Origin of the sequence: Piscinibacter sp. HJYY11 (assembly GCF_016735515.1) — a bacterium.
In the GTDB taxonomy this organism is placed as follows: domain Bacteria; phylum Pseudomonadota; class Gammaproteobacteria; order Burkholderiales; family Burkholderiaceae_C; genus Rhizobacter.
This window is the reverse complement of the sequence record NZ_JAERQZ010000001.1, coordinates 4,114,733-4,170,619: the sequence shown is the minus strand read 5'-3', so window position 1 is coordinate 4,170,619 and position 55,887 is coordinate 4,114,733. Positions and strand designations below refer to the sequence as shown.

General features: G+C 67.6%; 57 protein-coding genes and 7 tRNA genes (1 of these 64 running past the window's edge). 28 read left to right on the top strand and 36 right to left on the bottom strand.

Features of this window, described 5'->3' with window-relative positions; all coding sequences use genetic code 11:
* The 5 genes from JI745_RS19615 to garD all read left to right on the top strand — a co-directional run.
* Positions 1-86, top strand: the 3' end of a protein-coding gene (locus tag JI745_RS19615; protein ID WP_201810880.1) for a TRAP transporter large permease. The gene continues 1,198 nt to the left of window position 1, outside the view; 86 of the gene's 1,284 nt are visible here — the last part of the coding sequence; its start codon lies off the left edge, out of view; its stop codon occupies positions 84-86.
* 7 nt (positions 87-93) lie between these two features.
* Positions 94-1,104: a lactonase family protein gene (locus JI745_RS19610; RefSeq protein WP_201810876.1), complete on the top strand. Its 1,011-nt coding sequence runs from the start codon at positions 94-96 to the stop codon at positions 1,102-1,104.
* Between the two features lie 201 nt (positions 1,105-1,305).
* Positions 1,306-2,397 (top strand): porin, encoded by a 1,092-nt coding sequence (locus tag JI745_RS19605; RefSeq protein WP_201810874.1) that lies wholly within the window; start codon positions 1,306-1,308, stop codon positions 2,395-2,397.
* 58 nt (positions 2,398-2,455) lie between these two features.
* The gene (locus JI745_RS19600; RefSeq protein WP_201810872.1) at positions 2,456-3,424 is read left to right on the top strand and encodes a tripartite tricarboxylate transporter substrate binding protein; all 969 of its coding nucleotides are present in this window, start codon (positions 2,456-2,458) and stop codon (positions 3,422-3,424) included.
* 2 nt (positions 3,425-3,426) lie between these two features.
* On the top strand, positions 3,427-4,980 hold the full coding sequence (gene garD / locus JI745_RS19595) for a galactarate dehydratase (RefSeq protein ID WP_236675057.1): 1,554 nt from the start codon (positions 3,427-3,429) through the stop codon (positions 4,978-4,980).
* On the opposite strand, the gene JI745_RS19590 is transcribed toward garD, so the two are convergent.
* The 12 genes from JI745_RS19590 to JI745_RS19535 all read right to left on the bottom strand — a co-directional run bounded on the left by JI745_RS19590 (position 4,981) and on the right by JI745_RS19535 (position 15,026).
* Positions 4,981-5,526, bottom strand: a complete 546-nt coding sequence (locus JI745_RS19590; RefSeq protein WP_201810867.1) for a DUF1697 domain-containing protein — start codon at positions 5,524-5,526, stop codon at positions 4,981-4,983.
* Complete coding sequence (locus JI745_RS19585; RefSeq protein WP_201810865.1) at positions 5,523-5,927, bottom strand: GFA family protein; 405 nt, start codon at positions 5,925-5,927, stop codon at positions 5,523-5,525. The genes JI745_RS19590 and JI745_RS19585 overlap by 4 nt, the downstream gene beginning before the upstream one ends.
* Positions 5,928-5,937: 10 nt before the next feature.
* Positions 5,938-6,453 (bottom strand): OsmC family protein, encoded by a 516-nt coding sequence (locus JI745_RS19580; protein WP_201810862.1) that lies wholly within the window; start codon positions 6,451-6,453, stop codon positions 5,938-5,940.
* The gene (locus tag JI745_RS26820) at positions 6,450-7,220 is read right to left on the bottom strand and encodes a DUF695 domain-containing protein (RefSeq protein ID WP_201810859.1); all 771 of its coding nucleotides are present in this window, start codon (positions 7,218-7,220) and stop codon (positions 6,450-6,452) included. The genes JI745_RS19580 and JI745_RS26820 overlap by 4 nt, the downstream gene beginning before the upstream one ends.
* A gap of 58 nt (positions 7,221-7,278) precedes the next feature.
* On the bottom strand, positions 7,279-8,619 hold the full coding sequence (gudD, locus tag JI745_RS19570) for a glucarate dehydratase (protein ID WP_201810856.1): 1,341 nt from the start codon (positions 8,617-8,619) through the stop codon (positions 7,279-7,281).
* A gap of 3 nt (positions 8,620-8,622) precedes the next feature.
* A complete protein-coding gene (locus tag JI745_RS19565; protein ID WP_201810855.1) occupies positions 8,623-9,585 on the bottom strand; it encodes a tripartite tricarboxylate transporter substrate binding protein in 963 nt (320 codons plus the stop codon).
* 124 nt (positions 9,586-9,709) lie between these two features.
* Entirely contained in the window at positions 9,710-10,750 is a 1,041-nt protein-coding gene (locus JI745_RS19560) for a LacI family DNA-binding transcriptional regulator (RefSeq protein ID WP_201810852.1), read from the bottom strand.
* Positions 10,751-10,811: 61 nt separating this feature from the next.
* Complete coding sequence (gene egtB / locus JI745_RS19555; RefSeq protein WP_201810850.1) at positions 10,812-11,993, bottom strand: ergothioneine biosynthesis protein EgtB; 1,182 nt, start codon at positions 11,991-11,993, stop codon at positions 10,812-10,814.
* 7 nt (positions 11,994-12,000) lie between these two features.
* Positions 12,001-12,918 carry an L-histidine N(alpha)-methyltransferase gene (gene egtD / locus JI745_RS19550; protein WP_201810848.1) on the bottom strand — a complete coding sequence of 306 codons (918 nt, stop codon included), beginning with the start codon at positions 12,916-12,918 and terminating at the stop codon, positions 12,001-12,003.
* Positions 12,919-13,177: 259 nt separating this feature from the next.
* A complete protein-coding gene (locus tag JI745_RS19545) occupies positions 13,178-13,807 on the bottom strand; it encodes a TetR/AcrR family transcriptional regulator (protein WP_201810845.1) in 630 nt (209 codons plus the stop codon).
* 30 nt (positions 13,808-13,837) lie between these two features.
* Positions 13,838-14,614 (bottom strand): methyltransferase domain-containing protein, encoded by a 777-nt coding sequence (locus JI745_RS19540; protein ID WP_201810842.1) that lies wholly within the window; start codon positions 14,612-14,614, stop codon positions 13,838-13,840.
* 40 nt (positions 14,615-14,654) lie between these two features.
* The gene (locus JI745_RS19535) at positions 14,655-15,026 is read right to left on the bottom strand and encodes a hypothetical protein (RefSeq protein ID WP_201810839.1); all 372 of its coding nucleotides are present in this window, start codon (positions 15,024-15,026) and stop codon (positions 14,655-14,657) included.
* Between the two features lie 139 nt (positions 15,027-15,165).
* Between JI745_RS19535 and JI745_RS19530 the strand changes: the two genes are divergently transcribed.
* From JI745_RS19530 to JI745_RS19460, 15 genes are all read left to right on the top strand, one after another.
* The gene (locus JI745_RS19530; RefSeq protein ID WP_201810837.1) at positions 15,166-15,327 is read left to right on the top strand and encodes a hypothetical protein; all 162 of its coding nucleotides are present in this window, start codon (positions 15,166-15,168) and stop codon (positions 15,325-15,327) included.
* A 485-nt stretch (positions 15,328-15,812) separates the two neighbouring features.
* A tRNA-Asp gene (locus JI745_RS19525) sits at positions 15,813-15,887 on the top strand.
* An 11-nt stretch (positions 15,888-15,898) separates the two neighbouring features.
* Positions 15,899-15,974: transfer RNA gene (locus tag JI745_RS19520), tRNA-Phe, on the top strand.
* Between the two features lie 7 nt (positions 15,975-15,981).
* Positions 15,982-16,058, top strand: a tRNA-Arg gene (locus JI745_RS19515).
* A 6-nt stretch (positions 16,059-16,064) separates the two neighbouring features.
* Positions 16,065-16,218: transfer RNA gene (locus tag JI745_RS19510), tRNA-Cys, on the top strand.
* 9 nt (positions 16,219-16,227) lie between these two features.
* Positions 16,228-16,303 (top strand) — tRNA-Pro (locus JI745_RS19505).
* Positions 16,304-16,325: 22 nt separating this feature from the next.
* Positions 16,326-16,396 (top strand) — tRNA-His (locus JI745_RS19500).
* A gap of 26 nt (positions 16,397-16,422) precedes the next feature.
* Positions 16,423-16,507: transfer RNA gene (locus JI745_RS19495), tRNA-Leu, on the top strand.
* A 124-nt stretch (positions 16,508-16,631) separates the two neighbouring features.
* On the top strand, positions 16,632-17,216 hold the full coding sequence (locus JI745_RS19490; RefSeq protein ID WP_201810835.1) for an HNH endonuclease: 585 nt from the start codon (positions 16,632-16,634) through the stop codon (positions 17,214-17,216).
* Between the two features lie 46 nt (positions 17,217-17,262).
* Positions 17,263-17,928, top strand: a complete 666-nt coding sequence (locus JI745_RS19485; protein WP_201810833.1) for an SDH family Clp fold serine proteinase — start codon at positions 17,263-17,265, stop codon at positions 17,926-17,928.
* A 47-nt stretch (positions 17,929-17,975) separates the two neighbouring features.
* Entirely contained in the window at positions 17,976-18,281 is a 306-nt protein-coding gene (locus JI745_RS19480) for a hypothetical protein (protein ID WP_201810830.1), read from the top strand.
* Between the two features lie 488 nt (positions 18,282-18,769).
* On the top strand, positions 18,770-19,918 hold the full coding sequence (locus tag JI745_RS19475; RefSeq protein ID WP_201810827.1) for a slipin family protein: 1,149 nt from the start codon (positions 18,770-18,772) through the stop codon (positions 19,916-19,918).
* 57 nt (positions 19,919-19,975) lie between these two features.
* Positions 19,976-20,713: a hypothetical protein gene (locus tag JI745_RS19470; RefSeq protein ID WP_201810826.1), complete on the top strand. Its 738-nt coding sequence runs from the start codon at positions 19,976-19,978 to the stop codon at positions 20,711-20,713.
* Positions 20,714-20,726: 13 nt separating this feature from the next.
* Positions 20,727-21,947 carry an RtcB family protein gene (locus tag JI745_RS19465; protein ID WP_201810824.1) on the top strand — a complete coding sequence of 407 codons (1,221 nt, stop codon included), beginning with the start codon at positions 20,727-20,729 and terminating at the stop codon, positions 21,945-21,947.
* Positions 21,948-22,016: 69 nt separating this feature from the next.
* Positions 22,017-24,215 (top strand): ATP-binding protein, encoded by a 2,199-nt coding sequence (locus tag JI745_RS19460; protein ID WP_201810822.1) that lies wholly within the window; start codon positions 22,017-22,019, stop codon positions 24,213-24,215.
* Between the two features lie 17 nt (positions 24,216-24,232).
* Here JI745_RS19460 and JI745_RS19455 read toward each other — a convergent pair whose 3' ends face one another.
* From JI745_RS19455 to JI745_RS19445, 3 genes are all read right to left on the bottom strand, one after another.
* Positions 24,233-24,499, bottom strand: a complete 267-nt coding sequence (locus JI745_RS19455; protein WP_201810820.1) for a hypothetical protein — start codon at positions 24,497-24,499, stop codon at positions 24,233-24,235.
* Positions 24,500-24,614: 115 nt separating this feature from the next.
* Entirely contained in the window at positions 24,615-25,007 is a 393-nt protein-coding gene (locus JI745_RS19450; RefSeq protein WP_201810818.1) for a DUF1801 domain-containing protein, read from the bottom strand.
* Entirely contained in the window at positions 25,004-25,909 is a 906-nt protein-coding gene (locus JI745_RS19445) for a LysR family transcriptional regulator (RefSeq protein ID WP_201810816.1), read from the bottom strand. Before JI745_RS19445 ends, JI745_RS19450 begins: the two co-directional genes overlap by 4 nt.
* Positions 25,910-26,002: 93 nt before the next feature.
* Here JI745_RS19445 and metE point away from each other — a divergent pair, with 93 nt between their 5' ends.
* From metE to JI745_RS19430, 3 genes are all read left to right on the top strand, one after another.
* Positions 26,003-28,288, top strand: coding sequence for a 5-methyltetrahydropteroyltriglutamate--homocysteine S-methyltransferase (metE, locus tag JI745_RS19440; RefSeq protein WP_201810813.1), 2,286 nt, complete (start codon positions 26,003-26,005; stop codon positions 28,286-28,288).
* A gap of 94 nt (positions 28,289-28,382) precedes the next feature.
* A complete protein-coding gene (locus tag JI745_RS19435; RefSeq protein WP_236675056.1) occupies positions 28,383-29,021 on the top strand; it encodes a cysteine hydrolase family protein in 639 nt (212 codons plus the stop codon).
* Positions 29,022-29,096: 75 nt separating this feature from the next.
* Positions 29,097-30,146, top strand: a complete 1,050-nt coding sequence (locus JI745_RS19430) for a lipid A deacylase LpxR family protein (protein ID WP_201810810.1) — start codon at positions 29,097-29,099, stop codon at positions 30,144-30,146.
* A gap of 246 nt (positions 30,147-30,392) precedes the next feature.
* On the opposite strand, the gene JI745_RS19425 is transcribed toward JI745_RS19430, so the two are convergent.
* The 5 genes from JI745_RS19425 to JI745_RS19405 form a co-directional block, all read right to left on the bottom strand.
* The gene (locus JI745_RS19425; protein ID WP_236675055.1) at positions 30,393-30,809 is read right to left on the bottom strand and encodes a hypothetical protein; all 417 of its coding nucleotides are present in this window, start codon (positions 30,807-30,809) and stop codon (positions 30,393-30,395) included.
* Between the two features lie 9 nt (positions 30,810-30,818).
* Positions 30,819-32,303 (bottom strand): TRAP transporter large permease subunit, encoded by a 1,485-nt coding sequence (locus JI745_RS19420; RefSeq protein WP_201810804.1) that lies wholly within the window; start codon positions 32,301-32,303, stop codon positions 30,819-30,821.
* On the bottom strand, positions 32,300-32,839 hold the full coding sequence (locus JI745_RS19415) for a TRAP transporter small permease subunit (RefSeq protein ID WP_201810801.1): 540 nt from the start codon (positions 32,837-32,839) through the stop codon (positions 32,300-32,302). The genes JI745_RS19420 and JI745_RS19415 overlap by 4 nt, the downstream gene beginning before the upstream one ends.
* Positions 32,840-32,923: 84 nt before the next feature.
* Positions 32,924-34,006 (bottom strand): TRAP transporter substrate-binding protein, encoded by a 1,083-nt coding sequence (locus tag JI745_RS19410; RefSeq protein ID WP_201810798.1) that lies wholly within the window; start codon positions 34,004-34,006, stop codon positions 32,924-32,926.
* 149 nt (positions 34,007-34,155) lie between these two features.
* Positions 34,156-35,559 (bottom strand): diguanylate cyclase, encoded by a 1,404-nt coding sequence (locus tag JI745_RS19405; protein WP_201810795.1) that lies wholly within the window; start codon positions 35,557-35,559, stop codon positions 34,156-34,158.
* A 146-nt stretch (positions 35,560-35,705) separates the two neighbouring features.
* Between JI745_RS19405 and JI745_RS19400 the strand changes: the two genes are divergently transcribed.
* Both JI745_RS19400 and JI745_RS19395 read left to right on the top strand, forming a co-directional pair.
* Positions 35,706-36,176: a cache domain-containing protein gene (locus JI745_RS19400; RefSeq protein ID WP_236675054.1), complete on the top strand. Its 471-nt coding sequence runs from the start codon at positions 35,706-35,708 to the stop codon at positions 36,174-36,176.
* Between the two features lie 100 nt (positions 36,177-36,276).
* Positions 36,277-37,263 carry an MBL fold metallo-hydrolase gene (locus JI745_RS19395; RefSeq protein ID WP_201810792.1) on the top strand — a complete coding sequence of 329 codons (987 nt, stop codon included), beginning with the start codon at positions 36,277-36,279 and terminating at the stop codon, positions 37,261-37,263.
* 51 nt (positions 37,264-37,314) lie between these two features.
* Here JI745_RS19395 and JI745_RS19390 read toward each other — a convergent pair whose 3' ends face one another.
* The 8 genes from JI745_RS19390 to glmS form a co-directional block, all read right to left on the bottom strand.
* Entirely contained in the window at positions 37,315-38,514 is a 1,200-nt protein-coding gene (locus JI745_RS19390; protein ID WP_201810791.1) for an ABC transporter substrate-binding protein, read from the bottom strand.
* A gap of 183 nt (positions 38,515-38,697) precedes the next feature.
* Positions 38,698-39,342 carry a response regulator transcription factor gene (locus JI745_RS19385; protein WP_201810789.1) on the bottom strand — a complete coding sequence of 215 codons (645 nt, stop codon included), beginning with the start codon at positions 39,340-39,342 and terminating at the stop codon, positions 38,698-38,700.
* Positions 39,339-40,721 carry a cache domain-containing protein gene (locus JI745_RS19380; RefSeq protein WP_201810787.1) on the bottom strand — a complete coding sequence of 461 codons (1,383 nt, stop codon included), beginning with the start codon at positions 40,719-40,721 and terminating at the stop codon, positions 39,339-39,341. The genes JI745_RS19385 and JI745_RS19380 overlap by 4 nt, the downstream gene beginning before the upstream one ends.
* Before the next feature lie 48 nt (positions 40,722-40,769).
* Positions 40,770-42,392, bottom strand: coding sequence for a methyl-accepting chemotaxis protein (locus tag JI745_RS19375; protein WP_201810785.1), 1,623 nt, complete (start codon positions 42,390-42,392; stop codon positions 40,770-40,772).
* A 35-nt stretch (positions 42,393-42,427) separates the two neighbouring features.
* Positions 42,428-42,889: a cache domain-containing protein gene (locus JI745_RS19370; protein WP_201810783.1), complete on the bottom strand. Its 462-nt coding sequence runs from the start codon at positions 42,887-42,889 to the stop codon at positions 42,428-42,430.
* 158 nt (positions 42,890-43,047) lie between these two features.
* Positions 43,048-43,590: an alpha/beta hydrolase gene (locus JI745_RS19365; RefSeq protein WP_201810780.1), complete on the bottom strand. Its 543-nt coding sequence runs from the start codon at positions 43,588-43,590 to the stop codon at positions 43,048-43,050.
* 116 nt (positions 43,591-43,706) lie between these two features.
* Complete coding sequence (locus tag JI745_RS19360) at positions 43,707-44,366, bottom strand: response regulator transcription factor (protein ID WP_201810777.1); 660 nt, start codon at positions 44,364-44,366, stop codon at positions 43,707-43,709.
* 90 nt (positions 44,367-44,456) lie between these two features.
* Entirely contained in the window at positions 44,457-46,349 is a 1,893-nt protein-coding gene (glmS, locus tag JI745_RS19355; protein WP_201810774.1) for a glutamine--fructose-6-phosphate transaminase (isomerizing), read from the bottom strand.
* Positions 46,350-46,488: 139 nt separating this feature from the next.
* Between glmS and JI745_RS19350 the strand changes: the two genes are divergently transcribed.
* Entirely contained in the window at positions 46,489-46,983 is a 495-nt protein-coding gene (locus JI745_RS19350) for an Lrp/AsnC family transcriptional regulator (protein WP_201810771.1), read from the top strand.
* On the opposite strand, the gene JI745_RS19345 is transcribed toward JI745_RS19350, so the two are convergent.
* The 8 genes from JI745_RS19345 to JI745_RS19310 form a co-directional block, all read right to left on the bottom strand.
* Entirely contained in the window at positions 46,970-48,154 is a 1,185-nt protein-coding gene (locus JI745_RS19345) for a class I SAM-dependent rRNA methyltransferase (RefSeq protein ID WP_201810768.1), read from the bottom strand. The two genes, JI745_RS19350 and JI745_RS19345, sit on opposite strands and share 14 nt — an antisense overlap.
* A 36-nt stretch (positions 48,155-48,190) precedes the next feature.
* Positions 48,191-48,628, bottom strand: coding sequence for a hotdog fold domain-containing protein (locus tag JI745_RS19340; RefSeq protein ID WP_201810764.1), 438 nt, complete (start codon positions 48,626-48,628; stop codon positions 48,191-48,193).
* Complete coding sequence (locus tag JI745_RS19335) at positions 48,625-49,059, bottom strand: MarR family winged helix-turn-helix transcriptional regulator (protein WP_201810761.1); 435 nt, start codon at positions 49,057-49,059, stop codon at positions 48,625-48,627. The genes JI745_RS19340 and JI745_RS19335 overlap by 4 nt, the downstream gene beginning before the upstream one ends.
* Before the next feature lie 143 nt (positions 49,060-49,202).
* The gene (xerC, locus tag JI745_RS19330; RefSeq protein ID WP_201810758.1) at positions 49,203-50,150 is read right to left on the bottom strand and encodes a tyrosine recombinase XerC; all 948 of its coding nucleotides are present in this window, start codon (positions 50,148-50,150) and stop codon (positions 49,203-49,205) included.
* Between the two features lie 5 nt (positions 50,151-50,155).
* On the bottom strand, positions 50,156-50,833 hold the full coding sequence (locus tag JI745_RS19325) for a DUF484 family protein (RefSeq protein WP_310738704.1): 678 nt from the start codon (positions 50,831-50,833) through the stop codon (positions 50,156-50,158).
* On the bottom strand, positions 50,830-51,687 hold the full coding sequence (gene dapF / locus JI745_RS19320; RefSeq protein WP_201810752.1) for a diaminopimelate epimerase: 858 nt from the start codon (positions 51,685-51,687) through the stop codon (positions 50,830-50,832). The genes JI745_RS19325 and dapF overlap by 4 nt, the downstream gene beginning before the upstream one ends.
* 36 nt (positions 51,688-51,723) lie before the next feature.
* Complete coding sequence (locus JI745_RS19315) at positions 51,724-52,614, bottom strand: lipid A biosynthesis acyltransferase (protein WP_310738703.1); 891 nt, start codon at positions 52,612-52,614, stop codon at positions 51,724-51,726.
* A 6-nt stretch (positions 52,615-52,620) separates the two neighbouring features.
* Entirely contained in the window at positions 52,621-53,487 is an 867-nt protein-coding gene (locus JI745_RS19310) for a lysophospholipid acyltransferase family protein (protein ID WP_201810750.1), read from the bottom strand.
* Between the two features lie 134 nt (positions 53,488-53,621).
* Between JI745_RS19310 and metK the strand changes: the two genes are divergently transcribed.
* Both metK and JI745_RS26815 read left to right on the top strand, forming a co-directional pair.
* Entirely contained in the window at positions 53,622-54,806 is a 1,185-nt protein-coding gene (gene metK / locus JI745_RS19305) for a methionine adenosyltransferase (protein ID WP_201810747.1), read from the top strand.
* A gap of 140 nt (positions 54,807-54,946) precedes the next feature.
* Positions 54,947-55,792 carry an AraC family transcriptional regulator gene (locus tag JI745_RS26815; protein WP_201810745.1) on the top strand — a complete coding sequence of 282 codons (846 nt, stop codon included), beginning with the start codon at positions 54,947-54,949 and terminating at the stop codon, positions 55,790-55,792.
* The last annotated feature ends 95 nt before the right edge of the window (positions 55,793-55,887 follow it).

Sequence of the window (55,887 nt, the reverse complement as noted above, 5' to 3'; positions counted from 1 at the left end):
TCTACGGCGCCCTCATCTTTGCGCTGATGCTCGTGACCTACGTGCCGGGCTTCGCGATGTGGCTGCCCAATCTGATCCTGAAGTGAGCGCGGCATGGGCACGGTGATCTACGTCAGCAATGCAGACAGCGGCGACATCTCGGTGTTGTCGCTGGACGAATCGACCGGCACGCTCGCCACGCTGCGGGCGGCCGACGTCGGCGGCACGGTGATGCCGCTGGCCATCAGCCCCGACCAGCGCTTCCTCTACGCCGCACGCCGCAGCGAGCCGATCGCGGTCGTCGCCTTCGGCATCGACCGCGAGAGCGGCCTTCTCACCAAGATCGGCGAAGCCCCGCTGCCCGACAGCATGGCCTACCTCTCCACCGACGAGACCGGCCGCTGGCTCTTCAGCGCCTCGTACGGCGGCAACATCGTCGCCGTGAACCCGATCGGCGCCGATGGCAAGCCGCGCCCCTCGACCCAGCAGATCCCGACCGCACCGAAGGCGCACTGCATCCGCGCACTGCCCGGCAACCGGCATGTGCTCGCCACCTCGCTCGGCGGGGGTCACGTGCTGCAGTTCCGCTTCGATGCCGACACCGGCGCGCTCTCGCCCAGCGAGCCTTACCTGCTCGCGATGCGCGCCGAGGCGGGCCCGCGCCACCTCGCCTTCCATCCGACCGGGGCGTTCGCCGTGCTGCTCAACGAGCTCGACGCCAGCCTCGACGTGCTGGCCCTCGACCGCACGCGCGGCACGCTCACGCCGAAGCAGACGCTCGGCACGCTGCCGCCCGGTTTCAGCGGCGAGCCCTGGGCCTCGGAGCTGCGCTTCACGCCCGAAGGGCGCTTTCTCTACACCAGCGAGCGCCGCTCTTCCACGCTCGCCACCTTTGCGGTCGACGCCACGAGCGGCGCCCTCACGCCGCGCGGCCACACCCCCACCCAGGCCCAGCCGCGCGGTTTTGCCATCACGCCCTCGGGCCGCTTTCTCGTCGCCGCGGGCCAGTCATCGCACCGGCTCAGCGTCTACCGCATCGACGGCGAGACCGGCGCGCTCACGCTCACCGCCGAGCACGCCGCGGGCCGCAACCCCAACTGGGTCGAAGCCCTCTCGCTCGCCTGAGCTCACGGCCGTGAAGCACCACCGCCGCACCCGACTCGCGCCGCAGGCTGCGCGCGCGCTCAACCGGCACGGCTGAGCGCCGCGCCCTCCCTCGTTTTCTTGCAGCACCCGGTCGCGATGGCTCCAGCGACCGGGCTGGGCAGACCTGTGCCCACACATTCCAACGGGCCGCTGACAACACCCCTGTCGAGGAGATCCCTGATGAACGCACCCACCTTCAAGATCGGCCTGCTTGCGGCCGTCGCATGGCTTGCCACCGGCGCCGCGCAGGCGCAATCGAGCGTCGTGCTCTATGGCCTGGTCGACCTCGCCGTCGATCACTACAAGGCCGGCAGCGCCTCGGGCGCCGGCAACGTGTGGAAGCTGAACGACGGCGTCGTCAACGGACTCAACGGCTCGCGCTGGGGCGTGCGCGTGAGCGAAGACCTGGGCGGTGGTCTCAAGGCCAACGCGGTGCTGGAAAGCGGCTTGAGCGCCGACACCGGCGCGCTCGGCCAGGGCGGCCTCGCCTTCGGCCGGCAGGTGTTCGTCGGCCTGTCGCAGGCCTCGCTCGGCGAGCTGCGCCTGGGCCGCCAGTACATCCTCTCCGACTCGGTGATGGGCCTCACCAACCCCTACGGCAACGCCTCGGTGGCCAACCAGGGCACCGCCAGCACCAACGCCGGCCGCAACCTGCCCTTCTGGCTGAACGCGCCGCGCGCCAACAACGTGGTGCAACTCGCCACGCGCAACCTCGGCGGCTTCGTCGGCACACTGCAGGTGGCCCCGGGCGAAGGCACGGCCGACCGCTTCCACGGCGTGAAGCTCGGCTTCGGCAGCGGCCCGTTCAACATCGCGGCCTCGTACGAGTGGAACGAGTCGCGCACGACGGGGGCCGACGTCAACAAGTCCTTCACCTTCGGCGCCAACTACAACTTCGGCCCGGTGAAGCTGCTCGGTGGCATCCAGCTCAACCAGGACCTCGCCCTCGGCTCAGGCAACGGCGCCTTCACCGGCAACAACCTGCTCGTGACCTACAGCGGCCCGGCCTTCACCGCCGACGAGATCAACGGCTACAGCATCGGCGTGCAGGTGCCGGTGGACCGCTTCACCTTCGGCGCCAACTACTCCAGCGTGAAGTACGAAAACGCCGCCGGCGCCGACGCCACGCTGGGCAAGGCCGCACTGATGGGCTGGTACACCCTGTCGAAGAGCACGTTCCTCTACTCCGGCGTATCGTTCTCCACGGGTGACCTGAAGGACTACATCGCCGAGAACCGCGTCTTCCAGGCCGGCATCCGCATGGCCTGGTGATCGCACCGGCCGCCGCTCACGCCAGGTGGGCGGCGGCTTCATTCACAAGGAGACATCCATGCACCGCCGCCACCTGCTGCTCACCGCCCTCGCGCTCAGCCACACGCCGCTCGCCTTCGCGCAAGACGCGTGGCCCAGCAAGCCCATCCGCATCGTCGTGCCCTTCGCGGCGGGCGGCACGAGCGACGTGCTGGCGCGCCTGATCGGCGAGAAGCTGCAGGTCGCGCTCAAGCAGACGGTGCTGGTGGAGAACAAGGCCGGTGCCGGCGGCGTGATCGGGGCCGACGCGGTGGCCAAGTCGCCGGGCGATGGCTACACGCTGCTGCTCGGCACCATCGCCAGCCACGCCATCAACCCGGCGCTGCAGCCCAAGATGCCCTACAACGCGGTGAACGACTTTGCGCACGTGATCCTGCTCGGCAGCATCTCCAACGTGCTGCTGGTCGGCGCCGCCCAGCCCTACAAGACCGTGCCCGAACTGATCGCCGCGGCGAAGAAGTCGCCGGGCAGCATCAGCTTCGCGTCGGCCGGCCAGGGCAGCTCGCAGCACCTGTCGGGCGAGATGTTCAAGCTGCTCACCGGCGCCGACATCACGCACGTGCCCTACAAGGGCAGCGCCCCGGCCATCCAGGACGTGATCGGCGGCCAGGTGCCGATGAGCTTCGAGACGGTGACGGTAGCCGTGCCGCACATCCAGTCGGGCAAGGTGCGCGCGCTGGCCGTGACCTCGGCCCAACGCAGCGCCGCCCTGCCCGACGTGCCTTCGCTGCAGGAGGCCGGCGTGGCCGGCTTCGACGTGGCGAGCTGGCAGGCCTTCTACGCACCGGCCGCCACACCGCCGGCCATCGTCAACAGGCTCAACGCTGAGATCGCGAAGATCCTCGCCATGCCCGACGTGAAGGCGCGCCTCGACGGCCTGGGCCTGGCGCACACCGCCAACACACCCGAGCAGTTCACCGCCTTCGGCAAGGCCGAGATCGCCAAGTGGACCCGCGTCGGCAAGGAAGGCAAGGTGAAACTGGAGTGACCATGAGACCCCCGCTCCTCATCACCATGCACGGCCACGACAACGTGGCCATCGTTGCCAACGACGGCGGCCTGCCCGCGGGCACCGTGCTGCCCTCGGGCCTCACGCTCGTCGACAAGGTGCCGCAAGGCCACAAGGTCGCGCTCGTCGACCTCAAGGCCGGCGACGAGGTGCGCCGCTACGACGTGCCCATCGGCCGCGCCGCGAAAGACATTCCCGCCGGCAGCTGGGTGCACGAGCGCCTGCTGCAGATGCCCGAGGCGCGCTCGCTCGACGGCCTGCCGAAGGCCACCGTGAAGCCGGCCCCGGCCGGGCCGCTCACCGGCTACACCTTCGAGGGCTACCGCAACGCCGACGGTTCGGTGGGCACGCGCAACATCCTCGCCATCACCACCACCGTGCAGTGCGTGGCCGGCGTGCTCGACTTCGCGGTCAAGCGCATCAAGGCCGAGCTGCTGCCCAAGTACCCGAACGTCGACGACGTGGTGGGCCTGGAGCACAGCTACGGCTGCGGGGTGGCGATCGACGCGCCCGATGCGGTGATCCCCATCCGCACGCTGCGCAACATCAGCCGCAACCCGAACTTCGGCGGCGAGGTGATGGTGGTGAGCCTCGGTTGCGAGAAGCTCCAGCCCGAACGGCTCTTGCCGCCCGGCACCTTCGCGATCGTCGATGAACGGCAGGAGCCGGAGCCGCTCGACGTGGTGTGCCTGCAGGACGAAGCACACATCGGCTTCATGTCGATGATCGACGACATCATGGCCACCGCCGAGCGCCACCTGCAGAAACTCAACGCGCGACAGCGCGAGACCGTGCCGGCGAGCGAACTCGTGGTCGGCGTGCAATGCGGCGGCAGCGATGCCTTCAGTGGCGTCACCGCCAACCCTGCGGTCGGCTTCTGCACCGACCTCTTGGTGCGTGCCGGCGCCACTGTCATGTTCAGCGAGAACACCGAGGTCCGCGACGGCATCGCCCAGCTCACCGCGCGCGCCACCACGCCCGAGGTGGCCGACGCGATGATCCGCGAGATGGCCTGGTACGACGCGTACCTCAAGCGCGGCAGCGTCGACCGCAGCGCCAACACGACGCCGGGCAACAAGGCCGGGGGGCTGTCCAACATCGTCGAGAAAGCGATGGGCTCCATCGTCAAGAGCGGAAGCGCGCCAATCAGCGGCGTGCTGTCACCCGGCGAGAAGCTGCAGCAGAAGGGCCTCGTCTACGCCGCCACGCCGGCGAGCGATTTCATCTGCGGCACGCTGCAGCTCGCCGCCGGCATGAACCTGCACGTCTTCACCACCGGCCGTGGCACGCCCTACGGCCTGGCCGAATGCCCGGTGATCAAGGTGGCCACGCGCAGCGAGCTCGCGCGTCGCTGGCACGATTTGATGGACGTGAACGCCGGCCGCATCGCCGATGGCGAGGCGACGATCGAAGATGTGGGCTGGGAGCTCTTCCGCCTGATGCTCGACGTGGCGAGCGGCCGCAAGAGAACCTGGGCCGAGCAGTGGAAGCTCCACAACGCGCTGGTGCTCTTCAACCCGGCGCCGGTGACCTGATCACGCGGCGTGCTTGGCCAGCAGGCGCCGCACGGTGCCGATCGCGCGCGTGGTCCAGGCCACGCCGGTCGTGCGTTCGAGAAAGAGGTTCGGGCTGCCGGGGCTCGCGCCCCGCTTCCAGCAGACGCTGAGGGCGTTGCCGTCCTTCAGCGCCAGCAGGCGCACGTTGCCTTGCGGGTTGTCGAGCGGCAGCTTGCCCGGTGCCGCGACGTCTCGGTCACACGCGAACGACAGGCCGTACTCGTAGACATCGTCCGGGTCGAAGGGCTTGAACACACGTGATCCGACGAGCGGCGCCAGCTCGTCGAGCGAACGCACGCAGCCGGGCTCCACGAGACCGCACTCCTCGCGCAGCAGCTTTAGCGCCTTGCGCAGCACACGCTCGGCGCCGGCGGGCGAGCGTGCGCTGAACACCGCCGTGCCGTTGACCTGGAAGCTCTGCGCGTCGAGGCCACCCGCCTCGGCAAACGCCTGCTCCAGCTGCGTCTTGGTGGGCGCGCCCGGGCGGCCGAGGTTGACGTTGCGCAGGAAGGCCGCGAACTTCACGGCGGGTCGCGGTGGTGGTGGGGCAGCCGGGGATCGGTGGCCGCCCAGGAGAGCTTGTCCTGGTGCCAGATCTCGTAGGTGGGCGGGAAGCGCTCGGGCTCGTCGAGCGTCGCGGTCGTCAGCTCGATCTCGTGCAGCGCGTCGTCGTGCTGGTACGCGATGGGCGTGCCGCAATGCGCGCAGAAGCTGCGCTGCACCGGCAGCGAGGAGCGGTGGGTGGTGAGCCGGCCGCTCAGCAGCGTGTAGCGCTCGATGGGGACGACCACCCACGCCACCGGCGTGGCACCGCTTGCGAGCCGGCAGCTGCGGCAGTGGCACACGCTGCTGGTGGTGGGCACGCCCGTCACGCGGTAGCGCACCGCGCCGCACAGGCAGCCGCCGAAGCTTTCGATCTCGGTCATGCGGGCCGCCTCAGCCGATCTCGACCGACGTGCTCACCGGCACCGCGCGCTGCAGCGCATCGGCCACCGGTGAATGGCGCTCGGCCCAGGTGACCAGCTCTTGCAGCTGCGCCGCCGACGCACCGTCGGCCGCCAGGCGCACCTTCACGCGCACCGCCAGCGGCCCAGGGGGGACCTCGTGGGAAAGACCCAGCATGCCGCGATCGTTGGAATCGCTGTCGACGCTGACGTCGAGCCGCGTGAGCGCGATGCCGCTCTGCGCCGCACGCAGGGCGATCATCGAGGCGTTGCAGTTGGCGAGCGCGGCGCGCAGCAGCCAGCCCGGCGTGGGCGCGCTGCCGCCACCGCCCACGGCTTTCGGCATCTCGCTCACCAGCGTGGCGCCGTTGGGGCCTGCGGTCTGGAAGCGCAGGCCGCCCTGCCAGGTGGCCACCGCGGTCGAATCGGTGGTGGGCCCGAGCTCGGGGTGCTGCTCGAAATGCCGGGTGACGCCGGCCAAGGCCTCACGGATCTGCTGGTGGCTCATGCTTCGCTCCTGTCCTGTTCTTCCGCCTCGACGGGGCACTCCCAGCCGTCGTAGTCGCCATCGTGCCGCCTCGCCGCGGCGAAGAGCGTCAGCGTCACCTCGTCGATCTGGTCGTAGGCCGGCACGTCGATGCGCCATACGCGCGCGCAGTGGCTGCGCTCGCCTTCGACATCGTCCCTCGCCTCGCGCAACTGGAAGCCCTGGGCCGCCACGTCGGCCACATAGGCGCGCATGGTGTCCGCGTTCGAGAAGTAGGCCCAGTGGTCGATCTCGCGCGCGATCGTGAGAGTGTCGCCGTGCCGCTCGAGTGCGGCGCAGACCTGGCGGTTCTCCATGCACTGGCGGTCTTCCTCCCCCGGCGAGAGAAAGTTGAAATAAACCGACCAGTCGGCATCGGGCCGCGTGCCGCACGAGAACTTGTATTCGTCGTCGATGCCGTCCATCGCCTGCTGCACCTTGGCGTCCCAGCCTTGCGGGTTGCCGATGTAGAAATAGAAATCGCGGCGGGCGTTGGTGGTGCACCGGCCGACATAGCCCACGCCTTCACCGCACAGCGCCTCCTGCAACGCATCTTCCACACGCACCAGCGCGTCGAACTCCTCCCGGCTCGACAAGCCGTCGGGCCGCGGGTCGTTCATGTGGAGTCGCACATAGGCCATGTGCGGCAGGTGAGGCAGTGGCGCCGACTCGGCAATGCCGAGGTCCACGAACGTGGACGCCGGCTTGTTGTCCACCCGCAGCGGATAGAAGTCCCAGGTTTCCGTCACGACACCTCCTCGACGATGTGCGGCGCAGTTTAGAGCGCCACTCACGCGAAGGGGCCGATCACCTCACGAGGCAGGGTCGCTTCGGATCGAACTTCCAGTTGGGCACGAGGAACTGCATCGCGATGGCGTCGTCGCGCGCGCCGAGCCCGTGCTGCCGGTAGAGCGCGTGGGCCTTTTCCACCTCGACCATGTCGAGCTCGATGCCCAGGCCGGGCTTCTTCGGCACCTGCACATGGCCACCCACGATCTGCAGCGGCTCCTTGGTGAGGCGCTGGCCGTCCTGCCAGATCCAGTGGGTGTCGATCGCGGTCACGCGGCCGGGGGCGGCGGCGCCGACGTGGGTGAACATCGCGAGCGACACGTCGAAGTGGTTGTTGGAGTGCGAGCCCCAGGTGAGGCCCCAGTCGCGGCAGGTCTGCGCCACGCGCACCGAGCCGGCCATGGTCCAGAAGTGCGGGTCGGCGAGCGGGATGTCGACCGACTGCAGGCTGAGCGCGTGCGTGAACTGTCGCCAGTCGGTCGCGACCATGTTGGTCGCGGTCGGCAGGCCGGTCGCACGGCGGAACTCCGCCATCACCTCGCGGCCGGAGAAACCGTCCTCCGCGCCGCAGGGGTCTTCGGCGTAGGCGACGACGCCGCGCATGTCGCGCATCAAACGGATCGCGTCCTTCAACCACCAGCCGCCGTTCGGGTCGAGCGTGACACGGGCGTCGGGGAAGCGCTCGTGCAGCGCCGTCACCGCCTCCACCTCCGCTTCGCCCGCCAGCACGCCGCCCTTGAGCTTGAAGTCGTTGAAGCCATAGCGCGCACGGGCCGCCTCTGCCAGGCGCACGATGGCCGCCGGCGACATCGCCGCTTCGTGGCGCAGGCGCTGCCAGTCGTCGGCGTCGGCCGGCTCGTCGCTCGGCGCGGTGTACGGCAGGTTGGTCTTCGTGCGGTCACCCACAAAGAAGAGGTAGCCCAGCATCTCCACCGACTCGCGCTGCTGGCCTTCGCCGAGCAGCGCCGCCACCGGCAGGCCGAGGTGCTGGCCCAGCAGGTCGAGCAGCGCCGACTCGATGGCGGTCACCACATGGATGGTGGTGCGCAGGTCGAAGGTCTGCAGGCCGCGGCCGCCGGCATCGCGGTCGGCGAAGCGCTCGCGCACCAGGCGCAGCACGCGCTGCACGTCGCCGACCGGTTGGCCGACGACGAGCGCGCTCGCGTCTTCCAGCGTCTGGCGGATCTTCTCGCCGCCCGGCACTTCGCCCACGCCGGTGCGGCCGGCGTTGTCGGTGAGGATGACGAGGTTGCGGGTGAAGAACGGCGCATGCGCACCGCTCAGGTTCAGCAGCATGCCGTCGCGGCCGGCGACGGGGATGACGCGCATCTGCGCCACACGAGGAGTGTCGTTTGTCATGGCTCAGTCGGCGGTGATCTTGCGCGTGTCGATCAGCTTTTTCCAGCGGGCCGATTCACCGACCTGGAAGACGGCGAACTGCTCCGGCGTGTTGGCCACCACCTCGATGCCGATCCTGGTGAAGTCGGCCTTGACCTGCGCGTCGCCGAGCGCGGCCACGATGGCGCCGTGCAGCTTGGCCTTCACCTCGCTCGGCAGGCCGCGCGGCGCGGCGATGCCCTGCCACGAATACACGTCGACGCCGGTCACGCCGCTCTCGGCCAGCGTGGGCACGTTGGGCAACACGGCGGAGCGCTTGTCGCCGGTGATGGCCAGCGCGCGCAGCTTGCCGCTCTGGATGTGCTGCAGCACCGCGTTGACGTTCTGGAACGAGGCCTGCACCTGGGCGCCCAGCAGGTCCTGGATCGCCGGCGCGCCGCCCTTGTAGGGCACGTGCGAACCGGAGGTGCCCGTCTGCAGCCAGAAGAGCTCGGCGGTGAGGTGGTCCGACGAGCCGTTGCCCGACGACGCGAAGCTCACCTGACCCGGCGTCTTCTTCAACTCCGCGATGACTTCGGCCACGCTCTTGAGCGGCGACGCGGCCGGCACCACCAGCACGTTGGGCGCCTGCACCGCGACGGTGAGCAGGTCGAAGTCCTTGGCGGCGTCGTAGGGCACGTTCTTCATCAGGTGCGGCGCGATGACGAAGGGGCCGAGCGAGGACACGAGCACGGTGTAGCCATCGGCCGGCGCGCGCTTCACCTGGCCGGCGCCGATGGTGCCGGTGGCGCCCGGCTTGTTGTCGACGACCACGCTGGTGCCGAGCCTTTCCTGCAGCTTGGGCGCGAGCACGCGCGCGAGCGAATCGGTCGAGCCGCCCGGCGGGAAGGGCACCAGCAGGGTGATGGGCTTCTCGGGCCAGGCGTGGGCCGGCGCAGCGGCCAGGGCGGTGAACGAGAGGCACAGGGCGGCGAGGAAGGATTTCATCGACAGGTCTCCTTTGCAGCGCCAACGACGACTGGTAGCGCTTTCATGGCGCCATGGTAGCGCTACCGTCTTGAAGCACCAAGGTGCAAATTCAAGGGTTAACCCGATGCCAGACGCTTTGGGGTCAGCTGCTGCCGCGCTCGATCACCTGGAAGCCCAGGTCGATCACCTTGTCGTCCACCGCGCGCCCAGCCGCACGGTCGACGATGAAGCGCGCGGCCTGGCGGCCGATGCCGGTGCCGTCGATGCGCACGGTGCTGAGCGCGGGGTGGGTGTCGCCGGCGAACGCGAGGTCGCCGAAGCCAACGACCGACAGGCGCCCGGGCACGGCGAGGCCGCGCGCCGCCGCTTCGGTGAGCACGCCCAGGGCGAGCAGGTCGGAGCTGCAGAAGATGCCGTCGACGTCGGGCGCCTCGGCCAGCAATTTCGTCAGGCCGTCACGGCCGCTGCGCAGGGTGGTGGGCGCGGGCACGCGCAGCACGGGGATCTCGGCGGTCAAGCCCAGCGCCTTGGCCTCGGCGATGAAGCCGCGGTTGCGGCGCTCGGCGCGTTCGTCGTCGCCACTCAGCAGCGCGAGGCGCTGGCGGCCTTTGGCATGCAGGTGACGCACGACGGCCGCGGCCGCGTCGGTGTGCGAGAAGCCGACCAGCATGTCGATCGGCGTGGGCGTGAGGTCCCAGGTTTCGACGACGGGGATGCCGCTCGCGAGCAGGCGCTTGCGGCCGTCGGCCGAATGCATGATGCCGGTGAGCACGATGCCGTCGGGGCGGCGGCCGATGATGGCGTCGAGCAGCGCGTCTTCACGCGAGGCGGTGTAGCCGCTCTGGCCGAGCATGAGCTGGTAGCCGGCGACGTCGAGCTCGTGAGTCAGCGACTGCACCATCTCCATGAACACCGGGCCGGCGATGGTGGGCACCACGGCGGCAACGAGGCGGCTGCGCGACGAGGCGAGGCCACCGGCCATGCGGTTGGGCACGTAGCCGGTGCGGGAAACGGCGTCGCGCACGCGTTCGAGCGTTTCCCTGGCGACTTGCTCGGGGGTGTTGAGGGCGCGGGAGGCGGTGATGGGCGAGACGCCTGCGAGCCTTGCCACGTCGCCGAGAGTGATGGCGCCGGCGCCGCGGCGGCGCCTGGGCGATGGGGACGGACTCTCTGGCTCGCTCATGAACCTCAGTGTAGCGATGACAACGCTACCAATTGCTGGTGGGTCGCGCGGGAACGCGGGGTCAGCGGGCGAGGCGGATGCCCGTGAATTGCCAGGTGGCGTGGGTGGGGAAGAAGTTGCGGTAAGTGCTGCGCAGGTGCGTGGGGGGTGTGGCGAGCGAGCCGCCGCGCAGCACCATCTGGTTGACCATGAACTTGCCGTTGTACTCGCCGACGGCACCGGCGCTGGCTTGAAAGCCGGGGTATGGCAGGTAGGCGCTGGACGTCCATTGCCACGCATGGCTCGTGAGCTGGCGCAGCTCGGGGCAGGTGATGGCAGCGTGCTCCCACTCGGCTTCGGTGGGCAGGCGCGCGCCGGCCCAGCGCGCGTAGGCATCGGCTTCGTAGTAGCTCAGGTGCAGGGCCGGCTCATGCGCCTGCAAATCCTGCAAGCCCGACAGGCCGAACGACTGCCAGCCATCGTGGGCCTTGCGTTGCCAGTACAGCGGGTGCTCGCGTGACTGCGCCCTCACCCAGTCCCAGCCGTCCGACAACCACAACGAGGGCTCGCGGTAGCCATCGGCTTCGATGAAACCGGCGTACTCGGCGTTGGTGACAAGTCGCGAAGCGATCTCGTAGCGCTGCAGGAAGACCGCGTGACGCGGCGATTCGTTGTCGAACGCAAAGCCCTGGCCGTCGTGGCCGATGTGCACCACGCCCTCTTCCACCGCGTGCCATTGCAGCGGCGAAGCTGGCGCGCTCGACGCCGTCTCGGCCGCACGGTAGGCCGGCTTGAGCGGGTTGCACGAGAAGAGGTGCAGCACGTCGGTGAGCAGGAGCTCCTGGTGCTGCTGCTCATGGTGCAGGCCGAGCTCGACGAGCCGCAGCGCGTCTTGTGGCAGTTGCGGCATCAGCGCAAGCAGGCGCCGGTCGACCGCTGCGCGGTAGGCCTTGACCTCGTCGAGCGACGGGCGCGTGAGCAGGCCCCGCTGCGGCCGCGGGTGCTTGTCGCCCACGGCGTTGTAGTACGAATTGAAGAGCACGCGGTACGCCGCGGCATGCGGCGTGAAGCCGGGCTCGACGCGCTCGAGCACAAAGGTCTCGAAGAACCAGGTCGTGTGCGCCAGGTGCCACTTGGCAGGGCTCGCATCGGGCATGGACTGCGCGCACGCGTCTTCTGCCGAGAGCGGCGCGGCCAGCGCCTCGGTGTGCGCGCGCACCGCGCGGTAGGCGGCGCCCAGGTTGGCAGGATCGAGCTCGCTCATGGGGTCGTCAAGGCGTGGCCAGCACCACCGCGAACCACCGCCGCTCGTCGGTCCACGCCACGCTGTGGTGGAAGCCGGCGGCATGCAGCAGGTGGGCAAAACCTTCGATGTCGTACTTGTAGCTGCTTTCGGTGTGGATGCGCTCGCCGGGCGCGAAATGCCGGCCGCCGCCGGGCCAGTGCACGTCGAGCTCGGTCTTCGCTTCCAGGTGCATCTCGATGCGCGAGGCCTCGGGGTTGAAGAAGGCGCGATGCCGCCACTGGTGGGGGTGGAAGTCGCTGCCCAGCAGGCGGTTCACATGGTCGAGCGCGTTCAGGTTGAAGGCGGCGGTGATGCCGGCGGCATCGTCGTAGGCCGGCTCGAGCACCGCCACGTCCTTGCGCAGGTCCACGCCGATCAGCAGTGCACCGTCGCGCTCGATGAGGCCGCGCATGCGCACCAGCACGTCGAGGGCCTGAGGCCGGTCGAAATTACCGATCGACGAGCCGGGGTAGTACACGAGGCGGTGCGCCCGTGGCAGGTCGTCGGGCAGCACGATCGCCTGGGTGAGGTCGCCGCCCACCGCCTGCACCTGCAGCTGGGGCATCTCGTCGCGCAGGCGCTGCGCGGCTTCGGTGAGGAAGTCGGCCGAGATGTCGACCGCCACGTAACGCGAGGCCTCGATCGCCCGGCACAGAAAGCGCGCCTTCTCGCAGTTGCCGGCACCCGGCTCGATGACGATGCGGCCCTGGCCCACGCGGCGGGCGATCTCGCCGGCGTGGCGCCGCACGATGGCCTGCTCGGTGCGAGTGGGGTAGTACTCGGGCAGCCGCGTGATCTGCTCGAAGAGGCGCGAGCCCTTGGCGTCGTAGAAGTACTTGGGCGAGATGCTGGCCTGGGGGCGGCTCAAGCCTTCGATGATCTCGTGCGCGGGATGGGCAGGCATGCGGTCTCCTCGTGAGAGCCTGTGGCAAAAGCCGACAGGCCATGTTCATCGGAGGCATCACACCGGCACAAGCTCACTGCCAGTCACTGACAGGACTTGTCCTGACAGGCAGAAGCAGGTGGCACACCACCGACACGGCACCCTGCGACTTGACACCCGCAGCAGCCGCCACGGGGGTCATGTCGTGTTGTGACCAGGGTTTCTTACGCCGGGTTCGGCAAGTGACATGCCACGCCGCGGCCGGGCAAACCCCGAAGGCTCAGGACCAGCGGGGCTTGCGCCGCTCGGTGCCGCGCGGCGCGTAGGGCCAGTAGAGCGACTGCACCTGCTCGTAGCCGAGTTCCAGGTGCTTCCGGGTGATGCGAGTCACGCCCTTGGACACCTGCAGGTACTCGATCCAGAAGGTGCAGATGATCCAGGCGTTGACCACGAGCTTCTCCACCGCTTCGTCGGGCACCTTGAGGCGCCCGTGCTGGATGGCGTGCAGCAGCAGGCGGCGAGCCGCGTCGTGCGACGCTTCCGACAGCCCCTTGTTGCGCTCGCGCAGCTCGGGCGCCAGGCCGTAGAGCGAATGGGCGTCGCGGTAGAAGAAGCGCCACTCCCAGGCCAGCTTGAAGAAGTCCATGATGCTGTCTTCGTTGGCCTTGCCGTGCTCGATGTTTTCCATCTGCCGGCGTGCCATCTCGCCCAGCGCCTGCTCGAACTGGTCGAACAGCGCCAGCACGATCTGGTCCTTCTTCTTGAAGTAGTAGTAGAGGTTGCCTTCGTTGATGCCCACGGTGGCCGCGATCTCGGCCGTGGTCACGGCGCCCGGGCCCTTCTCGTTGAAGAGGCGACGGCAGGTCTCAAGCACGCGATCGCGGGTCGTCGTGGTCTGGGCTCGGCTCATGGCGCGATTGTCGCCAAGTCCTCCGTGCCTCTATGCGGCGCGCCGCACCACCATGAAAAGACGGCGGAACGGAAACACCGTCGTGCCATCGGCCCGCATCGGGTAGGCGATGCGCACCCGCGCGGCGTAGTCGCGCTCGAAGGCGTCGCGCTCGGCCGGGTCGTCGAGCGCCTGGAGGAAGGTCGAGAGCCAGGTGCCCTTGGTCCATTCCTTCACCGGGTCAACGCCTGTCAGCACCTGGTGGTATTCGGTTTCCCAGAGGTCGATGTCCTGCGCCAGCGGCGAGAGCAGGTCGAAGTACCACGACGGGTCTTCGACCGGCGTCTTCTCGCGCAGCAAAGGCTCGAGCCGCGCACGCCAGGGGCCCGCGCGCACGGCGTCGGCAATCAAGGTATGCGACGGCGCTGAGAAGTTGCGCGGCATCTGCACCGCCAGCACACCGCCGGGCGCGAGCTGCCGCATCAGGTGTGTGAAGAGCGCGCTGTGGTCGGGCAGCCAATGCAGGGCGGCGTTGGAGTAGATCAGGTCGGCCGGCGTGCCGGCTTTCCAGCCCGCCACGTCCTGCTGCTGCCAGCGCAGGTTGGGCAGCGTGTCACCGGCTTGTTTGAGCATCGCCGACGACGAGTCGACGCCGATCACCTGCGCCTTCGGCCAGCGCTCGGCCATCAGCCGGCTCAACTGGCCGGCACCGCAGCCGAGGTCGTACACGGTGTGCGGCGCGTCCAGCGAGACACGGGCGAGCAGCTCCAGCGCGGGCCGCAGGCGGGGCTGCTCGAACTTCAGGTATTGGGATGGGTTCCAGCTCATGGCCGCGAATGATGCGCGCGCCGTGGCTGTGTGGCAAACCTCAGGTCCCGCGCTCGACGATCGCCTTCATCTGCGCCGTGAGCGCCTTGCGACCGGCCACGTTGGTGCTGCGCCAGGCACCGAGGGCCAGTTCGAGAAACGCGTGCTCGGCCGGCGTGGGCGCCGTGTTCTTGCGCGGCTCGTCGAGCCAGTTCACCGGCTTGCCGCACAGCACCTCGATCTGGCGTGCGAGCTTGTCGCCGATGGGTCGCGACGACTTGATCTGGCTCCACATGCTGGGCGAGATCTGCAGCGTGGCGGCGAAGGCTTGTTCCAAGCCCTTGGGAGGCGCGCCCGCCGCGACCGCCTGTTCCACATGATCTTGAAAGAGCGCGAGCACGTTCTGCCGGCGCGTGAGGGTGATGTTGGGCACGGCGTGAGGTGTGCGGACGTGTGTGTGGTTGCAACGAGGTCGAACAACATTGTCGCAGGGGGTTGACGAGTCGGGTAAAGAGTCTTTACAGTCCGCTTCCTCGCTCGCAAGAGCATCCGTTTTCAATCAAGGCTGCATCGTGACAACCCGCCAGCACATCGACCGCAACACGCAAGGACGCGCCCAGCGCGACCTGCATGCGTTCGCCTGTGCCTTCGGCGGCATTGCGATGACGTCGCAGGGTTATGCGCGGCTTGACCGCAGCGAGCCCATCACGACACCGGGAAAGGGAAGCGCCTAGGCGCACGCCCTTCACGCTCTGTACCCCAGAGGCCCGGTGTCCGACAGGAACCGGGCCTTTTGCTTTGCTGGACCCACCTTGGCGCATCGGCGCGAAGGTCCCGGCTCTTCGGAGTCGCAGCTCTTTAACAACTTGCCGCAGGACACGCACCGGTACTGGCCGGAGAGCGTCCTGCACGAAGCGCGGAAGGCGAGCCCTCGTTCCACGAGGGCCGCCGACCGCCTCACTTCGGCTGTGCCCATGCACTCCGCAGTCCGCAACCCTGGTGTGGGCGGCTCGGGATGTGCATGGCGGCCTCGACCCCTGGACCCAGGTCGAGGCCAGCCCCTGTGCAGCGAGACACCGACGCCTGACGAGGCGCTCGCGTGTGGACACAGCCGAAGTGGGATTCGTTTTGAACAGAAGCCTGCGTGGAGCTCACGCTTCGCAGGCGGAAATCGGCCGCAACGATTGGGCGGCGCCGGAACCCGTGACCGGATGGATTCGCTTCGTTAACTCAGCGGAAGAGTGCCGGCCTGTCTAGCCGGAAGCCGCGGGTTCGACTCCCGCACGAGGCGCCAGTTCCTTTTTTGCCGAGATAGCTCAGTCGGTAGAGCGGCGCGTTGAAGGCGCGTGCGTCGGGGGATCGAAGCCCTCTCTCGGCACCAGTTGCATACCTCGTTAGCTCAGTGGATCAGAGCGCCTGCCTACGAAGCAGGAGGTCGCACGTTCGAGTCGTGCACGAGGTGCCAGTTCATCTCGATGTAGTCAAGTGGTCGAAGGCATCTGCCTGCAAAGCAGACGGCGACAGCCCGCGCCCGTTCGCTCTGGGCGGCGCGAGCCGACCAGGACGTCGCTTGCGACGGGCCGAAGGCCGAGGGCAAAGCCCGAGCAATCGGGCCGTCGAGTCCATTCTTCTTTCTCGGTGTGGCGCAGTTGGCAGCGCGCGTGCTTTGGGAGCATGAGGCCGTCCGTTCGATCCGGACCACCGAGACCAGTGCTTGTGCGTGTGCTGAGGCGTGGCCGTAGCTCAAGGGTAGAGCCGCGGTTTGTGGTGCCGTTGGTGTCGGTTCGAGTCCGACCGGTCACCCCTCAGCGCATGCGCATCTTTCATGCCCCCTCGTGGCGAAACAGGCAAACGCACCGGTCTCAGAAGCCGGGGCCGCAAGGCATGTCCGTTCGACTCGGACCGAGGGGACCAACAACAACCGCGGCGTAGTCGAGAGGCCTCAGACAGCCGGCTTTGAACCGGTGCCACGCAGGTTCGAATCCTGCCGCCCTTGCCATCTCAACCCAACCCATCGGCCGCAGAAAGGAGGCCACCCATGCACCAAGACCCTCACAGCCACGTGCTGCAACTCGACCTCCAGGGCACGCCCCAAGCGTGGATCTCGCTCGAACAGGCCGCTTTGCACGTGGCCACGGGCTCGGTCGCGTGGGTGGATGGCGATGGACCGCTCGCCACCCTGCGCGGGGGCTTCAACGTCGCCCGCAACCGCCAGTCGCTGATCGAGGTCCACCCGATCGTCGCCTTGCGCGGTGCCTCGAAGATCAACCTGCACGACATCGTGCCGGCGATCACCAAGCACAAGCTCTTCCGCCGCGACCGCCACACCTGCGCTTACTGCGGGGGCGTGTTTGGCGACCGCGACCTGCAGTGCGAACACATCCAGCCCGAGTCGCGTGGCGGCGCCTGGGGCTGGATGAACCTCGTCACCGCCTGCGCCTGCGCCTGCTGCAACGGCCGCAAGGCCGACCGCACGCCGGAGGAAGCCGGCATGCCCTTGCTGTACCTGCCCTACGTGCCCAGCCGCTTCGAGAACTTCCTGCTCGAAGGCCGCCGCATCCGTGCCGACGTGCACGAGTGGCTGGCCGCACGCCTGCCCAAGGGATCGCGTCTGCACGGCTGAGTGCGGGGGCGGTCCCGCCTCCACTCACTCAACCGAAAGACGCATCATGAAGAACGAACAACTCCCAGCGCTCGACCTCAAGGTCAAGCAGCCGCCCGTGCTCTTCGGCAAGACGCAGGCGTTGATCGCGAAGCTGGCCGATCGCCTGGGTGGCCCGATGGTCACCTACTGGAATGGCCCCCGTGGCTCGGTGTGCAGCAACGACGTGATCGCGCTGCACCACGTGCTCGCGAAGCTCGGCCGCCACCCCGTGCTGTACCTGTTCCTCAAGTCGGACGGTGGCAGCGGCCAGACCTCGCTGCGCATCGTGAACCTGCTGCGCCAGCACTGCGATCGTCTCGTGGCGCTCGTGCCGCTGGAGTGCGCGTCCGCCGCGACGATGGTGGCGCTCGGCGCCGACGGCATCCAGATGGGCCCGACCGCCTACCTCACCGCCGTCGACACCTCGCTCAACCACCCGCTCTCGCCGGTCGACCGTGACAACGACCGCGTGAGCGTGAGCCTGAACGAGCTGCAGCGCGTGATCCGCCTGTGGCGCGAGCAGCAGGGTGAGCATCCTGAGAACGCGTACAAGTCGCTGTTCCAGTACGTGCACCCGCTGGTGATCGGCGCGGTGGACCGTGCGGAGTCGCTGTCGATCATGCTGTGCCGCGAGCTGCTGGCCTATCACGTCACCGACGCCGAGAAGGCCGAGGCGTCGCGACGGCGCTGAACGGCAAGTACCCGTCGCACAGCTACCCCATCCTGCTGGACGAAGCGGTGAAGATCGGCCTCAAGGCCGAGCGCATGCCGCTGGAAGTCAACGCGATGCTGCTGCAGCTCAACAGCTTCTACAGCGAGATGGGCCAAAAGGCGACGACCGACTTCGACGAGACGCATGCCCACAGCAACGAGATCCTGAACATCTGGGAGTCGACCGCCTCGCAGGTCTACTACCAGCAGGACAAGGACTGGTTCTACCGCGCCGAAGAGCGCCGCTGGATCACGCTGAACGACAACAGCGGCTGGCGTCGCATCGAGCGTGTGGGCAAGCGCATCGTGCGGTCGGAACTGCACGTGGCGTAACGAATCTTCTGCGAACGGCGAACTGCTCACAGGTTGGGGTTCGGGTGAAGGCCTGCCTCGCCGGTGTGCTGCTGCCGGGAGCAATCCGTCGTGGTGGCACATGCCGCACGCCGATCGCAGCTGATGCGGCCATCAAGTGGTTTGCACCTCGTGTGCCGGGTTCGACTCCCGGATGGCCACCAACTGGATAGCTCAGCTTGGTAGAGCAGCACATTTTCAATGTGTAGGTCGCGGGTTCGACTCCCGTTCCAAAACTCCAGAAACCGGTCGCAAGACCACCGCCGAACGTGAAGCCGCAAGGCCTCATCAGCGGCGGCAGCCCGCACGTGGGGCACGCGGGGTTCGCGTGCACGGCAAGCCGAGGTGCTCGACTGGGAGGCGAGCACCGACGCGCACCGTGTCGCCCGGGCCCAGGCATCCACCGTCCGCTGCCGTCCCTGTAACGGCACCCTATTCAAAACACACGCAAGACAAAAAGGAGAACACCCATGGAATTCAAGCGTGTCACTGTCAAGAAGAACGAACGCGGCCTCCTGCTGCGCAATGGCGATTTCGAGCGCGTGCTGCAACCCGGCACGCACTGGCTCGCGTCCGGCCTCGACCGTCTGCGCGTCGAGACCTTCTCGATCGAACAGCCGGCCTTCACCCACCCGCTGTCCGACTACCTGCTGGCCAAGGAGCCGGCGGTGGTCGAGGCCGAATTCGTGCGCGTCGAGCTCACTGAAACGCAGGTCGGCCTGCGCTACGAGAACGGCGTGCTGGTCGAGCTGCTGGCCCCGGCGACCCGACGTCTGTACTGGAAGGGCCTGGTCGACGTGCGCGTGGAGGTGATCGACATCACCGACACCGCCGAGCTGCCGCCCGCCCTGGTGCAGCGCCTCACGCAAACGCAGCTGCGCTCGCGTGCGGTCGCCGGCCTCGCCGGCGTGCTCACCGTGCAGGTGCCCGAACACGCCGTGGGCGTGCTGACCGTCGACGGCAAGGTCGAGCGCCTGCTGCCGCCGGGCCCGCACGGCTTCTGGAAGTTCAACCGCACGATTTCGGTCGAGCTGGTCGACCTGCGCCTGCAGGCCCTCGAGGTCACCGGCCAGGAGATCCTGACCCGCGACAAGGTGGGCCTGCGTCTCAACCTGTCGGCGACCTGGCGCTATGCCAACGCCAACGCGGTGCTGACCGCCTACACCCGGCTCGCCAAGCCCGCGGAGCACCTGTACCGCGAGCTGCAGTTCGGCCTGCGCGCGGCCGTCGGTACGCGCACGCTGGACGAGCTGCTGGAGAACAAGTCGGTGATCGACGAGGTGGTGTCGGCCCATGTGCGCGCCAAGCTCTCGGTCTACGGACTCGAGATCGACGGCGTGGGCGTGAAGGACATCGTGCTGCCGGGCGAGATGAAGACCATCCTCGCCCAGGTGGTCGAGGCCGGCAAGGCAGCCGAGGCCAACGTGATCCGCCGCCGCGAGGAAACCGCGGCGACGCGTTCCCTGCTCAACACGGCCAAGGTGATGGAGGACAACCCCACCGCCCTGCGCCTGAAGGAGCTGGAGACGCTGGAACGCGTGGCCGAGCGCATCGACAAGATCTCCGTGTTCGGGGGTCTCGACCAGGTGCTCAACGGCCTCGTGAAGCTTCGGCCTTGACCCTCCCGGGGGAGCAGCGTTGCTCCCCCGGGACAATTCGATTGGAAGAACGACACCATGAACGCCAAACGCACCCGCCAGGCCCAGCGCAAGCTGGCGCGGGAACAGGACTGGTCGCCGCAAGGCCTCGGTCTGGACCCGGCGCTGTACGCGTCGGCCCTGCGCTACCTCTTCGACCGGCCCGTGCCGCAGGGGCAGGAGCAGGAGTGGTTCTGGTCGCTCGACGAACCGGCGTTCGAGGCCACGCCGCTCGAATGGACCCGCATCCAGGCCTGCCTCTTCGCGAACGCCGGCCGAGACCTTGCGGCCTACAACGATGAACAGGTCGGCATGGGGCTCAACTACGTGATGAGCAACAGCGTCAGCAACGTGGCCTTCGCGGCGATCGACCCCGGCGTGCCGGAAGACGAGGCCATGCGCATGATGGCCGCGCTGCCCAAGGTGTGGGAAACCTGCCTCGGCCCTCGCCTGGGCGACGCCCGCTCGCCCATCGGCTCGCGCTCGGATCGGCTCTATTTCGTCTGCTACATGTGGTTCGACGTCTGGCCCACGTTCTGGAACGTGCGTCATTCGCCACGCTGGCAGCAGGCGCTGTGGAACGTCTTCGCGCAAATGCTGTCGATGCCGTGGCGTGACGTGCAGGTTTCGGCGCTGCATGGCATCGGGCACCACATCGAGTACCTGGACAAAGCGGCGGTCGATCGCCGCCTCGCGGAGTTCGTGCGCCAGCTTGGGCCCGGCGACGAAGAACTCAAGAACTACGCACTCGCAGCCCAAAGCGGCTGCGTGCAATGAAGGAATCAACATCATGGAAGAACCTCAACACATCCACGAAGACGTGCCCGGTGGCGTGCCGCTGAAGATGTGGACGCGGGGCGTGCCCGTCGAAGACGAAGCCAAGCGCCAGCTCTCGAACGCCGCCCGTCTGCCCATCGTCTTCAAGCACATCGCGGCCATGCCCGACGTGCACCTGGGCATCGGTGCGACCGTCGGCTCGGTGATCCCGACCGTCAAGGCCATCATCCCGGCGGCCGTCGGTGTCGACATCGGTTGCGGCATGATCGCCTGCAAGACCACGCTCACCGCCGAAGACCTGCCCGACAACCTCGGCCCGCTGCGTTCGGCCATCGAGCGTGCCGTGCCGCATGGCCGCTCGCCCGGCGCGCGTGACCCCGGTGCCTGGCAGAAGCCACCGGGCTCAGTGAACACCGCCTGGGCACAGCTCGAGCCCGAGTTCACCGAGCTGTGCCGCGACTACCCGAAGATCGCCAAGACCAACCACATCCAGCACCTGGGCACGCTCGGTACCGGCAACCACTTCATCGAGGTCTGCCTGGACGAGCAGAAGTTCGTCTGGTTCATGCTGCACTCGGGCTCGCGCGGCGTGGGCAACTTCATCGGCACGATGTTCATCGAGCTGGCCAAGCAGGACGCGATGCGCCACCAGGCCAACCTGCCCGACCGCGACCTCGCGTACTTCGAGGAAGGCAGCCGCTACTTCGGCGACTACGTGCGGGCGGTGGGCTGGGCGCAGAAGTTCGCGGCCCTCAACCGCGAGGTGATGATGAAGCGCGTGATCGAGGCCGCGAAGACGGTGATCCGCAAGAACTTCCAGTCGCACATCGAGGCGGTGAACTGCCACCACAACTACGTGCAGAAGGAACGCCACTTCGGCGAAGACGTGTACGTCACCCGCAAGGGTGCGGTGAGTGCGAAGGCCGGCCAGCTGGGCATCATCCCCGGCAGCATGGGCGCGCGCAGCTACATCGTGCGCGGCAAGGGCAACGCCGACTCGTTCGAGAGCTGCTCGCACGGCGCGGGCCGTGTGATGAGCCGCGGCGAGGCCAAGCGCCGCTTCACGCTCGCCGACCACCGCACGGCGACCGAAGGCGTCGAATGCCGCAAGGACAAGGACGTCATCGACGAGACGCCCGCGGCCTACAAGGACATCGACGCCGTGATGGCCGCTCAAGCCGAGCTGGTCGACGTGGTGCACACGCTGAAGCAGGTGGTCTGCGTCAAAGGCTAAAGGCGCGGGGGGATAAGGCCGTGTCGGCGCAGGAGGGCGGGTAAGCTCACGCGCACCTCGAAGCCCTTCATGACCATCCGCCCTGCCCGCCCCCTGCGTCACAAGCTGATCCTGCTGGCCGCGGTGGGCTTGCTGCCGGTGTCCTTGCTGGGAGCGTGGGGCATCTGGAATGCCATCCAGACACAGCGGCAGAACCTGCAGCGCTCGACGCTGGAGCTGTCGCGTGCGCTGGCGAGCGCGGTGGAGTCGGAGATCGACGCCACGGTGCGCTCGCTGGCCGCGATGGCACGCGCCAGGCCGCTGGCCGAGGGCAACATCGCAGCCTTCTACGAAGTGGCGCAAAACGAGGTGGCCGCGCGGCCCGCATGGCTCGCGGTGGTGCTCACCAACGGGCAGGGCGAGCCGCTCTTCAACACCGTCGAGGCCTATGGCAGCCGCGAGCCGCGGGTGGTCGACCCCACGAGCCTCGCGAAAGTCATCCAGACCGGCCAGCCGGTGGTGGGCGGCCTCACCTTCGGCCGACGCCAGTCGGGTGCCTTCGCCGTGCGGTGGCCGGTCGTCATCGACGGCAAGCTCGCCTATGTGCTGACGGCGGCGGTGAAGCCCGAGCCCATCCTCGACGTCCTGCAGAAGCAGAGCGTGCCGCCCGGCTGGGTGATCGCCGTGTTCGACAACGCGCAGAACCGTGTCGCGCGCACGCGCGAGCACCAGAGCCAGGGCCCCTCGCCCACGCTCAGGGCCCTGATCTCGAGCCCGGCCAGCAGCGGCAGCGGGCTCACCCGATCGCTCGAAGGCGATGACGTGTACACCGGCTTCACGCGCCTGCGCGACGTGGGGTGGACGGTCGCCGTCGGCGCCCCCACCGAAGGCCCCGACCAGGCGCTCGCCACCGGCCTCGCGTGGTACGTGGCCGGCACGCTCGCCACCGTGCTGCTGTGCATGGGCCTCGCGCGCCGCATCGCCGACCGCATCACCGAAGACATCCATGCCGTGCGCGACAGCGCCGTGCAGCTGGGCGAGGGCCGGCCCGTCGCCGAGATGCACAGCGAGATCGACGAGATCGACGAGATGGCCCGCGCGCTGCGCTCGGCCTCGCAGCGCCTGAGCGAGACCACCGCGTCGATGCGTGAGGCCTTGAGCCAGGCCACGGCCGCGGCGCAGGCGAAGGACCAGTTCCTCGCGGTGCTGGGCCACGAGCTGCGCAACCCGCTCGCGCCCATGCTCACCACGCTGCACCTGCTCAACCGCAAGAGCGACGACAGCACCTCGCGCGAGCGCGAGATCATGGGCCGCCAGGTGGCCCACATGCGGCGGCTGGTCGACGACCTGCTCGACGTCTCTCGCATCACACGCGGCAAGCTCGAGATCCGCCGCGAGCCGGTGAGCCTCTTTGCCGTGGTCGAGCGTGCGGTCGAGGCGGTGCAACCGGCGGTGGAGGCACGTCGCAGCAAGGGGCTCTTCGTCGAGCTGCCCTCGGCGCCACTGTGGGTGGAAGGCGACGAGACCCGGCTCGTGCAGGCCGTGACGAACCTGCTCACCAATGCACTGCGCTTCGGGGGCGACGGCGCCATCACGCTCGCCGCGAGCCTGGACGGGCTGCACCAGCGCGCCCGGCTGTGCGTGGAAGACCAGGGCGAAGGCATGCAGGCCGAGACGCTCGCGCGTGTGTTCGAGCCCTTCTACCAGGCGCCGCAGACCTCGGAGCGCGCCATCGGCGGCCTGGGCTTGGGCCTGGCCATCGTGCAGAACATCGTGCAGCTGCACGGCGGCGAGGTGAAGGCGCACAGCGATGGCCTCGGCCACGGCAGCCGCTTCATCATCGAGCTGCCGACGATCGAGCCACCACCCGATGCTGGCACTGTGCCGCAACGCATCGCAGGCCACGGCACCGGGCGTGTGCTGGTGGTCGACGACAACGCCGATGCGCTCGACACCGCCGCCGAGCTGCTGCGCGAGGCCGGCCACCAGGTGCAGACCGCCGGCCACCCGCACGCGGCGCTCGCGTTGTTCACCCACTTCCAGCCCGACGTGGCGGTGCTCGACATCGGCCTGCCCGAGATGGACGGCTACCAGCTCGCGGAGGCGCTGCGCACTGCGCGGTCAGCCTGGAACGGCAAGCTCATTGCGTTGACGGGGTACGGCCAGGAGGCCGACAAGGCGCGCGCGGCGGCGGCGGGGTTTTCAGTGCACCTGACCAAGCCGGCCGATCCCTCGGCCCTCTTGCATGCGGTCGACATGTTGCTGCCCCGGCCGGCCCGCGGCAGCTGAGACCGAGACGGCGGGGCTCAGCCCCCGCGCAGGTACTGGACCATCGTGTAGAGCGCCGAGACGCTCAGCCCCAGGACCACGCAGGTCACGGCCATCAGCTTGAACATGCCGGCGCCCTGGTTCTGCCGGGAGCGATGGGCGCTGCCCGACACATGCTGCAGGCTGCCGAAGCCCGACAGGGAGGAGTAGCCGGTCGAACGGCCGAAATCGGTCGGCCGCTCGTCGGCAGGCTCGTGGTCCCAGTCGAAGACCTGGGTGGCTTTGAAATCGGGAGGGCGGCGCATGGGAGGCATTCTGTAACCCCATGCAACCGGGCTCAACACCGCGCCTGCGGGGACAGCCCCCCGCCGGACCGGGGGGCTTGAAAACCCTAGGCGCGGCCCTCGACGGGCGGCCGTGTCAGCCCACGGCCGCGGTCGGATCGCCCACCGAGCGGTTCAGCGCACTCGCCTCCTGCGCCAGCCGCACCACGGTCGCCTGCTCCAGGGGTGTGCCCGGCAGCAGCTGGAGCGTGGCCATCTCGTACTTGCCGCCCGGCTTCAGGCGCGGCTCGACGTGGCGCAGGCGCTGGCCGCGCCAGAAGCCGAAGAGCACGCGCGCCGGCTCGGCGCGGATGAGCAGCACCGGCCCGTGGTCGAAGTAGACGAGGTGGCCCCACTTGAGGCGCTCCTCCAGCGAGGGCGCCGCCCCGAGCACGGTGCTGCGCAAGGCGTCGACGTACCGGCGCTGCCAGCCGTCGAGGCCCGCCACGTAGCCTTCCGGGGTGGTGGCCGAGGTGAGGATCATCTTCATCGCACTGTCCTTCCGATGCGGCCCGAGCCGCGCGCGAGCTCGACGAAGGCCTTGAGGTAGTCGATGCCCGCATCGGCCTCGCGCGCGCCGAGGTAGATCTGCTTGGCGATGCCGCGCGGCCCCAGCCGCACGGCCACCACCTCCATCTTCTGCGCATATTCCTCTGCCAGCCAGCGCGGCAGCGCGGCCACGCCGCGGCCGCTCTCGACCATCTGCAACATGATGTCGGTGGTCTCGATGGTCTTGTGGCGCAGCGGCGTCACGCCCGCGGGCATGAGGAACTGGGTATAGACGTCGAGCCGGTCGGTCGCCACCGGGTAGGTGATCAGCACCTCGTCCATCAGCTGGCGTGGCTTGACGTGCGCCGCCTGCGCCAGGGGGTGACCGGCGGCCACCACCAGCACTTGCTCGTAGTCGAAGACCGGCTCGAACACGAGGCCCTTCTTGAACAGCGGGTCGGGCGTGACCAAAAGGTCGATCTCGTAGCCGAAGAGTGCGCCGATGCCGCCGAACTGGAATTTCTGCTTCACGTCGACATCGACGTCGGGCCAAGCCGCGAGGTAGGGCGACACGATCTTCAGCAGCCACTGGTAGCACGGGTGGCACTCCATGCCGATGCGCAAGGTGCCACGCTCGCCTTGCGCGAACTGCTGCAGTCGCTCCTCGGCCAAGCTCAGCTGCGGCAGCACCCGGTTGGCCACGGCCAGCACGAACTCGCCGGCCTGCGTGAGCCGCAGGCTGCGGCCTTCGCGCAGCCAGATGTCGGTGCCCAGCTGCTGCTCGAGCTTCTTCATGGCATGGCTCAGCGCCGACTGGGTGAGGCACAGCACCTCGGCCGCGGCCGTCAGCGAGCCCTGCTTGTCGACCTCTCGCACGATGGCGAGGTGGATGCGCTCCAGCATCTATGAACACCATTCATCGAATGTTGAACTAATACCATTTTACTTCATGGGTCGCGCTGCCTACCCTTCGGGTCGTTCAAGACAAGGCTGCACATGACCACCACCCACAACCTCGGTTTCCCCCGCATCGGCGCCCAGCGCGAGCTCAAGTTCGCGCTCGAGTCCTACTGGAAGGGAGAGTCCTCGCGCGATGACCTGAAGGCACTGGGCGCCCAGCTGCGCCGTCGCCACTGGAAGCAGCAGGGCCGGCTCGACTTCGTGCCCGTCGGCGACTTCGCGTTCTACGACCAGATGCTCGACATGAGCTTCACGCTGGGCAACCTGCCCGAGCGGGTGAGGGGCTTCCACGGCGACCCGCTCGACAACTACTTCCGCGTGGCGCGCGGCCGCTCGGCGCAGGGGGCGGAGCACGCCGCCTGCTGCGGCGGCGTGGCCGCCGGCGAGATGACCAAGTGGTTCGACACCAACTACCACTACATCGTGCCGGAGTTCAGCGCGTCCACGCAGTTCACGCTCGATGCCTCGCGGCTCGTCGCGCAACTGGCCGAAGCGCGCGAGCTCGGCGTGACGCCCAAGCCCGTGATCGTCGGCCCGGTGACCTACCTCGCGCTCGGCAAGGCGAAGGACGGCTCCGACAAGCTTGCCCTGCTCGACCGCCTGGTGCCCGTGTACGCCGAGCTGCTGGAGACGCTGGCCGCGCACGGCGTGGAGTGGGTGCAGGTCGACGAGCCGCTCCTCGTCACCGAGCTCAGCCTCGACTGGCAGCACGCCTTCAACCACGCCTACCACCACCTCAAGACGAGCCGCGTGAAGCTGCTCGTGGCCACCTACTTCGGCACGCTCGACGAGAACCAGCACCTCGCCGCCAACCTGCCGGTGGCCGGCCTGCACATCGACGCGGTCAACGGGCGAAGCGACATCAAGCCGCTGCTCAACCTGATCTCGCCGCTGAAAGTGCTGTCGCTCGGCGTCATCAACGGCCGCAACATCTGGAAGACCGACCTCAACGCCGTGCTCGACTGGCTGGAGCCGCTGGCGCAGCGCCTGGGCAGCCGCCTGTGGATCGCGCCCTCGTGCTCGCTGCTGCACGTGCCGGTGGACCTGGCGAGCGAGACGAAGCTCGACGCCGAGGTGAAGTCCTGGCTCGCCTTCGCGCTGCAGAAGCTCGACGAGCTCGACGTGCTGGCGCGTGCGCTGAAACACGGCCGCGGCGCGGTCGATGCCGAACTGGCCGCCAACCAGGCCGCGGCGAGGGCCCGGCGCCTGTCGCCACGCGTCCACAACCCCGCGGTCAAAGACGCGGTGGCGACGCTGAGCGCCACCCTCGGCCAGCGCAAGAGCGCGTATGCGCAGCGCGCGCAGCAACAGGCGGCCCGGCTCAAGCTGCCGGCGTACCCCACCACCACCATCGGCTCCTTCCCGCAGACGGCCGAGATCCGCCACGCCCGCAGCGAACACAAGGCCGGCCGGCTCGACGACGCCGGCTACCAGGCCGCGATGCGCGCCGAGATCGAGCGCAGCGTGCGCGAGCAGGAAGCGCTGGGCCTCGACGTGCTGGTGCACGGCGAAGCCGAGCGCAACGACATGGTCGAATACTTCGGCGAGCAGCTCGAGGGCTACGCCTTCAGCCAGTTCGGCTGGGTGCAGAGCTATGGCTCGCGCTGCGTGAAGCCGCCCATCCTCTTCGGCGACATCAGCCGGCCGCGGCCGATGACGGTGGAATGGACGCGCTTCGCGCAGTCACTCACCGACAAGCCGATGAAGGGCATGCTCACCGGCCCGGTGACGATCCTCAACTGGTCGTTCGTGCGCGACGACCAGCCGCGTTCGGTGAGCTGCCAGCAGCTCGCGCTGGCCATCCGCGAGGAGGTGCTCGACCTCGAGCGTGCCGGCGTGCGCGTGATCCAGATCGACGAGGCCGCGCTGCGCGAAGGCCTGCCGCTGCGCAAGTCGCAATGGCAGCACTACCTCGACTGGGCGGTGCAAGCGTTTCGCATCACGGCCAACGGCGTGGCCGACGAGACGCAGATCCACACCCACATGTGCTATTCGGAGTTCAACGACATCATCCAGTCGATCGCCGACATGGACGCTGACGTCATCACCATCGAGACCTCGCGATCCGACATGGAGCTGCTCGATGCCTTCGAGCACTTCAAGTATCCCAACGAGATCGGCCCCGGCGTCTACGACATCCACTCGCCCAACATCCCCACGCAAGACCACATCGTGCAGCTGATGAAGAAGGCCGCCGAGCGTGTGCCGGCCGAGCGCTTGTGGGTCAATCCCGACTGCGGGCTCAAGACCCGGCAGTGGGCCGAGGTGATCCCGGCCCTGGCCAACATGGTGGCGGCCGCCAAGGTCTTGCGCGCGGGCTGACGACGGCCGCCTGTCCTACAGCAAGTGCGGCCGCTGCCTCATGCCGCAGCCGCGACGCGCGGCCTAGAGTGCTCGGCATGCCGCAGGAGACAGCATGAGCGCACCGGCGCAGAGCAAGGCCCGGCTCGGCGTGAGCGCGCCGAGCCGGCCCCCCATGCGCATGGGCGAGGCGCGTGCCTTGCCCAAGAGCGAGACCGTGCTGTTGCTGGTGGACGTGATCAACCCGTTCGACTTCCCGCATGCGGGTCGCCTGGCGCCACATGCGCTCGCGGCCGCGCGGGCCACGGCGCGGCTCAAGGCGCGGATGGCGCGCGCCGGCCACGCGGTCGTCTACGCGAACGACAACTACGGGCAGTGGCGGTCCGACTTCCACGACGTGCTGCAAAGTTGCCGCGAGCGTGGCGGCGTGGCCGCCGAGACGGCGGAGTTGCTGGCCCCGTCGCCGGACGACCTGGTGATTCTCAAGCCCCGGCACTCGGCCTTCTTTGCCACACCGCTGGACCTGCTGCTCACGCAGATGCATGCCAGGCGGCTCGTCATCGCCGGCCTGGCCACCGACATCTGCGTGCAGCTCAGCGCGATGGACGCCAACCTGCGCGGCTACGCGCTCTGGGTGCCGGGCGACTGCACGGCGGCGGAGTCGACCACGCTCAAGCGGGACGCCCTCGACTACATGGCACGCGTGATCAAGGCCGACGTGGGCGTGGCCGCGCGGCGCCGCCGGCTGGCCTGATCGCCACACGAAGGCGTGTCGCGGCATGGCGATTGCCGAGTGGATCGCATTCGAACCGCTCTCGCCACCACGCCCATGCACGTCCACTTCGGAGCCGTCGCCCTCCCCCTGCTGCTGTCCATCACCACCCTGCCCGCGCTGGCCTGCCAGCTGCCCAACGGCGAGCGGGCCCGCCCCATCCTCAACGTGCGCCTCGACAACGACGCCCTCGGCTTCGACGGCCAGGACCGCGGCTACACCAGCGGCTTCGAGTTCGGCTGGATGTCGGCCAACCTCGAGCGGGCCCATGACGCCGATTGCGTGCCGAACGGCCTGCGGCGCGTGCACCGGTTCCTCGAGGACCTGCATCCCCAGGACTACGAGCAGCGCAATTTCCTCTTCACCCTGACGCAGGCGATCTACACGCCCTCCGAAGGCGAGAGCGCCAGCCTGCTGCCGCGCGACCGGCCCTATGCGGCGGCGCTGCTGTTCGGCGTGGGCTACAACGCCCGGCAGGAGGAGCGACTGCGCACCACGCAGGTCCGCATCGGCATGGTCGGCCCGTCGGCGCGCGGGCAGCAGGTGCAGAACGGCATCCACAACGTGATCGGCGTGAAGCACTGGCAAGGCTGGGACCACCAGTTGCGCGACGAGCCGGTGCTGCAGGTCGTGCACGAGCGCCTGCGCCGCTATGGCCAGCAGCCCTTCTGGGGCAGCCGCTTCTGGTCGTGGGACCTCATCACCCACTATGGCGGCAGCGTGGGCAACTACCTCACGCACGCCAACGTGGGCGCCGAATGGCGACTCGGCCGCGGCCTGCCCGACGACTTCGGCAGCGACCCGCTGCGCCCCTCGGGCGAGAACACCGCACCGGTGCTGCGCCTGCCCTCGGGCGACTGGGAGGGCCACTTCTTCGCAAGCGTCGACGTGCGCGCCGTCGCCTGGAACATCACGCTCGACGGCAACACCTGGAAAGACAGCCACAGCGTCGACAAGCGCCCCCTGGTCGCCGACCTCGGCGTGGGCACCAGCCTCACCGTGCGCGGCTGGAAGCTGGCGCTGGCGCACTACTGGCGCACGCGCGAGTTTCGCGGGCAGGAGGCAAGACCGATGTTCGGCAGCATCACCGCCAGCCGGCGGTTCTGAGCCCGCGCGACGCCCCAAAAAAAACGCGGGCTTCAAAGCCCGCGCAAACCATCCCGGCAGCCAGCCTGGTCACACCAGCAGCAGGACAGGAGACCCGGAAGTCAAACGGATCTGAGTGCTTCACATGACTCGTCGGCAGTGTGCAGGTCTGGTGGCACGGGAGCTACCGTGTCAGCGCGGAGCCTTGCTGCGTGGAACCACGTCCCACGGGGAAACGAGTACGCGCTGGTGCGGTTCGACAAGCTCTCAGCCATGAGTGCACGGCCGGTGCATCGCACCGAGCACGCTCCACCGGTTTCCGATCCACGACAGGTGGAGGGTGCGCACGTAGGTGCAGGCCCCGACCGTGCCCGTCTCGATGGCCATGTAGAACTCATCGAAGATCTGCTCGACTGAGGTGATCGTCGAGGTCACGCCTTCGAAGTCCGGCCACCGCTCGACCGTGGCTTGCCGAAAGGACAGCTCGAGCGAACGGGCTTTGCGCTCGATGGCTTCGGCATCGAAGGAGATGGCCTGTCGCCGCATCCTCAGGATCGCTTCCGAACGAAAGTCCTGGCACCGGACGGCCGCCTCGAGGTCGCCACGCCGGTACGCCGCCTGGAGGCTGCGAACGGCCGCCTCAGGCGAATGGCAGAGCACATCAGTCTCGGTCGTCTTCAACACGGCAGCGGCCTACTTCCTTGGCTCGTTCGCGCGCTTGAAGAGGTCGTCGAGGTTGTCGTTGTTGTTCCCATAGCCGGCATCGACGGGGGTCTCGATCTGCACCTTGTCGATGTCGACCTTCTGCTCCTTGTCGAGGAACACCGTCACCGTCTGCGGGAAGAAGATCACGATCACCACCAGCAGCAGCTGCAGGATCACCCACGGGATGGAGCCGAGGTAGATGTCGCTCGACAGCACCTTGCGCGGCAGTGCGCCGTTCTTGAAGAGCGTGTCGGAGATGCCGCGCAGGTAGAAGAGCGCGAAGCCGAAGGGCGGGTGCATGAAGCTCGTCTGCATGTTCACGCACAGCAGCACGCCGAACCAGACCATGTTGATGCCGAGCTTGTCGGCCACCGGGCCCAGCAGCGGCAGGATGATGAAGGCGATCTCGAAGAAGTCGAGGAAGAAGGCCAGGAAGAAAATGAAGACGTTGACCGCGAGCAGGAAGCCGATCTGGCCCCCGGGCAGGTCGGACAGCAGGTGCTCGATCCACTTGCCTCCTTCCACGCCCTGGAACACCAGCGAGAACACGCGCGAGCCGATCAGGATGAACACCACCATCGCGGTGATGCGCATGGTGCCGGTCATGGCGCCCTTGATCAGGTCCCAGGTCAGCCGGCGGTGGATCGCCGCCAGGATCATCGCGCCCACGGCGCCCATGGCGCCTGCCTCGGTCGGCGTGCAGATGGCGGTGTTGATGCCGGGCAGGCCACCCATGCTGCCCAGCACGGCGAAGATCAGGATGGCCGAGGGGATGATGCCGCGCAGGCACTTGGCCCACAGCTGGAAACCGGAGAGCGTGCGCGCCTCCTTGGGCACGCCCGGCACGTGGCTCGGCTTGATGCGCGACAGCAGGAAGGTGTAGAGCGCGAAGAGCAGCACCTGCAGGATCGACGGGCCCCAGGCGCCCTTGTACATGTCGCCCACCGAGGCACCGAGCTGGTCGGCCAGCACCACCAGCACGAGCGAGGGCGGCACGAGCTGGGTGATGGTGCCCGACGCGGCCAGCACGCCGGTCGCATAGCGCATGTTGTAGCCGTAGCGCATCATCACTGGCAGCGAGATCATCGCCATCGCGATCACCTGGCCGGCCACCGTGCCGGTGATGGCGCCGAGGATGAAGCCGACGATGATCACCGAGTAGCCGAGGCCGCCGCGCACCGGGCCGAAGAGCTGGCCCATGGAGTCGAGCATGTCTTCGGCGAGGCCGCACTTCTCGAGGATGGCGCCCATCAGCGTGAAGAACGGGATGGCCAGCAACAGCTCGTTGGACAGGATGCCGAACACGTTGAGCGGCAGCGCCGACATGAACGCGGCGGGAAACCAACCCATGTAGATGGCGTAGAAGCCGCACAGCAGGCCGAGGGCCGACAGCGAAAACGCGACCGGGAAGCCGATCAGCATGATGACGATCAGCCCCGCGAACATCACGGGGGCAAAATTCTCCATGCTCATTGCAGCGGCCTCTCGTAGTGCATGTCCATCTCGTACTTGTGCGCGAGCCAGCCGATGCGCTTGATGATCTCGGCGATGCCCTGCAGGAACACCATGGCAAAGCCCAGCGGCAGCATCAGCATCGCGGGCCAGCGGACGAGGCCCCCGGCGTTGCCCGACATCTCGCCGCTCTGGAACATCTTCCAGAAGAGCGGGAACGAGAAGTAGGTCAGCAGCGCCATCACCGGCAGCAGGAAGAAGATCAGGCCGAACAGGTCGATGCCCACGCACCCGCGCGACGGCAACTTGCCGTAGATCACATCCACACGCACGTGCTCGTTGACGCGCAGCACCTGGGCCGTGCCGAGCATCACGCAGGCTGCAAACAGGTACCACTGGATTTCGAGGAAGGCGTTCGAGCTGTAGTCGAAGCCATAGCGGACAGCGGCGTTGCCCGCGCTGATCAGGCACGAGGCCAGGACGGCCCACTTGGCGACGCTCGCGAAGCGGTCATTGAGCGCATCGATCAGGTGCGCCAGTTTCAGGAATGCGGACACGGGTACCTCACGGACTGCTCATATCGGGCCTTGCGGAAAAAGGGCCTCGCGAACGAGGCCCTTCCCCCTCCCTGCAAGAGGTGCTCAGAACTTCTGTGCTTGCATGAAGTCGTCGAAGCCCGCCTCGGCGAAGCGGAACCACAGCACCTGGTCGGAGCGGAACTTGGCGTAGTCCTCGTAGACCTTGCGCCAGTTCGGGTTCTTGCTCGACAGCTCGGAGTAGTACTCCATCGAGCTCTTGAAGCAGGCTTCCAGCAGGTCCTTCGGGAAGCGGTTCAGCTTCGTGCCGGCGCCGACGAGCTGCTTCAACGCCGTCGGGTTGCGGACGTCGTACTTGGCCTGCATGTCCACGTGTGCGTGGGACGATGCCGCCTCGAGGACCGCCTTGTACTCGGACGACAGGCCGTCGTAGGCCTTCGAGTTGATGTACAGGTCGCAGTGGAGGCCGCCCTCCCACCACCCGGGGTAGTAGTAGTGCGGGGCCACCTTGTTGAAGCCGAGCTTCTGGTCGTCGTAGGGGCCGACCCACTCGGCGGCGTCGATGGTGCCTTTTTCCAGGGCGGGGTAGATGTCACCGCCCGGCAGGCTCTGCGGCACGGCGCCATGCCGCTCGATGATGCGGCCGGCGAAACCGGAGATCCGCATCTTCAGCCCCTTCAGGTCGGCCAGCGACTTGATCTCCTTGCGGAACCAGCCGCCCATCTGCGCGCCCGTGTTGCCGCCGGGCAGGTTGACGATGTTGTAGTTGCGATAGAACTCGCGCATGAGCTTCGTGCCGTTGCCTTCGTACATCCACGCGCTTTGCTGGCGGGAGTTCAGGCCGAAGGGAATCGCGGCGCCCAGGGCAAAGGTCTCGTCCTTGCCGAAGTGGTAGTAGCCCGCAGAGTGCGCCATCTCGACCGCGGCGTTCTGCACACCGTCGACGACTCCGAAGGCCGGCATCAACTCGCCGGCCGCGTGCACCGAGATCAGGAACTTGCCGCCCGTCATCTCGGCCACCTTCTTGGAGAAGACCTCGGCCGTTCCGTAAAGCGTGTCGAGCGACTTCGGGAAGCTGGACGCCAGGCGCCAGCGCACCACGGCCTGTGCATGAACCACCGCCGGCGCAGCACCGGCAGCCAACACGCCGGCCAGGCCGGCATGACGAATGAACCCACGTCGTTCCATTGAAGTCTCCTGGTTGAGATTCGCTCCAAGGGAGTCCGCGAATCTGTGGCCGTGACTGTGCTGGAACGACGTCTCGTCGCCATCTGCACGATCACGCTCAGCGCCGTCGCACCAACGCGTACTGGTTTTCCCTTGAGGGAACGGCGGTGCTACGCGACTGCTTCTGCGACGGCGCGCGCGCTGGCGGGCCGGCAGGCGATGCTCATGCCGGCCTTGATGGCGGCATCCTTGGGGTCGCTCAGGAGCCACTGGTTCACATCCTCGAAGCGGGTGCTCGGGTTGGCCAGCAGGCCGAACCATCGGTCGCGCCCGTCGCGCTTCGCCATGTAGAGGGCGTGATCGGCGATCTCGACGATCTTCAGCCAGTTCAGCGCCTCGGGGTCGCGAGGCAGGAAGGGCAGGCATGCGAAACCGACGGAGCAGGTCTTCGTGACCGCCACGCCCGGGGCGAGCTCGAACGGCCGCCCACCCACCGACACCCGGATCCGCTCCGCCAGCCGCTCGGCTTCGGCCCGGTTGGTTTCCCGGGCGACGACGAGAAACTCTTCGCCGCCCCACCTGACGAGGTAGTCGGACTCCCGGAAGATGTCCTGCAGGCGCCCGCGCATCTCGGCCAGCACCTTGTCGCCCGCGGCATGCCCGTAGGTGTCGTTCAGCGACTTGAAATGGTCGATGTCCACGAGGAAGAAGGCCATGTCTGCATCCAGCGGCAGGGGCGCCTCCGGGGCCTTGAGCCATTCGTGATAGCGGCGATGGCACAGGCTGATGTCGGCATCGAGCTGCTGCTCGAGAAAGCGCCGGTTGCGCAAGCCGGTCAACGGGTCCGTCAGGCTGGCTTCCTCGATGGCCCGGTAGGCCTGCACCAGGGCCTGGTTCTTCTCGCGAAAGTCGGCGTGCACGGCACTCGCCATCAGCCAGGCCGTGGCCACCGCCGCAGCAAGCGCCAGTGCGAGCGCGGCCACGATGTGCCGGAGGTTGCGCGCCGCGAGTGACCGTGCTTCCTCGACCGCGTCTCTGGACAACGAACTCTCGTGCTCGATGAGGTCGTCGACCGCCGCGTGGAGGCGCTTGAACGTGCCTTCCATCGTCGTCATGTAGAAGACGGCGTTGCCCAGCATGCCCGTCTTGATCTCGAGCGCCTCGGTCGCGCTCTTGCGGTACTTGGCGAACTCGCCGGCCATGGTCTGCAGCGTCTGTCGCTCGAACGGATCGAGCCGCTCGTCGCGCCGCGTGCGGTTGAGCAGCTGCTCATAGGCCGTCATCTGCTGCTGGATGCTGCGGTCCAGCTCATCGATGTGGGCTGCCTTGAACCCCGCGCCTTCCCAGGCAAGGCTCTGGTTCACCAGGATGTGGATCGAGCGCAACTGCTGGTCAAGCTCGGCCGCACGCACGATCTTCGGCACGCGCACCTCGCCCAGATCGACCAGAGAGCCGCTCAGGCTGTTGTTGGCGGTGTAGCCGATGAACCCCACCGCCAGCAGACAGGCGATCGCGCACAGCGGCGCGAGAACCACCTTCAGTCGGAACGACGCATTTCGGATCAAGCCAAACATCACAGCCCCAGCGCAAGCACGTTGCCTGCGCCCTGCACACGATGTCGGCCCCTGGGCGGAAAGCTTTAAGCGTGCGCGCGTCCGGCGCGGCAAGCTGCTCGTTTTCGACAGCTCAAGTCAGCGGCCAATCCGCCGAAATTCGAACGATGAAGGCCGTCATCCGATTTCTGCTGACGACAGCGATGCTCATGCCGCTGGGAATGCCGGCATCCGCGAAAGAGCGGCGGGCCACACCCGCGCAGGCGGTCGCGATGGTGAAGAAGGCCGTCGCCGCGATTCGCAAGGACGGCCGCGAGAAGGCCTACGCGGCCATCACGAACAAGCGCGGAGGCTTCGTTCGAGGCGACCTCTACATCACGGTGTGGGGCCTGGACGGCGTGGTGCGTGCGCACGGGGCCAACGCCAACATGGTCGGCAAGAACCTGGGCGACCTGCGTGACATCGACGGCAAGCTCTTCATCCAGGAACGCTTCCAGCTCGCCAGCGCCAAGGGCAAGTTCTGGCAGGAGTACAAGTACACCCACCCCCAGACGGGCAAGATCGAGCCCAAGCGGATGTACTGCGAGAGCCTGCAAGACACCGTCGTCTGCGGCGGTGTCTACAAGGATCCGGCGTAGCCGCGGGCGCCACCATCGCGTTCTTGCGGATACCGTCGCGCAGCGGGACCGGGATACGCTCGGACCTGCCATCGACTCCTCGGCCCGGCCGCGCTTGCACATGACACATCCTCTGCGCTACCTGTCCGTGCTGACCGTTTTGCTGTCGGCATGCGCGTCGTCGCCTCCGTCATCGGAGACCATGGTGCAGGCCCGCGTCGCCCGGGCCACGCAGCTGGCGGGAGACGAGCTCAAGCCCCTGCTGGGCCTGTGCCGCCCGCAGCCCGCGACGCGGGCATCAGGACCCTCGGTGGATGAAGGGATTCGTCGCCTCATCGCCCAGGCGCCGCCAGCCCCGGGCCAGGCGTTCGACAACCTCTACTTCGTGGGCTCGGCTTGGGTGAGTGCATGGGTGCTGAAGACGTCGCAAGGGCTCATCCTCATCGATGCCCTGAACAACGACGAGGAGGCGAAGACGCTCATCGAGGGTGGCATGGCGAAGCTCGGGCTCGACCCCCGCGACATCCGCTACATCGTGGTCACCCATGGCCATGGCGACCACTACGGCGGCGCGTCCTACCTCGCCCGACGCCATGGCGCACGCATCGTGGCCAGCGAGGAAGACTGGGCCATGATGGCCGGCACGCTCGAATTCGCCTCCACGGTGTGGCCGGCACCACCCCAGCGGGACATCGCCGTGCGTGACGGCGACAAGCTCGTGCTCGGCGACACCACGCTCTCGTACCACCTCACGCCGGGCCACACCCTGGGCACGCTGAGCCTGGTGTTCGATGTGCGCGACGGCACGCGCCAGCATCGCGCGCTGCTGTGGGGCGGCACCGCGTTCAACTTCGGCAAGGACGTCCCGCGGCTGCAGGCGTATCACGCCTCCACGGAGAAGATGCGCCGCGTCGTCGTCGAGCGCAATGTCGACGTCATGCTCTCCAACCACCCGGGCTACGACAGCACCGTGGCCAAGCTTGCCGAGCTGAAGCGCCGCGCCGTCGGCGGGGCGCACCCCTTCGTCGGCGGCATCGGCGCGGTCGACCGATCGCTTCGGATCATGGGCGAATGCTCCCTGGCGCAGCGCGATCGGTTTGGCGCGTAGCGCTCCGGCTCTTCGAAGGCGCCGCTGAACAGGTCGCAACGCCTGCGCGGCTCACGCGTCTTTCTTGCGGCGGATGAAGCCCGCGCGCTTGGCGTCTTCTGGGTAGAAGTACTCGATCTGCCCCTTCTTCCACACACCGAGGAAGAGCATGTTCTCGGTGAAGGCCTCGTGGTCGTCGTCGGTGAACGGCTGCTGGTACATGGTGACCACGCCCTGGTAGGGCTTCGTGATCCGGCCAAGGGCTGCCTTGAGCTTGGCGCCATCGGTGTCGCCCTTGGTCACGAACATGGCCCGCAACATCAGATTGACGGCGTCGTAGCTTTGGGCCGCCGCCATCAAGGAGCCGATCCGCGGTTCATTCGCATGCTTGTAGTAGCGGGCGATGAAGGACGCGCGATGCTCGTTCAGCGTGTTGTGGATGATGGTCTGGACCATCATCGTGCCTTCGAGCGCGCTCGCCCCGGCGGTCTCGAGCACGCTGCGGAACGACAGCGGCCAGGGCGCGAAGTACGGGATGCTGTGGCCGGCCTCCTGCCGGCTCTTCACCGCCACCGCCTGCTCCGGCCCCACCGTGTAGGAGATGATCGCGTCCGCGCGGGCCGCCTTCGCCGCGCGCATTTCGTCGACCAGGCTCTTCACGCCCAGGTTGAATCGCGCCACATAGACCGGCTCGAGCTTGCGCTTGGCCAACTCGGCCGTGAGGTCGCGCAGGCCGCCCTCTCCATAGCCGGTGCGGTCGGCAAAGATCGCCACGCGGCGCCACTTGCGGCGATCGACGATTTCGCTGACGAGGAACTTGGCGTTGGTGTGGTCGGGCGGCGCCACGCGGAAGATGTAGCTGTCCCGCGCCGGGAACTTGGTGGTGACCGCGCTGCCCTGCGAACAGGGCACCATCAGCACGTGCTTCGCGTTCTGGAACACGTCCAGGGACCGCATGGCGACGCCGGTGTTGCAGAAGCCGACGGTGAAGTCGACCTTCTCCTTCTCCACGAGCTCTTGCGACACCTTCAATCCGGTTTCAGGATCGCCCTTGTCGTCGCGCACCACGAGCTCAAACTTGCGGCCCATGTAGCCGCCGACCTCGTTGATCTCGTTGACGGCCAGCTCGGCGCCGTAGCGCGCAGAGGTGCCGAAGTCACTCGAGCCGCCCGTGAGCGGTGCAATGAAGCCGATCCGAACCGTCTGGGCCGTGGCCAGGCTGGTGAGGGCGCACAGCGCCACTGCCGCCATGTGATGGATTGAGGAACGCATGCTTGTCTCCGATGGTTAGAACTTGAACACCAACGGTCCTCTGCGGAACCTGCGATTCAGTATCAGGAGCGGCACACGCCTTCACCACTGCGGGAGCACGCAGCACCACTCCGTAGGACCACGCAAACGGGCTTCGGCCGTGTGGACTACTTCTCGAAGCCCCCGGGAGTTACAGATTCGCCGTCACAGGCGAAAGCGTTCCACCGCGAACTTGATGAGCTCCGCCTGGCCGTCGATGTTCAGCTTGCGCTTGATGCTCTGCCGATGCGACTCGACCGTGCGCACGCTGATGTCGAGCTGCTTGGCGATGTGCTTGCTCGACAGTCCGCGCGCCAGCAGCGAAAGAATCTCCTGCTCGCGCATCGACAGGCAGCGCTCGGGGCTCTTGGGGGAGAAGAGGCCGTTGGCGATGGCCGGGCTGAAGAAGGTGCCACCCGATGCCACCGACTGGATCGCACTGATGATCTGCGCCGAAGGTGAATCCTTCAGCACGTACCCCCGCGCGCCGGCCTGCATCGCCTGCGCCACGTACTCGGGGTTGTCGTACATGCTCAGGATGAGCACGGCCACCTCCGGGTGCCGCTGCGCCACGATCCTCGTGAGCTCGATCCCGTTGACGGCTTTCATGCCGATGTCCATCAGCACGATGTCGGGCTGGTGCTCGGCCAGCATGGCCAGGGCGGCGTCGGCATCTTCTGCCTCGGCCATGACTTCGAATTCGGCGACCGTCGACAGGCGGGCCTTCAGGCCCTCGCGAACCAGCGGATGGTCGTCGACGATGCACAGTCGGATGAGCGGATGGGCTGTGTGCGGATTGGCCGTTGTCATTCTGTCTCCACGGTATTTCTTATGCGGTCCAGCACCTCCAGGGGCATGCGTGCATCCACGACCGTGAAGCCCGGCCTCGACGAGATGTTGCACTGCCCCCCGACGGACTGGAGCCGTTCGCGCATGTTGCGCAACCCGATGCCGTTGCTCGGGTGCTGCTGCACGGCATTGGTGTCGAACCCGGTGCCGTCGTCACGCACCGAGAGCCGAACCCCGCCGTCGGCAAACTCCAGCAGGACTTCGAGGTGGGTCGCGAAGGCATGCTTGCTGGCATTGGTGATCGCCTCCTGCGCCACGCGGAAGAGGATCGTCTTCGCATCGACCGGCAGCTCGAAGGGCTCGCCTTCCACCACCATCGAGCATGCCATGCCCCCGAGGTGGTTGAACTCGTCGACGAGGTGACGCAAGGCTGCCACGACTCCCAGCGTGTCCAGCATGGGCGGGCGCAGCCGGTGCGAGATGCGGCGCACCTCGTTCAGCGCGTCGTTGAGCCGCCCGACCGACTTGGAGAAGGGCCGGGGCGGGACCACGCCTTCGGCCTCGAGCTGGTCGATGCCCGACTCGACGAGCAGCTTGACGGACACCAGGGTCTGGCTGGTGCCGTCGTGGAGCTCGCGTGACAGGTGCGCGCGCTCGTCTTCCTGCGATTGCACGACCTGGTGCGTCAGCAGGCGCAACTTGCCGTAGGCGATCTTGTGCTCGCTGAGGTTGAGGATCATTCCGCAGATGCCGATGACCGCCACCCCCAGCAAGGCGATGCCGGTGATCAGCAGCAAGGTCTCGGCGACCGATGAGGTGACCTGGCGGTCGATCTCGGCCATCGTGCCTTCGATGTCGTCCAGGTACAAGCCGGTGCCGAACATCCATTCCCAGCGGTCCAGGCCCACGACGTAGCCGAGCTTGGGCGCGACCTGCTTGGTGGAGGGCTTCTCCCACATGTAGCGAACGAAGCCACCGCCCGATTTCGCTTTCGCGATCAGCTCCTGGATCACCAGCAGGCCGCTCGGGTCCCGCAGCTCCCACAGGTTCTTGCCGATGAGGTCTTGCTGGCGCGCGTGCATCAGGTTGATGCCCCGCATGTCGTACAGGAAGAAGTAGCCGTCCTGGCCGTAGTCCATGGCGGCGAGGAGCCGCATCGCCTCCTGCCGGGTCGCCTCGTCGTTGCGGCCAGACTCGTACAGAGGCTTGATCGTGCTCAGCGCGAGCTCGACGTAGTGGCGCAGCTCGTTCTGCTTCGTCTGCATGTAGGCCTCTTCCACCAAGGCCCGCTGGCGCTGCGCCAGTTCCCGCTCCTGGTGCCGCACGGTGAACGCGATCAGCAGGATGGTCGCGATCAACGGCAGCACCGCGAGCAGGACGATCTTCGTCTTCAGAGGCATCATCTGTTTCACAGCGCCCTCCTGGCCCGTGGACGATCCGGCCCCTGTTCAGGCCGCGTGCAAAGCTCGGGTCATCGCCGGTTCGCCGGGCTGGACCGTCGGGGCCGGCGCGCTCCCGGCCACCCGGAATGCGGACACCGCGGTCAGCAGTTGCCGGCTCTGCGTCTTGAGCGACTCGGCCGCGTCGCTCGCGGCCTGAACCATCGCGCCATTCTGCTGGGTTGCGTGGTCGAGCTCGCCGATGGCGGTGCTGATCTGCTCGATGCCGGCGGCCTGCTCGGCACTGGCCGAGGAGATCTCCTTCACCACGACCGAGACGCGCTCGATCGAGTCGACGATGCGCCCCATCGCGCCACCGGCGGTGCGCACCTTCTCCGCACCGGCGCCGATCTGCGCCACGGAGCTCGTGATCAGCTCGCGGATCTCTTTCGCGGCCTTCGCGCTGCGCTGCGCCAGCGTTCTCACCTCATCGGCCACGACGGCAAAGCCGCGCCCGAGGTCGCCGGCCCGGGCGGCCTCGACCGAGGCATTGAGCGCGAGGATGTTGGTCTGGAACGCGATGCTGTCGATGACGCCGACGATTTCGCTGATGCGACGCGACTGCGCGCTGATCTCTTCGATGCTGGCCACCGCCTCTTCGACGATTGCACCGCCGTCGCGTGCATAGCCGGAGGCTTCGCGCGCCAGCACGTCGGCCTCCTTCGCATTGCCGGCACTCATCTGGACCGACGCCGTGATCTGTTCGATCGAGGCGGCGGTTTCCGCGAGCGAGGAACCCGCCTGCTCGGTGCGCGCGGCCAGGTGGCGGTTGCCCTTGGCGATCTCGTCCGACACCGAGTCGATGTCCGCGGCGGCCGTGTTGATGCCCCGGACGATGGTGCCCAGCGATTGGGTGACGTCGCACAAGGCCAGGAGCAGCCGGCCGGTTTCATCAGTGCCAGCGTCGACCTGAGGCGTCTCGAGATCGCCGTGCGCGACGGCCGCGGCGATGCTCGAGGCTTGCCGCAGCGGGCCCACGATGAGGCGCCAGCACCACCAGGTGGCCAAGGCGGACAGCAGCCCGGCCACGAGCACGGTGACGATCGTCACCATCTGGTGCCGCAGCGCCAAGGCCTCGGCGTCATGGACACCGGTCTTGGTCAGGTTGCGTTGCTGCTGCACGATCTGCCCGATGTGGGCGTGCAGCTTGCGATAGCTCGACTCGCTCAAGGTGATGAAGCCGGAGGCCGCGCCCAGACCCGTCGACTTGATGTCGAGCGTGTCGGCCGCGCTCTTGCGGTACTTGGCAAACTCCGCCGCGACCTCTTTCCACATCGCCTTGTCGGCCGCCGACCACACCTCGCTCTTCTGCTGGTCGTCGATGAAGGTGTTCAGCTCGGCAAAGTCGGCCGCGATCTGCTTGTCCAGGGTGGCGATGGTGGCCGCCTTGGCACCGGCACCTTCCCAGACGAGGCTTTGGTTCACCTTGGCGTCGAGCGTCGAGATTCGCTTCTCGACGTCGGCCGCGACGGACAAGCCCGGGATGCGGTACTGGTGGATCTCGCCCAATGTCCTGGAGCCACTCAGGCTTCCCCACAGACTCACCGCGGCGACGCTGATCAGGCAGAGGATCGCGAACACCGGCGCGATCGCCACCTTGGTCCCGATGCTTGCGTTCTTCAGGAGGTTCATCTCGGCACCGCAGGAGTCGTGGACGGTTCAGGGAGTCAGCGGTAGATGCCGACGCCCACCCAACCCTCGAAATTGGCGAGCTTGCGCACGTAGGTCGACTTGTCTTCGAGCTTCTTGGTCTGAGGATGCGGCCACGAGTAGTCGACCCAGCCCTCGCCCTTCGTCGTCGCGGTCTTGGTGAGCTCGGCCACCACCATGACGCCGTTCGGGTCCTTCATCTCGATCAGGTTCTTGCCGATGAGCTTTTCGTTGGCACCATGGCCCACCACCGTGCCCTTGTTGTCGTAGGCCATCACGTACAGGTCCTTCTTCTTCCACGCCGCATCGGACGTGAAATCCTTGAAGGCTTTCTCCGGACCCACCTTCTTCACGTGGTCGACGGCGGCATCCACCATGGCCTTGGCCTCCTCCTTGGTCCCGGAGGTCTGGGCGTGCACGTTGGACACCACCAGGCCCACGGCGAACATCGCGGCAAAGAAGAATCGTTTGCTGTTCATATCAATCTCCTAGGTAAGAACGAGCGACAACACTTCCCATATCGGTGATCAAACACCATGCTTGATTGCCGGCGAGGGAAATTCAGTAGTTGTACGGAGCGCCCGGATCACGCCTTGTGAGAAATGCACTCGAATCGCAGCGCAGCAATTCCCATCGCCTAAGGCGTCAGCACCGGGTCGACCAGGTTCCACAACAGGCTGAGCCCTTCGTCCCAGGTGTGCCGGGCCTTCGGAGCCGTGTGATGCGAGATGCTGTCGACGAGGACCAGCGTGGCGTCCCAGTCGTCTGCATGCGCCATGGCGTGCTCGTACGCCCCGTCCTCCGCAGACGCGACGATCAGCGTTCGAAACGGAAGTACGACCCTGGGCACGGGCGAGAACCCGTTGAGCCGGCGCTGCGAAAACGGCTTGGCGGCGAGGTCGGGAATCGACACCAGCATCGCCGCTTCGATCGGTCGGTACGTCTGCGCCGCCCAATGCGCCACCGCCAGGCAGCCGAGGCCGTGGGCCACCAGCGATGTCCGCGGGCCGGCACTCGCCACGGCATCCTCGATGCCGCGCACCCAGTTCCTGCAGGTGGCATCGCCGGCGTCGTAGTCCGCGACACGCATCAGGTCGGGATAGTTCGACCGCCAATGCATGAGCCAATGGCGGCGGTCGGTTCCGCCCATGTCGGGCACGATGACGATGGTTGCTGCCATGCACGTTGCGGCCGCGGCAAGCGGCCGAAGTTGTCTGGCGCCCAGTGTCGGGATCGGCGGCGCGAGGCTCTACCGTCTGACTACGCAGCCCCGGTCAGCGACAGCACGTACTGGTTTTACCGGGAGTCGAGCCGGTGATCCAGCGTCTTCCCTTGGCCATCGGACTGGGCTTTTTCCACGGCGAACTTGATGAGCTCGCCGTTGGTTCTCAGTCGCAACTTTTTCTTGGCGTTGAGCCGATGCGACTCCACCGTCCGCACGCTCAACCCGAGTTGTTTGGCAATCAGCTTGCTCGGCAAGCCCTGCCCCACCAGGCGGATCACCTCCAGCTCTCTCGGCGACAGTTCAACGCTGAAGTCGCTGCGGGATGCAGGGCCCGCGTGGATGTCGTCCCCGAAATACGCACCCCCGCCAAACACGGTCGACACGGCGGCCAGCAGTTCGTCGACGGGCGCATCCTTGCGCATGACACCCTTGGCGCCCGCGCTGATGAACTCCTGGAAGTCGGTGGTGGAGAGCTTGTCCGTCAGCACGAGAACGGCGGCCGGAGCCACCCGCTCGACAAACGACGCCAGCTCGCCGTGGCTGCCGCTGCAGCATGCCGCATCGACGAGGTAGACGTCGGCCACCGCATCGGACAAGCGCTGCGTGGCGTCATCGAGGTCTTCCGCTTCTCCCGAGACGACCAGGCCAGCGCCTGTGAACAAGCGGGCCTTCAAGCCGTCCCGGATCAGCGGACGCAGATCGATGACAAAGACACGGGCCACCTGTCCCATCGCGAAGCACCTCCGTCAGTGCGCCTTTCGAACAGCGCGGAGAGTGTCTGCGAGCCGAGAAAACTGCAATAGGGGCATGGCCTCGTGTGGTCACTCCACCGTCACGCTCTTGGCCAGGTTGCGCGGCTTGTCGACGTCGGTGCCACGTGCGCAGGCGGTGTGATACGCGAGCAGCTGCAGCGGTACCACGTGCAGGATGGGCGACAGCACGCCGTAGTGCTCGGGCATGCGGATGACCTGCACGCCTTCGCCGCTCTCGATGTGGGTGTCGGCGTCGGCAAAGACGAAGAGCTCACCGCCGCGCGCGCGCACTTCCTGCAGGTTGCTCTTGAGCTTCTCGAGCAGTGCGTCGTTGGGCGCCACCGTCACCACCGGCATCTCCGCCGTGACGAGGGCGAGCGGCCCGTGCTTCAGTTCGCCGGCCGGGTAGGCCTCGGCATGGATGTAGCTGATCTCCTTCAGCTTGAGCGCACCTTCCAACGCAATGGGGTAGTGCAGGCCGCGGCCGAGGAAGAGTGCGTTTTCCTTGCGGGCGAACACCTCCGACCAGGCAATGACCTGCGGCTCGAGCGCGAGCACCGCCTGCACCGCCAGCGGCAGGTGGCGCAGCGCCTTCAGGTGCGACAGCTCCTGCTGTTCGCTCAGGTGCCCGCGCACCTGTGCCAGGGCGAGCGTGAGCAGGAAGAGCCCCACCAGCTGCGTGCTGAAGGCCTTGGTCGAGGCCACGCCGATCTCGGCGCCGGCGCGGGTGATGTAGGCCAGCTCGCATTCACGCACCATCGCGCTCGTGGCCACGTTGCAGACGGTCAGCGTGTGCTTCATGCCGAGGTTGCGCGCATGCTTGAGCGCCGCGAGCGTGTCGGCAGTCTCGCCGCTCTGCGTGATGGTGACGACGAGCGTGCGCGGGTCCGGCACGCTGTCGCGGTAGCGGTACTCGCTCGCGATCTCCACGCTGGTCGGGATCTTCGCGATGCTTTCCAGCCAGTACTTGGCCACCGAGCCGCTGTAGTAGCTGGTGCCGCAGGCGAGGATGAGCACGCTGTCCACGTCCTTGAAGACACGGTAGGCGCCGTCGCCGAAGAGCTCGGGCGTGATTGCCTCCACCGCGTCGAGCGTGTCGGCGATGGCGCGCGGCTGCTCGAAGATTTCCTTCTGCATGTAGTGACGGTAGGGCCCGAGCTCGGCGGCGCCGGTGTGCACGTGCACCGTGCGCACCTCGCGTTCGACCGTCTTGAACATCACGCCGCCGTGCGAGCGCGCGGTGATCCACACCTTGCCGAGTTGCAGGTCGACCACGTCGCCTTCCTCGAGGTAGGTGATCTGGTCGGTGACGCCAGCGAGCGCCATCGCGTCGGAGGCGAGGAAGAAGTCGCCCTTGCGATCACCGGCCCCCACGCCCAGCACCAGCGGCGAGCCTTCGCGTGCGCCGATCACGCGATGCGGCTCGTCGCGGCAGAACACGGCGATGGCGTACGCGCCACGCAGCCGCAGCGTGGCCTGCTGCACGGCGGCGAGCAGGTCGCCTTCGTACAGGTGGTCGACCAGGTGGGCGATGACCTCGGTGTCGGTCTGGCTGTCGAAGACATAGCCGCGGGTCTTGAGCTCGTTGCGCAGCTCGTCGTGGTTTTCGATGATGCCGTTGTGGACGAGTGCGATGCGGCCGACGGCCGTGACGCCGCTCTGGTCGGTGCCCTGCTTGGCTTGCGGGCCGGGCGAGAAATGCGGGTGGGCGTTGTGCTCGGCGGGCGCGCCGTGCGTGGCCCAGCGGGTGTGGGCGATGCCGGTGCCGCTTTCGATCTTGTCTTCGGCCACGCGGGCGTCGAGCTCGGCGACCCGGGCGGTGCTGCGGGCCCGGCGAAGCTCGCCGCCCTGGTGCACGGCCACGCCGCAGGAGTCATAGCCCCGGTATTCCAGCCGCTTCAGGCCCTCGATGAGGATGGGGACGATGTTCTTGGTGCTGACGGCGCCGACGATGCCACACATGGTGAGCTTCCTGGAAAGAAAGGGATGGCCGGATAGTAGGAAGGCCAACGCGGCAGATGCTTGCGATATTCGACTTGAATCGAAATAATCCACCATGGGTGTGAATCAGTGAATTTTTCGCGGCAAATGTTGTCACTCAATGCAAGAAAAAGCCAGTCTTGAGCTCGATGAGACCGACCTGCGGCTCCTGGACCTCGTGCAGCGGGACGCCTCGTTGTCCAACCAGGACCTGGCCGCTGCCGCGCACACTTCTCCGGCCACCTGCCTGCGCCGGGTGCGGCGGCTGGTCGATGCGGGGGTGATCGAGCGGCGCGTGGCGATCCTCTCCGGCGAGCGCCTCGGCGGGCTCACCGTGCTGGCGGAGGTGACGCTCGATCGCCAAGGGGCGGAGCATCTGGCCGCCTTTGAGGCCCGTGCGGTGGGCGATGCCTCGGTGCAGCAGTGCTACCGCGTCTCGCCCGGACCCGACTTCATGCTCGTGATGCAGGTGCCCGACATGGCGGGCTATCACGCGCTGGTGCAGCGCCTCTTCACGCAAGACGCCAACGTGCGCAACGTGAAGGCCTTCTTCAGCGTGCACCGCGCGAAGTTCGAGCCCTCGGTGGGGCTGCCTCGGCCGGCTACGCGGTCCTGATGACGACGAGCCCCTTGAGGTACTCCCCCTCGGGGAAGGTGACCGTCATCGGGTGGTCGGGCGCCGCGCCGGTGCGGGCGTAGACGAGGCCGTCGACGTTCGCATCCAGGCCTGCGCCCGCCACGATCTTGTGGAAGAGATCGGCGCTGATGCCGCCCGAGCACGAATAGGTGAAGAGCAGCCCGCCCGGCGCCAGCAGCTGGAAGGCGAGGCGGTTGATGTCCTTGTAGGCCCGCGCCGCACGCTCGGCATGGCTCACGGTCGGAGCGAACTTCGGCGGGTCGAGCACGATGGCGTCGAAACGCTCGCCGCGCTTGAGGGCGTCACGCAGCGTCTGGTTCACGTCGGCATCGAGGGCGGTGTGGCGCGAGGGGTCGAAGCCGTTCAGCGCCACGTGGCGCGTGGCGCGAGCGAGCGCCGGGGCCGAAGAGTCGACGCTCGTCACCTGCGTGGCGCCGCCGGCGAGGGCGGCCACGCTGAAGCCGCCGGTGTAGCTGTAGCAATTGAGCACGCGCTCGCAGCCGAAGTGGCGCACGGTGTCGGCGAAGAGCTTGCGGCTGTCGCGCTGGTCGAGGTAGTAGCCGGTCTTGTGGCCCTCGGCCACGTCGAGGGTGAGCTGCCAGTCGTGTTCGCGGATGGTGAGCTCGGTCTCGCCCTCGCCGCGCAGCCAGCCGGTCACTTCAGGCAGGCCCTCGAGGCCGCGGCTGCTGGCGTCACTGCGCTCGTAGAGCTTGGTGAGACCGGTGATCGCGAGCAGGTGATCGGCGAGCGTCTTCTTCCAGCGCTCGGCGCCGGCACTCAGGAACTGCGCGCACAGCGTGTCGCCATAGCGGTCGACGATGAGCCCCGGCAGGCCATCGGCTTCGCCATGGATGAGCCGCACCGCGTCGCTTGCGATCGGCAGGCGCGCGCGGATGTCGATCGCCTTGCGGATGCGGCGCTCGAAGAAGGCCGCCTCGATGCGCTCGGCCTCGTCGAAGCTCCACGCCCGCACGCGGATCTGCGACTGCGGGCTGAAGGCCGCCCACGCGAGGAACTTGCCGTCGCGTGCATTCACGCGCACCGTCTCGCCGGGGTCGGCCTTGCCGGAATGGAGGCTGCTCTCGAAGACCCAGGGGTGGCGCTTCTGCAGCGAGCGCTCCTTGCCTTCTCGCAGGGTGATGACTTTCATGGGCGCGATTGTCGCGCCCGATGGCGGTTGCCATCTTCAGTGCTTGACGTTCATCGTGATCACCGCATTGAACACCTTGGTGCCTTCGGTGTCATAGGCCGCCACCGGCACCTCGATGTTGCCGGGCTTCGACCAGTCGACGCCGTCGGCCTCGGTCACCACGCGGATGTCGGTCTTGGCCTTGGCCAGGTACTGCACCGTCATGCCGATGGGCAGCCAGCGCGCACCCTGCGGAATCGACACATCGGTGCAGGTGCCCGCCACGAGCTCGGCACCGTTGCACAGCGCGATGGCGTGTACCGTGCCGATGTGGTTGTGCACCTTCCGCTGGTTGCGGACGCGCACTTCGGCAAAGCCCTTGCGCAGCTCGATGAACTGCGGCTCGATGCTGGCGAAGTACGGCGCCACGTTGCCGATGGCGGCGGAGAAAGCCTCGGGGCCGAGTTGCTGGAAGAGGGCGAGGTTCTGGCTCATTTCGTGGACTCCGTGCTGAAGTTGATGGACGCGGCGTGTTGGAGAAAGCGCGCGACGACCGCGAGTTCGTCGTTGGTGAACCCCTTGGTGAGCTGGGCGTTCACGCGTGCGAGCAGGGGCTGGGCCTGCGCCACCACCTCGCGGCCCTTGTCGGACAGGTAGAGGCGGCTCGAGCGCCCGTCCTGCTCGCAGGGCCGGCGCTCGATCAGACCGTTCTCTTCCATGCGACTGACGAGCCCGGTGATGGCCGAGTTCTTGAGTTGCAGTTGCGCCGTCAGGTCCTTCAACTGGCAACCCTCTTCCGACTGGATGGCGAACAGCGCCACGACCTGCGTGCCCGACACCTCGAGCCCGGTGCTGAACACCCGGTCGGCCGAACGGAACAGGTTCTGGCGCGCTTGCGCGACCAGGTGGAAAAGACGTGGTTTCACGAGCCGCACATCCATTTGCTACGCATGCGGACTATATTATTCCGCATGCGTAGTAATTGCAAGGGCAGCGAGGCAAGATCGAACAACGCCCGAGGGTCCGGCTCCGCCGGCCCGATGGGTGGCGCCCCTCGGGGGCAGGAGCGTCAGCGACTGGGGGGCCGTTTTTTTGCCCGAGGGTGGGCGGCGTCGTACACCTTTGCGAGGTGCTGAAAGTCGAGCTTGGTGTAGACCTGGGTGGTCGAGATGTTGGCGTGGCCCAGCAGCTCCTGCACGGCGCGCAGGTCACCGCTGGACTGCAACAGATGCGACGCGAACGAATGCCGCAGCATGTGGGGGTGCACATGCGTGGGCAGGCCGGCTTGCAGTGCGCGTGTCTTCAGCCGTGAACGCACCTGGCTCGCGGTGAGCCGTGTGCCGCGCTGACTGACGAAGAGCGCCGGCTCACCCTGCGCCGCCATCGTGGCGCGCTGTTCGAGCCAGGCCCGCAAGGCCGCAAGCGCCGGCCCGCCGACGGGCACGCTGCGCCGCTTGCGGCCCTTGCCCAGCACATGGGCCGCGGCGTCGGCGGCGTCGATCCAGCCCGCCGCCTCGGCGCTCGGTTGCACGTCGAGCGCGACCAGCTCGCCGACGCGCAGGCCACAGCCATACAGCAGCTCGACGATGCAGTGGTCGCGTGCGGCCAGCGCCGGGTCGCTGTGTTCGTCGGCCTGCTCGGCGAGCGCCACGGCATGGTCGACCGACAGCGCCTTCGGCAAGGGCTTGGCCGCCTTGGGCGCGCGCACGCCTTCCACCGGGTTCAGCGAGACGAGCCCCTCGCGACCCGCCCAGCGGTAGTAGCCGCGCCAGGCCGACAGGATGAGCGCGATGCTGCGCGAGGCCAGCCCCTTCGCATGCAGCTGCGCGGCCCAGCGGCGCACGTGGTGCACCTGCGCCACGCGCGGTGACGCGAGCTTCGCTTCGGCCGCAAACGCCTGCAGGCGCTGCAGCGCATCTTGATAGAGCGTGAGCGTGCGCTGAGCCAGCCGCCGCTCGACTTCGAGGTGAACAAGATGCCGCCGCAGGTCCTCGTCCAGGCTGGCGGCTTCAGTCATGGCGCTCAGGTGACCGGCAACAGGCGCGCGAGGCCGGCGCTCGCGATCTCGCCGATGCGCACCAGGAACTCGGTGCCCATGTCGGCGCTGTAGCGCGTGGGGTCGGGCGAGGCCAGCACCAGCAGGCCGAAGGCCTCGGGCACGCCGCCGTGGTGCAGCGGCACCAGCGCCATCGACGCCACCGAGCGGGGGTCTTCCAGCCACGAGGCGGCTTCGAAGCCGGCATTGACGCCGCAGTACGGCAGGCTGAGGCTCGACGCGAAACTGCGCGCGTCCTCGCTCACCGGCTTGGCGAAGCCGAGCATGCTGAACGCCTCGGCCGCGCCCCACACGCGGATGGCCGCCTGCGGGATCAGGAACTGGTGCTTCAACTCGCTGACCAGCACGCCGGGGAGGTCACCCGGGTTCGTGGTGAGCATGATGGCGCGCGTCCACTTGTGCAGCTTGTCGGCGATGGCCACGTTTTCCTGGCCGTGGCGGATCATCTCGACGATGCGCTGCTCCAGCCCGCGGTGCTTCTCGCGCAGCATCTCCATCTGCCGCTCCTGCAGCGAGACGGCGCGCTGCCCGTGCGGGCTCATGATCTGGATGGTCGCCAGCAGCTCGGCATGGCGCTCGAAGAAGCCCGGTGTGTTGGCGAGGTAGTTGGCGATGTCCTGCTCGGTGATGCCTTGGATGCTCACAGCGAAATTTCTCCTTCGAAAACGGTGACGGCCGGGCCGGTCATCAGCACGGGTGACGTGCCGCCCTGCCATTCAATGGTGAGCCGGCCACCGCGCGCTTCCACGTCGACACGCGCATCGAGCAGGCCGAGGCGGATGCCGGCCACGACGGCGGCACAGGCGCCGGTGCCGCAGGCAAGCGTTTCGCCGGCCCCGCGCTCGTAGACGCGCAGGCGGATATGGCTGCGGCTCACCACCTGCATGAAGCCGGCGTTGACCTGGCGCGGGAAATGCGGGTCGGCCTCGACCAGGGGGCCGTGGACCTCGACCGGCGCGTGATCCACGTCGGCCACGACCTGCACCGCGTGCGGGTTGCCCATCGAGAGCACGGCCACTTCGTCGACCACGCCATCGCCCACGTCGAGTGGCCAGAGCTCGAAGTCGCCCTGCCGGCGCGACGTGGCGCCCTGTGGGTCGAACGGAATCTGCGCGTGCTCGAAGATCGGCGCGCCCATGTCGACTGTCACGCGGCCGTCGTCCTGCAGGCGCAGCTCGAGCAGCGTGTTCATGGTGTCGACACGGATCACCTTCTTGTCGGTGAGGCCGCGGTCGCGCACGAAGCGCACGAAGCAGCGCGCGCCATTGCCGCATTGCTCGACCTCGTCGCCACTGCCGCCGTTGAAGATGCGGTAACGGAAGTCCACGCCCGGGGTGCGGCTCTTCTCGACGACGAGGATCTGGTCGGCCCCCACGCCGAAGCGGCGGTCGCCGAGTTGGCGGTACTGCTCGGGCGTCAGGTCGAGCGGCTGTTGCGTGGCATCGAGCACGACGAAGTCGTTGCCCGCGCCTTGCATCTTGGTGAACCGGAGTTGCATCTCCCGATTATCCGGCCGCTTTGCGAAAAGCCCTCGTCAGTACAACGACGGTTCGCCCGCTGGCCTGGTCTTGAATCGCTTGTGCACCCACAAATACTGCGCCGGGTTGCGGCGGATCTCGCTTTCGATCCAGCGGTTCATCGCGGCGGTGTCGGCTTCCGCATCGTCGGTGGGGAAATCCGGCAACGGGTCGCCGAAGCGCACCTTGTAGCCCTGCCCGCCCGGCAGCATCTCGGCCACCACCGGCTGCACCACCATGTTCAGCGCCTTCGCCATGCGCGACGGTGCCAGCAGCGTGGCCGCCGGCACGCCGAAGAAGGGCACGAAGGCGGCGTCACGCTCGCCGAAGTCCATGTCGGGCAGGTTGAAGAAGGCGTGGCCCTTGCGGATGGCGCGGATGAGCGGCAGCGCCTTGTCGCTGCGCGGGAAGATATCGGCCTTGTCGCCGAAGCGCAGGCGACCCTTGCGGATGATGTCGTCCATCACCGGATTGCTCTGGGCCTGGTACATCGAACAGGCGTACTGGTCCTGGAACAGCAGCACCGCCACGCCGGCCACGTCGAGCCCCATGAAGTGCGGCACCAGCCACATCACCGGGCGTTCGCTGCGTTCGGCGAGCTTCACGTCGCCTTCGACATGGATCATCGCCTTGAGCCGCTCGGCCGGTGCGAACCACAGGAGGCTGCGCTCGAGGATGCTGCGGCCCAGCCAGCGGAAGTGCTCGCGCGCCAGGTGCTGCCGCTCAGCCGGCGTCTTCTCGGGAAAGCACAGCTCCAGGTTGCGCAGCGCCACGCGCCGGCGCGCACCGGCCAGCACATACAGCAGCCGCCCCATGCCATTGCCGACCGCGGCCAGCCACGACAGCGGCAACAGGTGCAGGCACCACATCACCGCCAGCAGCAGACGAGCCCCCCAGGTTGCGGCCACGTGGTGTCACTCCTCTGAATCGGCGCCGGCGGCGGCCTGGGCCCGAGGCGCCTTGTAGCGGTGGTAGCCCCACAGGTACTGCTGCGGGCACTGGCGGATCAAGCCTTCCATCGCACGGTTGATGGCGGCGGCGGATTCTGCGCCATCCGCGGGCAGCGGCTCGGGGAAGGGAAAGAAGCGCTGCACGTAGCCACGGCCATGCGGCAGCCGCTCCACCCACGTCAGCAGCAGCTCGGCGCCGGTCTGCTGCACGAGGCGGGTGGCAAGCGTCATGGTGTAGGCCGGGCGCCCGAAGAAAGGCGCCCACACGCCCATGCCTTCGGGCGGCACTTGGTCGGGCAGCAGGCCCACCATCTCGCCCTTGCGCAAGGCACGGATCATCTGGCGCACGCCGGCGAGCGAGGCCGGTGCGGCGAAGAGCTGGGGCCGCTCCCGCGAGGTCTTCACCAACTCGCGCAGCCAAGGCTTGCGGGCCGGCCGATAGAGAACGGTAATCGGGCGGGTGGCACCGAAGCGTTCGGCAATCGCCTGCGCCGCCACTTCGAAGGACCCCATGTGCGGCGTGAGCAGCAGCACGCCCTTGCCTCGGGCCAGCGCCGCGTCCAGCAGGGCTTCGTTCTCGAAGCGCACGCGCGGGAGGATGGGGTCGTCGGGCCGCCGCATCCAGAGGTACGGCAGCTCCATGACCATGCGCCCGGCGGAGGCAATGGCCGGCTTCCACTGGGCCGGTTGCAGCCCGGCCTGGGCGCCATTGGCCGCCATGCGCCGGCGGTAGGTGGGCGACAGGCCATAGGTCAGCCAGCCCATCAGGGTGCCGAGAATGTGAAGCAATGCGAGAGGCAAACCCGCAAAACAACGGAAAAGCGTGAGCATCTGCTTCTTATAATCAGCGCCATCGCCGAGTTACTGAACAACTTGCGGGGCGATCCAAAAATCCTGCTAAAGCGTTCGCCGCTCTCTGAACACCAGCCCGGCAACGCAATCTGCAACCAACTGGAGTTTAAAGAGTGTCCAACGACTTCCTCTTCACGTCTGAATCTGTCTCCGAAGGCCACCCCGACAAGGTCGCCGACCAGATCTCCGACGCCATCCTCGACGCCATCTTCAAGCAGGACCCGAAGAGCCGCGTCGCCGCCGAAACCCTCACCAACACCGGCCTCGTGGTGCTGGCCGGCGAGATCACGACCAACGCGCACGTCGACTACATCCAGGTCGCGCGCGACACGATCAAGCGCATCGGCTACGACAACACCGAGTACGGCATCGACTACAAGGGCTGCGCGGTGCTCGTGGCCTACGACAAGCAGTCGAACGACATCGCCCAGGGCGTCGACCACGCCTCCGACGACTACCTCAACATCGGTGCCGGCGACCAGGGCCTGATGTTCGGCTACGCCTGCGACGAGACGCCGGTGCTGATGCCCGCGCCGATCTACTACGCCCACCGCCTCGTGGAGCGCCAGGCCCAGCTGCGGAAAGACGGCCGCCTGCCCTTCCTGCGCCCCGACGCGAAGAGCCAGGTCACCATGCGCTACGTCGACGGCAAGCCGCACTCGATCGACACCGTCGTGCTGTCGACGCAGCACAGCCCCGACCAGAGCGAGAGCGCCACCAAGCTGAAGCCCAGCTTCTACGAGGCGATCATCGAAGAGATCATCAAGCCCGTGCTGCCCAAGGAGTGGCTGAAGGAGACCAAGTACCTGGTCAACCCGACCGGCCGCTTCGTCATCGGCGGCCCGCAGGGCGACTGCGGCCTGACCGGCCGCAAGATCATCGTCGACACCTACGGCGGCGCCTGCCCGCACGGTGGCGGCGCCTTCTCGGGCAAGGACCCGTCGAAGGTCGACCGCTCGGCCGCCTACGCCGCACGCTACGTGGCAAAGAACGTGGTCGCCGCCGGCCTGGCGCGCCAGTGCCAGATCCAGGTCGCCTACGCCATCGGCGTGGCCAAGCCGATGAACGTGACGGTCTACACCGAAGGTACCGGCGTGATCTCCGACGACAAGATCGCCGCGCTCGTCAACGAGCACTTCGACCTGCGCCCGAAGGGCATCATCCAGATGCTGGACCTGCTGCGCCCGGTCTACGAGAAGACCGCTGCCTACGGCCACTTCGGCCGTGAGGAGCCGGAGTTTTCGTGGGAAAAGACCGACAAGGCTGCTGCCCTGCGTGCAGCGGCGGGCCTCAAGTAAGGTCTCCGCCATACCGAAAGCAAGGGGCCGCTCACGCGGCCCTTTTCTTTTGCGGGGCGCAGTCACTCACCCCAGCAAGGGGGATGGGGCCGCGAAGCGCACGTTCATACACTTTTTGCAGCAGTCTCGCGAGTGTCCCCGTGCCCCAGCCTCCCCTGATTCCCTACACCGAGCTGCCGCTCGACGGCCTGGATGCGGAGCGTGTGGAAGCGCTGTGGGTCTTCGTCGCGAGCGGCCCCGATCTGCAGCGGGTGCTGCCCGACGGTCGCACCGACATCGTGGTGCGCTTCCACCTCGAAGCCGACCACGACACCATCTCGCGCCCCCGCCTCGTGATCGCCGGCCCGACGCTCGACGTGCGCGGTGTGCCCGCCCAGGCCGGCACCGGCCTGCTCGGCCTGCGATTCAAGCTGGGGTGGGCCGGCGCGTGCCTCGGCATCTCACCCAAGCTGCTGCGCGACCGTGAACTTCTGCACGACGAGGCCGACGCGCTGCTCCCGCTGCATGCTGATCGCCTGAAGCGTTGCCGCAGTCTCATCGAGCTCAAGCAGATGCTGGTGTCGACCGCACGGGAGCTGCTGCAGCAGGCGCGCACGACTCCCGGGCAAGTGCTCGCTGCCGAGGCCGTGCGCCTGCTGCGCAGTGCACCGCAGCGGCCGGACCTCAAGCTGCTGTGCCGGCAACTCGGTGTCTCCGAGCGTGCGCTGCGGCGCGAAGTGCTCGAAGCGGTGGGCGTGCCCTTGCGCAGCCTTGCGAGCATCGTGCGCTTTCACCGCGCCATGATGCTGATGCGCGAACCCGGCGCACGCCCGAGCGAGGTGGCCGCAGAAGCCGGCTACAGCGACCAGGCCCACATGAACCGTGAATTCCGTCGCTATGGGGGCTTCACACCCGCAGTGCCGATGGAAGCGTCGCTCATCGGGCGCAGCACCCCGCCGGGCGGCGCAGGCCGAAACGTTCAAGACCGTTGGGACCCGCGTCACTAGGATCAGCGCCGATACATCGCTGTCACGCCAAGAGAAGTGCAAGGGAGAGCACGTGCGAGGCAGGTCGAGATCGGCTCACGCGAATGATGGGCCGT

Coding starts and splice junctions, on each gene's coding strand:
- JI745_RS19450 (WP_201810818.1), bottom strand. CDS start 25,007: ATGAAGATGATCCTCACCTCGGCCACCACCCCGGAAGGCTACGTGGCG.
- JI745_RS19345 (WP_201810768.1), bottom strand. CDS start 48,154: ATGAAAGTCATCACCCTGCGAGAAGGCAAGGAGCGCTCGCTGCAGAAG.
- JI745_RS19365 (WP_201810780.1), bottom strand. CDS start 43,590: ATGGCAGCAACCATCGTCATCGTGCCCGACATGGGCGGAACCGACCGC.
- JI745_RS19580 (WP_201810862.1), bottom strand. CDS start 6,453: ATGAGCCACCAGCAGATCCGTGAGGCCTTGGCCGGCGTCACCCGGCAT.
- xerC (WP_201810758.1), bottom strand. CDS start 50,150: ATGACTGAAGCCGCCAGCCTGGACGAGGACCTGCGGCGGCATCTTGTT.
- JI745_RS19400 (WP_236675054.1), top strand. CDS start 35,706: ATGAAGGCCGTCATCCGATTTCTGCTGACGACAGCGATGCTCATGCCG.
- JI745_RS19380 (WP_201810787.1), bottom strand. CDS start 40,721: ATGCCTCTGAAGACGAAGATCGTCCTGCTCGCGGTGCTGCCGTTGATC.
- JI745_RS19350 (WP_201810771.1), top strand. CDS start 46,489: ATGCAAGAAAAAGCCAGTCTTGAGCTCGATGAGACCGACCTGCGGCTC.
- JI745_RS19410 (WP_201810798.1), bottom strand. CDS start 34,006: ATGGAACGACGTGGGTTCATTCGTCATGCCGGCCTGGCCGGCGTGTTG.
- JI745_RS19360 (WP_201810777.1), bottom strand. CDS start 44,366: ATGGGACAGGTGGCCCGTGTCTTTGTCATCGATCTGCGTCCGCTGATC.
- JI745_RS19340 (WP_201810764.1), bottom strand. CDS start 48,628: ATGAGCCAGAACCTCGCCCTCTTCCAGCAACTCGGCCCCGAGGCTTTC.
- dapF (WP_201810752.1), bottom strand. CDS start 51,687: ATGCAACTCCGGTTCACCAAGATGCAAGGCGCGGGCAACGACTTCGTC.
- egtB (WP_201810850.1), bottom strand. CDS start 11,993: ATGAGCGAGCTCGATCCTGCCAACCTGGGCGCCGCCTACCGCGCGGTG.
- JI745_RS19455 (WP_201810820.1), bottom strand. CDS start 24,499: ATGCGCCGCCCTCCCGATTTCAAAGCCACCCAGGTCTTCGACTGGGAC.
- JI745_RS19390 (WP_201810791.1), bottom strand. CDS start 38,514: ATGCGTTCCTCAATCCATCACATGGCGGCAGTGGCGCTGTGCGCCCTC.
- metE (WP_201810813.1), top strand. CDS start 26,003: ATGACCACCACCCACAACCTCGGTTTCCCCCGCATCGGCGCCCAGCGC.
- JI745_RS19605 (WP_201810874.1), top strand. CDS start 1,306: ATGAACGCACCCACCTTCAAGATCGGCCTGCTTGCGGCCGTCGCATGG.
- JI745_RS19490 (WP_201810835.1), top strand. CDS start 16,632: ATGCACCAAGACCCTCACAGCCACGTGCTGCAACTCGACCTCCAGGGC.
- glmS (WP_201810774.1), bottom strand. CDS start 46,349: ATGTGTGGCATCGTCGGCGCCGTCAGCACCAAGAACATCGTCCCCATC.
- egtD (WP_201810848.1), bottom strand. CDS start 12,918: ATGCCTGCCCATCCCGCGCACGAGATCATCGAAGGCTTGAGCCGCCCC.
- JI745_RS19375 (WP_201810785.1), bottom strand. CDS start 42,392: ATGAACCTCCTGAAGAACGCAAGCATCGGGACCAAGGTGGCGATCGCG.
- JI745_RS19565 (WP_201810855.1), bottom strand. CDS start 9,585: ATGAAATCCTTCCTCGCCGCCCTGTGCCTCTCGTTCACCGCCCTGGCC.
- JI745_RS19475 (WP_201810827.1), top strand. CDS start 18,770: ATGGAATTCAAGCGTGTCACTGTCAAGAAGAACGAACGCGGCCTCCTG.
- JI745_RS19585 (WP_201810865.1), bottom strand. CDS start 5,927: ATGACCGAGATCGAAAGCTTCGGCGGCTGCCTGTGCGGCGCGGTGCGC.
- gudD (WP_201810856.1), bottom strand. CDS start 8,619: ATGACAAACGACACTCCTCGTGTGGCGCAGATGCGCGTCATCCCCGTC.
- JI745_RS19610 (WP_201810876.1), top strand. CDS start 94: ATGGGCACGGTGATCTACGTCAGCAATGCAGACAGCGGCGACATCTCG.
- JI745_RS19470 (WP_201810826.1), top strand. CDS start 19,976: ATGAACGCCAAACGCACCCGCCAGGCCCAGCGCAAGCTGGCGCGGGAA.
- JI745_RS19600 (WP_201810872.1), top strand. CDS start 2,456: ATGCACCGCCGCCACCTGCTGCTCACCGCCCTCGCGCTCAGCCACACG.
- JI745_RS19560 (WP_201810852.1), bottom strand. CDS start 10,750: ATGAGCGAGCCAGAGAGTCCGTCCCCATCGCCCAGGCGCCGCCGCGGC.
- JI745_RS19420 (WP_201810804.1), bottom strand. CDS start 32,303: ATGAGCATGGAGAATTTTGCCCCCGTGATGTTCGCGGGGCTGATCGTC.
- JI745_RS19395 (WP_201810792.1), top strand. CDS start 36,277: ATGACACATCCTCTGCGCTACCTGTCCGTGCTGACCGTTTTGCTGTCG.
- JI745_RS19545 (WP_201810845.1), bottom strand. CDS start 13,807: ATGAGCCGAGCCCAGACCACGACGACCCGCGATCGCGTGCTTGAGACC.
- JI745_RS19370 (WP_201810783.1), bottom strand. CDS start 42,889: ATGAACAGCAAACGATTCTTCTTTGCCGCGATGTTCGCCGTGGGCCTG.
- JI745_RS19460 (WP_201810822.1), top strand. CDS start 22,017: ATGACCATCCGCCCTGCCCGCCCCCTGCGTCACAAGCTGATCCTGCTG.
- JI745_RS19465 (WP_201810824.1), top strand. CDS start 20,727: ATGGAAGAACCTCAACACATCCACGAAGACGTGCCCGGTGGCGTGCCG.
- JI745_RS19445 (WP_201810816.1), bottom strand. CDS start 25,909: ATGCTGGAGCGCATCCACCTCGCCATCGTGCGAGAGGTCGACAAGCAG.
- JI745_RS19430 (WP_201810810.1), top strand. CDS start 29,097: ATGCACGTCCACTTCGGAGCCGTCGCCCTCCCCCTGCTGCTGTCCATC.
- JI745_RS19310 (WP_201810750.1), bottom strand. CDS start 53,487: ATGCTCACGCTTTTCCGTTGTTTTGCGGGTTTGCCTCTCGCATTGCTT.
- JI745_RS19540 (WP_201810842.1), bottom strand. CDS start 14,614: ATGAGCTGGAACCCATCCCAATACCTGAAGTTCGAGCAGCCCCGCCTG.
- JI745_RS19385 (WP_201810789.1), bottom strand. CDS start 39,342: ATGACAACGGCCAATCCGCACACAGCCCATCCGCTCATCCGACTGTGC.
- JI745_RS19485 (WP_201810833.1), top strand. CDS start 17,263: ATGAAGAACGAACAACTCCCAGCGCTCGACCTCAAGGTCAAGCAGCCG.
- garD (WP_236675057.1), top strand. CDS start 3,427: ATGAGACCCCCGCTCCTCATCACCATGCACGGCCACGACAACGTGGCC.
- JI745_RS19405 (WP_201810795.1), bottom strand. CDS start 35,559: ATGTTTGGCTTGATCCGAAATGCGTCGTTCCGACTGAAGGTGGTTCTC.
- JI745_RS19435 (WP_236675056.1), top strand. CDS start 28,383: ATGAGCGCACCGGCGCAGAGCAAGGCCCGGCTCGGCGTGAGCGCGCCG.